General features: G+C 73.0%; 35 protein-coding genes and 1 pseudogene (1 of these 36 only partly in view). 28 read left to right on the top strand and 8 right to left on the bottom strand.

All coding sequences use genetic code 11. The features are described 5' to 3' along the window. From ABZ194_RS07270 to ABZ194_RS07150, 25 genes and pseudogenes are all read left to right on the top strand, one after another. On the top strand, positions 1 to 963 hold the 3' portion of the coding sequence (locus tag ABZ194_RS07270; RefSeq protein WP_355593330.1) for an SDR family oxidoreductase. Its footprint begins 4,755 nt before the window's first position; only the last 963 of its 5,718 coding nucleotides appear in the window; the start codon falls outside the window, past its left edge; its stop codon occupies positions 961 to 963. Further along, positions 960 to 4,355 carry an amino acid adenylation domain-containing protein gene (locus ABZ194_RS07265; protein ID WP_355593328.1) on the top strand — a complete coding sequence of 1,132 codons (3,396 nt, stop codon included), beginning with the start codon at positions 960 to 962 and terminating at the stop codon, positions 4,353 to 4,355. The genes ABZ194_RS07270 and ABZ194_RS07265 overlap by 4 nt, the downstream gene beginning before the upstream one ends. Next, positions 4,352 to 12,499 carry an amino acid adenylation domain-containing protein gene (locus tag ABZ194_RS07260; RefSeq protein WP_355593326.1) on the top strand — a complete coding sequence of 2,716 codons (8,148 nt, stop codon included), beginning with the start codon at positions 4,352 to 4,354 and terminating at the stop codon, positions 12,497 to 12,499. Before ABZ194_RS07265 ends, ABZ194_RS07260 begins: the two co-directional genes overlap by 4 nt. Continuing rightward, positions 12,492 to 14,324, top strand: coding sequence for a condensation domain-containing protein (locus ABZ194_RS07255; RefSeq protein ID WP_355593324.1), 1,833 nt, complete (start codon positions 12,492 to 12,494; stop codon positions 14,322 to 14,324). The genes ABZ194_RS07260 and ABZ194_RS07255 overlap by 8 nt, the downstream gene beginning before the upstream one ends. Then, a complete protein-coding gene (locus ABZ194_RS07250; RefSeq protein ID WP_355593322.1) occupies positions 14,324 to 15,316 on the top strand; it encodes an NAD-dependent epimerase/dehydratase family protein in 993 nt (330 codons plus the stop codon). The genes ABZ194_RS07255 and ABZ194_RS07250 overlap by 1 nt, the downstream gene beginning before the upstream one ends. Next, positions 15,309 to 17,087, top strand: a complete 1,779-nt coding sequence (locus ABZ194_RS07245; protein ID WP_355593320.1) for an aspartyl/asparaginyl beta-hydroxylase domain-containing protein — start codon at positions 15,309 to 15,311, stop codon at positions 17,085 to 17,087. The genes ABZ194_RS07250 and ABZ194_RS07245 overlap by 8 nt, the downstream gene beginning before the upstream one ends. 4 nt (positions 17,088 to 17,091) lie before the next feature. After that, positions 17,092 to 18,987 carry an asparagine synthase (glutamine-hydrolyzing) gene (gene asnB / locus ABZ194_RS07240; RefSeq protein WP_355593318.1) on the top strand — a complete coding sequence of 632 codons (1,896 nt, stop codon included), beginning with the start codon at positions 17,092 to 17,094 and terminating at the stop codon, positions 18,985 to 18,987. Then, complete coding sequence (locus ABZ194_RS07235) at positions 18,984 to 26,798, top strand: amino acid adenylation domain-containing protein (RefSeq protein ID WP_355593316.1); 7,815 nt, start codon at positions 18,984 to 18,986, stop codon at positions 26,796 to 26,798. Before asnB ends, ABZ194_RS07235 begins: the two co-directional genes overlap by 4 nt. Further along, positions 26,795 to 29,377 (top strand): AMP-binding protein, encoded by a 2,583-nt coding sequence (locus ABZ194_RS07230; protein WP_355593314.1) that lies wholly within the window; start codon positions 26,795 to 26,797, stop codon positions 29,375 to 29,377. Before ABZ194_RS07235 ends, ABZ194_RS07230 begins: the two co-directional genes overlap by 4 nt. Continuing rightward, positions 29,374 to 30,420 (top strand): TauD/TfdA family dioxygenase, encoded by a 1,047-nt coding sequence (locus tag ABZ194_RS07225; protein ID WP_355593312.1) that lies wholly within the window; start codon positions 29,374 to 29,376, stop codon positions 30,418 to 30,420. Before ABZ194_RS07230 ends, ABZ194_RS07225 begins: the two co-directional genes overlap by 4 nt. Beyond that, entirely contained in the window at positions 30,417 to 31,850 is a 1,434-nt protein-coding gene (locus tag ABZ194_RS07220; protein ID WP_355593310.1) for a condensation domain-containing protein, read from the top strand. Before ABZ194_RS07225 ends, ABZ194_RS07220 begins: the two co-directional genes overlap by 4 nt. Further along, positions 31,847 to 32,050: pseudogene (locus tag ABZ194_RS07215) on the top strand (MbtH family NRPS accessory protein); the annotation flags it as partial. The gene ABZ194_RS07220 and the pseudogene ABZ194_RS07215, both read left to right, overlap by 4 nt. Before the next feature lie 398 nt (positions 32,051 to 32,448). Further along, entirely contained in the window at positions 32,449 to 33,603 is a 1,155-nt protein-coding gene (locus tag ABZ194_RS07210; protein WP_355593308.1) for a glycosyltransferase family 9 protein, read from the top strand. Then, positions 33,600 to 35,213 (top strand): carbamoyltransferase C-terminal domain-containing protein, encoded by a 1,614-nt coding sequence (locus ABZ194_RS07205; RefSeq protein WP_355593306.1) that lies wholly within the window; start codon positions 33,600 to 33,602, stop codon positions 35,211 to 35,213. The genes ABZ194_RS07210 and ABZ194_RS07205 overlap by 4 nt, the downstream gene beginning before the upstream one ends. A gap of 56 nt (positions 35,214 to 35,269) precedes the next feature. Next, on the top strand, positions 35,270 to 35,482 hold the full coding sequence (locus ABZ194_RS07200) for a phosphopantetheine-binding protein (RefSeq protein WP_355593304.1): 213 nt from the start codon (positions 35,270 to 35,272) through the stop codon (positions 35,480 to 35,482). Further along, complete coding sequence (gene rfaE2, locus ABZ194_RS07195) at positions 35,479 to 36,975, top strand: D-glycero-beta-D-manno-heptose 1-phosphate adenylyltransferase (RefSeq protein ID WP_355593302.1); 1,497 nt, start codon at positions 35,479 to 35,481, stop codon at positions 36,973 to 36,975. Before ABZ194_RS07200 ends, rfaE2 begins: the two co-directional genes overlap by 4 nt. After that, positions 36,972 to 38,252: a coproporphyrinogen-III oxidase family protein gene (locus ABZ194_RS07190; RefSeq protein ID WP_355593300.1), complete on the top strand. Its 1,281-nt coding sequence runs from the start codon at positions 36,972 to 36,974 to the stop codon at positions 38,250 to 38,252. The genes rfaE2 and ABZ194_RS07190 overlap by 4 nt, the downstream gene beginning before the upstream one ends. Positions 38,253 to 38,274: 22 nt before the next feature. Next, the gene (locus ABZ194_RS07185) at positions 38,275 to 39,201 is read left to right on the top strand and encodes an aspartyl/asparaginyl beta-hydroxylase domain-containing protein (RefSeq protein WP_355593298.1); all 927 of its coding nucleotides are present in this window, start codon (positions 38,275 to 38,277) and stop codon (positions 39,199 to 39,201) included. Between the two features lie 32 nt (positions 39,202 to 39,233). After that, positions 39,234 to 39,602 carry a VOC family protein gene (locus ABZ194_RS07180; protein ID WP_355593296.1) on the top strand — a complete coding sequence of 123 codons (369 nt, stop codon included), beginning with the start codon at positions 39,234 to 39,236 and terminating at the stop codon, positions 39,600 to 39,602. A 44-nt stretch (positions 39,603 to 39,646) separates the two neighbouring features. Next, positions 39,647 to 40,207, top strand: a complete 561-nt coding sequence (locus ABZ194_RS07175) for an ankyrin repeat domain-containing protein (protein ID WP_355593294.1) — start codon at positions 39,647 to 39,649, stop codon at positions 40,205 to 40,207. Continuing rightward, entirely contained in the window at positions 40,204 to 40,590 is a 387-nt protein-coding gene (locus tag ABZ194_RS07170) for a DUF5990 family protein (RefSeq protein ID WP_355593292.1), read from the top strand. The genes ABZ194_RS07175 and ABZ194_RS07170 overlap by 4 nt, the downstream gene beginning before the upstream one ends. A 369-nt stretch (positions 40,591 to 40,959) precedes the next feature. Next, positions 40,960 to 41,943 (top strand): aspartyl/asparaginyl beta-hydroxylase domain-containing protein, encoded by a 984-nt coding sequence (locus tag ABZ194_RS07165; protein WP_355593290.1) that lies wholly within the window; start codon positions 40,960 to 40,962, stop codon positions 41,941 to 41,943. Next, positions 41,934 to 43,073 carry a DegT/DnrJ/EryC1/StrS family aminotransferase gene (locus ABZ194_RS07160; RefSeq protein ID WP_355593288.1) on the top strand — a complete coding sequence of 380 codons (1,140 nt, stop codon included), beginning with the start codon at positions 41,934 to 41,936 and terminating at the stop codon, positions 43,071 to 43,073. Before ABZ194_RS07165 ends, ABZ194_RS07160 begins: the two co-directional genes overlap by 10 nt. A gap of 49 nt (positions 43,074 to 43,122) precedes the next feature. Beyond that, positions 43,123 to 44,676, top strand: coding sequence for a VOC family protein (locus tag ABZ194_RS07155; RefSeq protein WP_355593286.1), 1,554 nt, complete (start codon positions 43,123 to 43,125; stop codon positions 44,674 to 44,676). A gap of 43 nt (positions 44,677 to 44,719) precedes the next feature. Next, a complete protein-coding gene (locus ABZ194_RS07150) occupies positions 44,720 to 45,592 on the top strand; it encodes a GNAT family N-acetyltransferase (protein WP_355593520.1) in 873 nt (290 codons plus the stop codon). 23 nt (positions 45,593 to 45,615) lie between these two features. Here the strand turns inward: ABZ194_RS07150 and ABZ194_RS07145 are convergent, their stop codons facing one another. The 4 genes from ABZ194_RS07145 to ABZ194_RS07130 all read right to left on the bottom strand — a co-directional run bounded on the left by ABZ194_RS07145 (position 45,616) and on the right by ABZ194_RS07130 (position 50,267). After that, on the bottom strand, positions 45,616 to 46,041 hold the full coding sequence (locus tag ABZ194_RS07145; RefSeq protein WP_355593284.1) for a DUF6326 family protein: 426 nt from the start codon (positions 46,039 to 46,041) through the stop codon (positions 45,616 to 45,618). A gap of 198 nt (positions 46,042 to 46,239) precedes the next feature. Continuing rightward, the gene (locus ABZ194_RS07140) at positions 46,240 to 46,473 is read right to left on the bottom strand and encodes a helix-turn-helix transcriptional regulator (protein ID WP_355593282.1); all 234 of its coding nucleotides are present in this window, start codon (positions 46,471 to 46,473) and stop codon (positions 46,240 to 46,242) included. Next, on the bottom strand, positions 46,467 to 46,895 hold the full coding sequence (locus ABZ194_RS07135; protein WP_355593280.1) for a hypothetical protein: 429 nt from the start codon (positions 46,893 to 46,895) through the stop codon (positions 46,467 to 46,469). Before ABZ194_RS07135 ends, ABZ194_RS07140 begins: the two co-directional genes overlap by 7 nt. 129 nt (positions 46,896 to 47,024) lie before the next feature. Beyond that, positions 47,025 to 50,267 (bottom strand): PDZ domain-containing protein, encoded by a 3,243-nt coding sequence (locus tag ABZ194_RS07130; RefSeq protein ID WP_355593278.1) that lies wholly within the window; start codon positions 50,265 to 50,267, stop codon positions 47,025 to 47,027. A 268-nt stretch (positions 50,268 to 50,535) separates the two neighbouring features. On the opposite strand from ABZ194_RS07130, the gene ABZ194_RS07125 reads away from it, so the two are divergent. Beyond that, on the top strand, positions 50,536 to 50,811 hold the full coding sequence (locus tag ABZ194_RS07125) for a DUF3040 domain-containing protein (RefSeq protein ID WP_355593276.1): 276 nt from the start codon (positions 50,536 to 50,538) through the stop codon (positions 50,809 to 50,811). 122 nt (positions 50,812 to 50,933) lie between these two features. Here the strand turns inward: ABZ194_RS07125 and ABZ194_RS07120 are convergent, their stop codons facing one another. The 3 genes from ABZ194_RS07120 to ABZ194_RS07110 form a co-directional block, all read right to left on the bottom strand. Then, positions 50,934 to 52,565: a penicillin-binding transpeptidase domain-containing protein gene (locus tag ABZ194_RS07120; RefSeq protein ID WP_355593274.1), complete on the bottom strand. Its 1,632-nt coding sequence runs from the start codon at positions 52,563 to 52,565 to the stop codon at positions 50,934 to 50,936. A 90-nt stretch (positions 52,566 to 52,655) separates the two neighbouring features. Continuing rightward, positions 52,656 to 53,306 carry a lysophospholipid acyltransferase family protein gene (locus ABZ194_RS07115; RefSeq protein ID WP_355593272.1) on the bottom strand — a complete coding sequence of 217 codons (651 nt, stop codon included), beginning with the start codon at positions 53,304 to 53,306 and terminating at the stop codon, positions 52,656 to 52,658. Between the two features lie 382 nt (positions 53,307 to 53,688). Continuing rightward, on the bottom strand, positions 53,689 to 54,663 hold the full coding sequence (locus tag ABZ194_RS07110; protein ID WP_355593269.1) for a tyrosine-type recombinase/integrase: 975 nt from the start codon (positions 54,661 to 54,663) through the stop codon (positions 53,689 to 53,691). A gap of 219 nt (positions 54,664 to 54,882) precedes the next feature. On the opposite strand from ABZ194_RS07110, the gene ABZ194_RS07105 reads away from it, so the two are divergent. Together ABZ194_RS07105 and ABZ194_RS07100 are read left to right on the top strand one after the other, a co-directional pair. Continuing rightward, the gene (locus ABZ194_RS07105; protein WP_355593267.1) at positions 54,883 to 55,977 is read left to right on the top strand and encodes a winged helix DNA-binding domain-containing protein; all 1,095 of its coding nucleotides are present in this window, start codon (positions 54,883 to 54,885) and stop codon (positions 55,975 to 55,977) included. Between the two features lie 208 nt (positions 55,978 to 56,185). Beyond that, positions 56,186 to 57,163: a DUF4037 domain-containing protein gene (locus tag ABZ194_RS07100; RefSeq protein ID WP_355593265.1), complete on the top strand. Its 978-nt coding sequence runs from the start codon at positions 56,186 to 56,188 to the stop codon at positions 57,161 to 57,163. Here the strand turns inward: ABZ194_RS07100 and ABZ194_RS07095 are convergent. Next, complete coding sequence (locus ABZ194_RS07095) at positions 57,160 to 57,465, bottom strand: DUF3817 domain-containing protein (RefSeq protein WP_355593263.1); 306 nt, start codon at positions 57,463 to 57,465, stop codon at positions 57,160 to 57,162. The genes ABZ194_RS07100 and ABZ194_RS07095 overlap by 4 nt on opposite strands. Positions 57,466 to 57,671 lie beyond the last annotated feature (206 nt).

The raw sequence follows: 57,671 nt of genomic DNA, 5'->3' as shown, positions 1-57,671 counted from the left end.
CTGCTGCCGGCCGACCTCACCGACCCGGCCGCGCTCCGCGCCGCGGTCGCCGAGGCGGAGCGGCGCTTCGGCCCGCTTACCGGCGTGGTGCACGCCGCCGGCGTGCCCGACACGGAGGGCGTGATCCAGCGCCGGGCGACCGAGGACACCGACGCGGCCATGGCGGCCAAGGTGTACGGCACGGCCGTGCTCGACGAGGTGCTCGGGGACCGCGAACTCGACTTCTTCGTGCTGTGCTCGTCGATCGGCACCGTGCTGTACAAGCTGAAGTTCGGTGAGGTGGGCTACGTCGCCGGAAACGAGTACCTCAACGCGTTCGCGGCTTACCGGGCGGCCCGCCGGCCGGGCGTCACTGTCGCGATCGCCTGGACGGACTGGCTGGAGTCCGGGATGTGGGCCGCCGCGCAGGAACGCCTCGCCGGCCGCTACGACGTGGGCCGCGGCGCCGGCCCCGAGGGGAACGGCACCGCCGTGCTGCCGGCCGACGACCTGCTCGGCGGTCTCACCCCCGCGGAGGGCGCCGAGGTGTTCCGGCGCGTGCTGCGCAACGACGTCGCCCCCCAGGTGGTGGTCTCCACCCGGGACCTTGACGCCCTGCTGGCCCGGCACGCCGCGTACACCACGGGGGACCACCTGGCCGTGGTGAGCCGGCTGAGCGCGGCCGGCGGACGCTCCCGCACGGGGCTGAGCACCCGCTACACGGCTCCCGGAACCGACCTGGAGCACGCGCTCGCCACCTGGTACGCCGAGCTCCTCGGATACGACCGGGTGGGCCGTGACGACGACTTCTTCGAACTGGGCGGTGACTCGCTGCTGGCGCTCCGGCTGTTGTCGATGGTGCGTTCCGGACACGGCGTCGAGGTGTCGGTGGCGCAGCTCTTCGACGCGCCGACCGTCGCCGGCCTGGCCGCGCTCGTGGGGCGGCCGGCCGGCGGCGCCGACCGGCGGGAGGTGGTGCTGTGAACGTCGATGCGTTTCTCGCGGACCTGCGTGACCGCCGGGTCCTGGTGACCGTCGCCGGTGAGCAGCTGCGGTGCAGCGCGCCGGACGGCGTCCTCACCGACGAGCTGCTCGCCGTGCTCAGGAGCCACAAGGCCGAGATCGTGGCCCACCTGCGCCGGCTGGCCGCCATCTCCCGGCATGAGGGGACGCCGCCGCTCTCCTACGCCCAGGAGCGGTTCTGGCTGCTGCACCAGTTCCACCCCGGCGACACCGCCTACAACATCCCCCTGGAGATCCGGCTGTGCGGCCCGCTCGACCCGGCGGCGTTGCGACAGGCGATCGGCCAGGTGACGCGCCGCCATGACGTGCTGCGGACCCGGTACGTGATCCGCCGAGGCCGTCCGGAACCCGTTGTCTCCCCCTTCGCCACGCCCGATCTGCCCCTGGTCGACCTCACCGGGTTACCGGACGCGGCCCGGGACACGGCACGGCGCGAGCTCGCGTCCGCCGAGGCCCGGCGCCCCTTCGATCTCGCCTCCGGGCCGGTGCTGCGCGCATGGCTGCTGCGGGAGCGCCGGGACGAGCACACGCTTCTGCTGACGCGGCACCACATCGCCAGCGACGGCTGGTCGCTCGGCGTTCTCCTCACCGAGCTGAGCACGCTGTACGGAACACACGCCGGGGGCCTGCCCTGCCCGTTGCCGGAGCCCCGGGTCCGTTATGGGGACTTCGCCGCCTGGCAGCGCGCCGGGGGCGACGCGAACGACCTCACCCGGTGGCGGCGGCTGGTGGGCGCGCCACCCACCCTGGACCTTCTGACGGACGCCGATCCCGAAGCGCCGCGGGTGCCCGCCGAGGTGGTGCGCGCGACCCTGGAGGCCGCACTGGTCACCGGGGTGCGAGCGTGGGCGGCCCGCGAGCGCGTGACACCGTTCTCGGTGCTCCTGACCGCCTACGGGCTGGTGCTGTCCAGCCTCTCGGGCCAGCATGACCTGGTGGTCGGCAGCCCGGTCGCCGGTCGCACCCGGCCCGAACTGGACCGGCTGATCGGCTGCTTCGTCACCATGCTCCCGCTCCGGCTCGACCTTTCCGGCCCGTGCACCATGAGTGAGCTGGTGCGGCGGGCCCACGGCGTGGTGCAGGACGGGCTCGCCGGCCAGGATCTGCCCTTCGAACGGCTCGTGGAGATGCTGCGCCCGGAGCGCAGCCTGACCGAGAACCCGTTGTTCCAGACCGCCTTCGCCTTCCAGAACATCCCCGCCGGCGAGACACGGCTGGCGGGTATCGCGGCGTCCGTCGAGCCGCCCCCCACCGTCGCACCGAAGTTCCCGCTCACCCTCACGGCCACCGAACGGGCCGGTGGGATCGACCTGGAGCTGGAGTTCGACCCTCTCCGCCTGGTGCCCGGCCTCGCCGGGGAGATCCTGCGCCGGATGCGGGAGGTACTCCTGGCGGGGCCGGCGGATCCGAGGGCGACGACGTTGGAACTCCAGCGACGCCTCCCCGTCGGCGGCGAGGCCGGCCCCGGGGCGATCGTCGAGGAGAGCACCCTCCCCCGGCTCGTCGCGGAGGTCACCGCCACCACGCCGGACGCGGTGGCGGTGACCCACGCCGGACACCATCTCACCTACCGCGCCCTCCAGGAGCGGGCGGACCGGGTGGCCGCGGTGCTGCGCTCCCACGGGGTGGGCCCGGACACGCCGGTCGGCCTGTGCGTCGATCCCACCGTCGATCTCGTGGTGGGCGCGCTGGGCATCCTCCGCGCGGGCGGGGCCTACCTCCCGCTGGACCCGGCGGACCCGCCGGAGCGGATGCGCGCGGTGGCCGAGCCCGCCGGTCTGCGTCTTGTCGTGACGCGCAGCGACGTGACCGTCCCGCCCGTCGAGCGGGTCGACCTGGACCGGCTGGACGGGACGGCGCGCCCCGGCGGGGCCCCACCCGTCCCGGCCAACCTCGCCTACGTCATCCCCACGTCGGGGTCAACGGGCAGGCCCAAGGGGGTCGCGGTCAGCCACGGCAACGTCACCGGCCTGCTGGCCGCCTGCCGGCGAGCCCTGCCCGCCACCCGGGAGCCGCAGGTGTGGGCGTTGGCCCACTCCGCCGCCTTCGACTTCTCCGTATGGGAGATGTGGGGCGCGCTCACCTCGGGCGGCCGGCTGGTGATCGTGTCCCCGGACGTTCTGCGCGACCCGGACGAGCTGTGGGAGTCGCTGCGCGCCGAGCGGGTCACCGTGCTCGCCCAGACCCCGAGCGCCTGCCGGCACCTCCTGCCCGCGGCCCTCGCCGCCGGCCCGCGCCGTGCCGCGCTCGCGCTGGTGGTGCTGGGCGGCGAATCCTGCGAGGCCGCCACGCTCGCGCCCTGGTTCGGCGCCATGGGGGACGACGGACCCGAGCTGGTGAACATGTACGGGATCACCGAGACCACCGTGCACGTGACCGTACGGCCGCTGCGGGCCTCCGACGTCGACGGCCGCGCGCGCAGTCCGATCGGCGGGCCACTCCCCGGACAGCGGGTGACGGCCGTCGACCAGAACGGCGACCGCGTCCCCGCCGGTGGTCAAGGCGAGCTGTTCGTCGGCGGGGTCGGGGTCGCACGCGGCTACCTCCGCCGGCCGGGGTTGACCGCGGATCGGTTCCGGCCCGATCCGAGCCGCCCCGGCGCCCGCCGCTACCGGTCCGGCGACCTGGCCCGGGTGTTACCCGGCGGCGACCTGGACTACCTGGGACGGCTGGACAAACAGGTCAAACTGCGCGGCTACCGTATCGAGCCCGGCGAGGTGGAGGCGGCCGCGCTGGCCCACCCGGAGGTGCGGGACTGCGTCGTCGTGCTGCGGAACGACCACGGCCGGTCGTACCTGGCTGCCTACCTCGTCCGCGCCGACGGCGTACGGGACCGGCACCCGGCCGCCGCGGACGCGCGTTCCCGGCTGCGCGCGTTCTTCGCCGACCGGCTTCCACGGCACATGGTCCCGTCCGCCCTGGTGTTCCTCGACCGGATCCCGTTGACGCGTAACGGAAAGCTCGACGAGGACGCGCTGCCGGAGCCGGTCGCGAGTCACCGCCCGGCGAGCAGGCGGCCCCGCACCCCCACGGAACGGCGGATCGCCCGGATCCTGGCCGACACGCTCGGGCTCGGCTCCGGGGAGAACGTCGGCGCGCACGACAACTTCTTCGACCTGGGCGGTGACTCGCTGCTGCTCATCCGGTTCCACGCGCGCGTGGTCGAGGCGTTCGACGTCGACCTGACCGTGCGCCGGGTCTACCAGGCCCTCGACGTCGCCACTCTCGCCGGCACCGTGGACGCCTTCCGGGCCCGCGCCGAGGAGGACGCCATCCGTGACGCGCTGCGCGAGGTGGAGGCCATGACGGAGACGACGTTCGCGGAAGGGGACCAGTGTCACCGGCCCGAGTGAGCCCCGCGCGCACCATCGTGGACGTGGCCCGGCACCACGCCGAGACCACGCCGGACCGGCCCGCCTACGTGTTCCTCCCGGACGGCGAGACCGAGTCCGGGCGGTTCGACTTCGCACGCGCCGACCTCCGGGCCCGCGCGATCGCCGCCGCCCTGACGGAGCGCGGGCTGGCCGGCGAACGCGTCCTGATCGCCTACCCGTCGGGTGCCGCCTACGTCCAGGCGATCCTCGGCTGCCTGTACGCGGGGACGGTCGCGGTCCCGTGCGACGCCCCCGAGCGCGCGGCCGGCGTGGAACGGCTGACGGCCGTCGCCGAGGACGCCGACCCCGCCCTCACCCTGGCCGCCGCCGGCGGGCCCCTGACGGGCCGGACGGCGCTGCTCGACGTCGACGAGGTGCCCGATGAGGCAGCCGAGCGCTGGAGCGCACCCGCGCTCAGCCCCGGCACCCCGGCCTTCCTGCAGTACACCTCGGGCTCCACCCGTACCCCGCGCGGCGTCGTGGTCAGCCACGCCAACCTCCTGAGCAACGAGAAGGCCATCGAACGGGCCTGCGGGCACAGCCGCGACTCCACGTTCGTGGGATGGCTTCCGCTCTTCCACGACATGGGCCTGGTGGCCAACGTGCTGCAGCCGCTGTTCCTCGGCTCCCGGTCGGTGCTCATGCCGCCGGCCGCCTTCCTGCGCCACCCGATCCGCTGGCTGCGCGCGATCAGCCGGTACCGCGCGCACACCAGCGGAGGGCCGAACTTCGGCTATGAGCTGTGTGTGGAACGCGTCCGCCCCGAGGATCGTGCCGGCCTTGACCTCTCCTCGTGGCTCGTGGCCTACAACGGCGCGGAACCGGTGCGGGCGGCCACCATGCGGCGGTTCACCCGGGTCTTCGCGGAGCACGGTTTCGCGTCCACCTCCCATTTTCCCTGCTACGGCCTGGCCGAGGCCACCCTCCTGGTGGCCGCCACCCCGAAGGGCGAGCCGCCGGCCGTGCTGACCGCCGACCGGCCGGAGCTGCGGCGGGGACGGGTGCGACCGGCGGCGGAGTCCGCGCCGGGTACGGAACTGGTGAGCTGCGGGCAGGTCGCGCTGGACACCAGGGTCCGCATCGTCGATCCGGAGACCGCGCGGCCGGTGGCCGACGGTCACGTGGGGGAGGTGTGGGTCGGCGGCCCCGGGGTGTCGGGCGGCTACTGGCGCGACCCGGACGGGTCCGCCGCGGTGATGCGCGCGCGGCTCGCCGGCGAGGGCCCCTATCTGCGGACCGGGGACCTCGGATGCCTGCTGGACGGCCGGCTCTACCTCACCGGCCGGCGCAAGGACCTGCTCGTGGTCCGAGGGCAGAACCACTACCCGCACGACCTGGAGTGGACCGCCGAGCAGGCCCACCCGGCGCTCCGGCCGAGCTGTGGAGCCGCCTTCGCCGTCGACGACGGCGACCGGGAACGGCTGGTGCTCTGCTACGAGCTGCGCGGACCGGCACCGGATCTCACCGCCGTGGCCGAGGCGGTGCGCCGGGAGATCTGCCGGCGCCACGGGCTTGAGCCGCATGAGCTTGTCTTCGTGGAACGCGGCGGGATCCCCAAGACCACGAGTGGGAAGGTGCGCCGGCAAAAGTGCCGCCAGTCCTATGTGGACGGACAACTGCCGGTCACCGGGACGGTGACGCTCACCGGCGGGGCGGGCCGCTCCGCCACGGCCGCGCTGCCTTCACCGGCGGTCCTGGCGGAGCTGGAGCCTCAGGGCCGCGTGTCGGCCCTGGCGGCCGCGCTGCGCGACGCCGTGGCCGCCCGCATCGGGGTCACAGGCGAGCGGCCACCTCCGCTCGACGGGCCGCTCTCCGCGCTCGGCGCGGACTCCCTGACGCTGATGGAGCTGGGCCACCGCGTCGAGGCGCGCTACGGCGTCACCCTTGGCCCCGCCGTCCTGCTGGGGGACACCGGCGTCCGCGAGGTGGCGCGGCGGATCCTTTCGGCCGCGCAGGGCGCTGCGGGGCGCGCCGAGCCGACGCGGCCGGCGGCCGGGCCGGAGTGGCTTCCGCTCACCGGCGGCCAGCGCGCGTTGTGGTTCGAACAGCAGCTGGCACCGGAATCCGCCGCCTACCACCTCGCCCGGGCCATGCGGATCGAGGGGCGGCTGGACGCCGGCGCGCTCGTCCGCGCCTTCGACCGCCTCGTCCACCGGCATCCGGCGCTGCGGACGCGGTTCGCGCTCCGAGACGGCGAGCCCCTCTGCCGGGCCGATCCCGAGGGGCGGCGCCTGGTCGTCACCGACGCTCCAGCGATCGGGGACGCGGAGCAGGCCGACCACCTCACCGCGCTGGCCGACCAGCCGTTCGACCTCCTGGCCGGGCCACCGGTGCGCGCCGTGCTGCTGCGCCACGACGCCGAACGGCACGTCCTGCTCCTGGTGGTGCACCATCTCCTCGCCGACTTCTGGTCGTTCGTCGTCGTGATGCGCGAGCTGGCCGCGTTGTATGGCGAGGAGACGACCGGGGTCGCCGCCTGTCTCCCGCCGCCGGGCGCCGAGCACGCCGATCTCGTCCGCGCCGAGCGGCGGCTCGCGGGCACACCCGGGGAAGACCGGATGATCCGGTTCTGGCGGGACAGCCTCGACGGCGTCCCGGCCGCGCTCGATCTTCCGGCGGACCGGCCGAGACCGGCGCATCGCACCTTCGACGGCGCCACCCACACGTTCCGCCTGCCCGCTGCGCTGACCGGTGGGCTGCGAGAGCTCGCCCGCGCCGAACGATGCACGCTCTTCACCGTCCTGCTGACCGGCTACCAGCTCCTGCTGCACCGTTACAGCGCCCAGCGAGACCTCGTGGTGGGCACACCACTGGCCCGCCGGGACCGGGCGGACCTGGCCAACCTGGTCGGCTACCTGGTGAACCCGCTGCCGATCCGGTCCCGGCTCGACGACGCCGAACCGTTCCGGGCCCTGCTGCACAGGACCCGCCGGCGGGTGCTCGACGCCATCGGCCACGGGGAGATCCCCTTCGACCGGTTGATCGGCGAGCTGGTCCCGGCCCGCCTCGCCGACCGCCCTCCCCTGGTGCAGAGCCTCTTCGTGATGCACCGCGAATACGGGCCCGCCGACGACGGCCTCCGCGCGCTCGCGCTCGGCGTGCCCGGGCGCCTGGCGTTCGGGGACCTGTCCCTGGGGGCGGCGCCGATCCGGCGGCGCTGGTCGCAGCTGGACCTCACGCTGTCCATGGCGGAGGTCGGTGACGAGCTGGCCGGCGTCTGGGAGTACCGCACCGGCCTGTTCACGGAGGCGGCCGTCACCGCGATGACCGGCCACTTCGCCCGGCTGCTGGAGACGGCCGTCGCCGACCCCGGCCGTCCGGCCGGTGACATCGACCTGCTGACCCCGAAGGAGCGGCGTCACGTCCGCCGGGCGGCGGCGGGACCGCGCCGGCCGCGTCCGGCCCGGGCCTCCCTGCACCGTCTCGTGGCACAGGTCGCGCGTGATCGTCCCGACGCGGTCGCGGTGATCGCCGACAACGCGGACGGAGGGACGAGCCTGCTCAGTTACGGCGCCCTGCAGCGTGCCGCGACCCGGATCGCCGCCCGGCTGGCGGGCCGGGGCGCGGGCCCCGCGGATCCGGTGGCCCTGCTGCTGGAACGGGGCGCCGCTCTTCCGCTCGGTTATCTCGCGGTGCTGAACGCGGGCGCCGCGGTCCTTCCGCTCAACCCGGACGACCCCGACCGGCGCCTGGCCGCCGTGCTCGCGGACAGCGGCGCCCGGACCGTGCTCACGCAGCGTCCGCTGCTCGACCGCGCGGGCCGGCTCGGCGTGACCGCGCTGGCCGTCGAGGACCTGCTGTCGGCCCCCGGCCGCACTCGCGACGTTCACCCGGAGCAGGCCGCCTATCTCCTCTACACCTCCGGCTCGACGGGGACCCCGAAGGGTGTCCTGGTGCCGCAGCGCGGCATCGTCAACCGGATTCTGTGGATGCAGGAGGAATACCGGCTCACGCCGGGGGAACGGGTCCTGCACAAGACGCCGGTCACCTTCGACGTGTCACTGTGGGAACTGTTCTGGCCCCTGGCGGCCGGTGGCTGCCTGGTGATCGCGCGCCCCGGGGGGCACCGTGACCCCGCGTACCTCCACACGCTCATCGCACGTCACCAGGTGTCCACCGCGCACTTCGTGCCGTCGATGCTGGCGCCGTTCCTCGCCGAGCGGTCGCGCGGTCGCGCGTTGCCGTCCCTCCGCCGGGTGGTGTGCAGCGGTGAGGTGCTCCCTCCCGAACTGTGCAGACGGTTCGCCGCACTGTTCGACGCCGAGCTGCACAACCTCTACGGGCCGACGGAGGCGTCCGTGGACGTGACCGCGTGGCACTGCGCCGCGACGGAATCCGGGACCGTGCCCATCGGCCGCCCCATCGCGAACACGACCTGCGTGGTGCTCGGCGAACGCGGGCGGGTGCTGCCGAGCCGGCTCGTGGGCGAGCTCCACGCCGGTGGGTCCGGCCTGGCCCTCGGCTACCTGAACCGGCCCGGGCCGACCGCCGCGCATTTCGTGCCGGACCCGGAGGGAACGGGGGACCGGCTCTACCGCACCGGGGACCTGGCCCGCCGCCGTCCGGACGGGGTGCTGGAGTATCGGGGCCGCCGGGACGACCAGGTAAAGATCGCCGGGAACCGGGTCGAACCGGGCGAGGTGGCGGAGGCGCTGCGCCGCCAGCCCGAGGTCGCCGACGCCGCGGTGGTGGCCCGGGACCAGCGCCTCCACGGCTACGTCGTGACGGACCGGCCGGTGTCGGCGGAGGCGCTGCGCGACAGGCTCCGGGAACTGCTGCCCGGCTTCATGGTCCCCGCCGGCATCGTTCTTCTCGACCGGCTCCCGCTGACCGGCAGCGGCAAGCTCGACACACGCGCCCTGCCCGTACCGCCCGCCGAGCATGCGGGCGACCCCGAACCACCCCGCGGCGATACGGAGCACCGCCTGGCCGCGATCTGGCGGGAGCACCTCGGACTGCCCGCGGCCGGCGTCACCGACGACTACTTCACCCTGGGCGGTGACTCCATCCGCGCCATCCGCGTGGTCACCGCGGCCCGGGACGCGGGACTGGAACTGACCGTCACCGACCTGCTCCGGCATCGGACCATCCGCGATCTCGCCCGCCACTTGGACCAGGGCCCCGGCCCCCGGCCGGGCGCGGCGGACACACGGGACGTGGTTCAGCCGTTCGAGCTCTGCCCGGCGGCCGCCGGGCGGGCCGGGATCGAGGACGCCTACCCGATCTCGACGGCCCAGCGGGCGCTGCTGTTCCACCAGGAGAACACCCCGTCGTATGAGGTCTACGTCACCAGCCTCACCGTGCACGGGGCACTGGACGGAGAGCGGCTCGCCGAGGCCGTCGCCGGAGTGATGCGCCGCCACGCCTACCTGCGCTCGTTCTTCGACCTGACCGGCTACGACGAGCCGATGCAGCTCGTACGGGCCGACGTCCCCACGCCGCTGCGGATCGTCGACCTCCGCGAGATGCCGGACGACCGGCGGCGGGAGGTGTTCCAACGCTGGCTCCACACCGAGCGCGGACGCCGTTTCGACGTCGGCCTCGGGCCGCTGGTGCGGTTCACCGCCCACGACGCCGGTGAGGGGTTCCGGCTTACGGTCGGCAGCTTCGGGCTCGACGGCTGGTGCGTGGCGATCGTGCTCACCGAGCTGCTGCAGCGCTACCGAGCCCCCGGCGGCGCCCGGGGGGACGGCGGGGCGCCGCACGTCGGATACGCCGACTTCGTGGCGCTGGAACGCCGGGCGATGGCCTCCGACGAGCACCGGAGGTTCTGGACGGCCGAACTGGCCGGGGCGGACAGGTGCGCCCTGCCACGCTGGCCGGGCTTTCCCCGCGAGCGCACCGAGGACGGCCGTCAGGGCCGGCGTGTCGTGGAGGTGGACACCGGCGTGCACGCCGGGCTCACCGAGCTGGCCGCGTCGCTGGGGGTCGGGCTGAAGCACGTCCTGCTCGGTGTCCACCTGCGCGTGGTGCGGACGCTGACCGGGCGGGCGGACACCGTCACGGGCCTGGAATGCCACGGCCGGCCGGAGCGGCGGGACGGAGACCGTGCCGTCGGGGTGTTCAACAACATCGTTCCGCTGCGGGCGAGCCTGGACGGCCTGCCCAGCTGGGCGGCGCTGGCCCGCGCGGCACACGCCGCCGAGGTCCGCCTCTCGCCGTTCCGCCGCTACCCGCTCGCCCGGCTCCACCGCGAGCACGGCGCCGGCCGGCTCTTCGACACCCTGTTCGTGTTCACCCACTTCCACCTCTACCAGGAGCTGGCCGGGCTGGAGGTGTCCGACCTCCAGGCTCCCGACCAGACCTACATGCCGCTCACCGCGCACTTCAACCTGGACGCCTGGACCGGCCGGTTGCGCCTGCTGCTGGACTTCGATCCGGCGGAACTGGCCGAGGAACAGGTCGAGCTCGCCGCCGGCTGCTACTCGCGCGCGCTGGCGGCGTGCGCGGCCGACCCGCACCGCCGCCCCGCCGCGACGCCGTCGCCCGCCCTCACCGGCCACGCCGACGGCGGTCCCGGCCACGACCGGCCCGAGACCGTCTCCGACCTCGTTCACCAGGTGGTCCGCCGCATGCCGGATCACCTGGCGGTGGCCGAGGGCGACCGGCAGCTGAGCTACGCGGGACTGTGGAGTCGCTCCGGGGCGCTGGCGGCCGTACTTCAGGCCGCCCGGGCCGGACCGGAGCCGGTGGTCGGGTTGCTCGCGCCGCGCCGGCTCGACACCGTCGTGGCGTTGCTGGCGATCCTGCGGGCCGGTGCCGCCTACCTGCCGCTGGACCCCGGCCTCCCGCCGCTCCGGCTGCGCCGGCTGCTCGTCGAGTCCGGCGCGTCCGTACTGGTGCTGCCGCCCGCCGCCGCCGAGCCGGAGTGGGCGCACGGGCTCACCGTCGTCCGCGCCGACGCGAGCGCGGGGACACGACCGCGCAGGGTCGCCGCGCACCGGGACTCTCTGGCCTGCGTCATGCCGACCTCGGGGTCCACGGGTGCGCCGAAGCTGGTCGGGGTGCCGCACCGTGGGCTGGTCAACTACCTGCGCTGGTCCGTGGACCACTACGGGATCACCGCGCAGACCCTGGCGCCGGTGGCCTCCTCACCCGCCTTCGACCTCACGGTGACCGCGTTGATCTCCCCGCTCGCGGGCGGAGGCGCCGTGGACCTGCTGCCCGCCGAGGAGCCCACGGCCCTCGGCGACGCCCTCGTGCGGGGGCGCCACACCCTGGTGAAGCTCACTCCGGCCCACCTGGCCGCCGTGGCCGAGCAACTCGCCCCCTACGGTGGCCGGTCCGGCCTCCGGACGGTGGTCGTCGGTGGCGAGCAACTGCACGCGAGCCATGTCCGCGCGCTGCGGGCGGTCGCCCCGGACGCGGACGTGGTGAACGAGTACGGTCCGACGGAAACCGTCGTGGGTTGCTGCGCGCACACCGTCACCACCGTCCCGGGAGAAGGGCCGATCCCCATCGGCCGCGCGATCGCGGGCGCCGCCGTCCGAGTGGTCGACGACGGCGCGGAGGCGCCGCCCGGGGTCCTCGGTGAGCTGTACGTGAGCGGATTCGGGGTCACGCGCGGCTACCTGGGCCGTCCGGCCGACACCGCCGCCGCGTTCCGGCCGGACCCGCACACGCACGGCGGGCGGCGGTATCGGACCGGAGACCGTGCGCGCCGTCTCCCCGGCGGCGACCTGATGTTCGCCGGCCGTGCGGACCGCCAGGTGAAGATCCGCGGACATCGGGCCGAGCTCGGCGAGGTGGAGCACGCGCTCGCCGGGCATCCGGCCGTGCGCCAGGCCGTGGCGGAGGCGCACCCCCTGCCGGGCGGGCGGCTCCGGCTGATCGTCTACTGGGTGGCCGCGGGCGGGCAGGCCGCCACCGCGGCCGACCTCACCGCGTGGCTGGCCCGCAGGCTGCCCGGCCACCTCGTCCCGGACGCGCTGGTGCGGCTGCCCGGCCTGCCCCTGACGGCCGGCGGCAAGGTCGACCGCGCCCGGCTGCCGGACGGCGCGACCCGGCTGGCCGTGGTCCTGGACCGGGTCGAGGATCTGTCCGATGCCGAGGTGGCGCGGCTGCTGGAGCGTGCTCGCTCCGCCGCCGGCCCGCCCATGACCGAGGGAGGCCCCCGTGGCTGACGAGCGAGCCGAGGACCGCGTCGGCCGGCTTTCCGCCGCCCGCCGGGAGCTGTTGTCGTTGTGGCTGGCGGAGGAGTGGCCGGACACCCCCGCGAGCGTGCCGTACGCCGCGCCGGACACGGCGGAGGAGCACGTGCTCACGCGGCTGTGGCAGGACGTGCTGGAAGTCGGGCGGGTAGGCGTCGACGACGACTACTTCGCGCTCGGCGGGGACTCCATCCACGCGATCGTGATCGTGGCGCGGGCGCGGGAGGCCGGGCTGCACCTCTCGGCCCAGGACCTGTTCGAGCAGCGGACGGTCCGTGCGATCGCCCGGCTGGCCGTGCCCGTCGAGGAGACGTCCCGGCGCGCCGGCGAGGTGGCCGACGAGGTGGCCGACGAGTCGGAGCTTCCGCTGGGGCCGATGCAGCAGGGAATGCTCTACCACTCCGTCGGCGGCAGCTCGCCGGGGGCCTACGTGGTCCAGGTGACCTGCCGGCTGGCCGGCGAGCTCGACCGGGACGCGTTCCGCGCGGCGTGGCAGGAGGTGGTGACGGCCACCCCCGCGCTGCGGACCTGCTTCCGGTTCGCTCAGGGTGACCGGCCACGGCAGGTCGTCCGGCGGGCCGCGGTGGTGCCGGTCGAGTTCGCCGACTGGAGGTCCGTACCGGCGGAGGAGCGGGCGGCCCGGCTGGCACGCCACCTGGAGGCCGACCGCGTCCGGGGGTTCACGCTCTCCGAGGCGCCGCTGCTCCGGCTCGCGGTGTTCCAGGAGACCGGCGACAGCCACCGGTGCGTGTGGACGCACCACCATCTGGTGCTCGACGGCTGGTCGCAGCAGCTCGTGCTGCGCGACGTACTCGACTGCTACCACGCGCTGCTCCGCGGCGAGCGGCCGGACGTGCCGGTAAGGCCGTCGTTCCCCGGCTACCTGGAGTGGATCTCCGGCCGGGATTCGGCCGCCGACGAGAGGTACTGGCGGCGGCGGCTCACCGGTCTCGGCGCCCCCACCCGGATCGCCGGTCCCGGCCGCGTCGACGGCCGGGTGGTCGCGGCGCGCCGCCGGGAGACGACGCTGCGGATACCCGCCTCGACCACGGAACGGCTGGGCGCGTTCTGCCGGGAGCGGGGGCTCACACCGGGAACGGTGCTCATCGGCGGCTGGGGACTGCTGCTGGCCGCCCACCACGCCGTCGAGGATGTGGTGTTCGGTGTCACCGTGTCCGGACGGCCGGCGGAACTGCCCGGCGCGACTCAGATGGTCGGCCTGTTCATCAACACCCTGCCGCTGCGCCTGCGCTGCCCCGGAGGCGCCCGGCTGCTGGGATGGCTGGGGGAGACCCAGCACGCCGTGACCGAGCTCCGGGAGCACCAGCACCTCCCGCTGAGCCATATCGAGCGCGGTGCCGGTCGTGGGCGGGCCGGCGGCCTTTTCGACAGCATCGTCGTGGTCGAGAACTTCCCGGCCCGGATCGGCGACGGCTACGGCTCGCCACAGCTGAGCATCGCCGAACCGGCGGTCCTCATCGACGAGGGCTACCCCCTGGTCCTGGAGATCACGCCGGGACCGTCTGTGCTGCTCAGGGCCCGCCACGACCCGGACCGGCTGGACCACGTCCGGGTGCGGGCGGCCCTGGCGGCGATCGAGACCTATGCCGAGGCCCTGCCGACCGGCCCGGAGGACACGCTCACCGTGGTGCTGGAACGGATGGCCGAACGGTCGTGGCGGCACGTCGACGAGGGGCGCAGGGCCGGCCGGGAACGCGGGGAACGGCGGCTGCGCGCCACGCGGCGGAAACGGGCGACCCCGCTGGAGACCGAGGCGCCGCCGGGAGGAGATCGGTGATGCGGACCGTGGTCACCGGGGCCGGCGGGTTCATCGGCTCCCACCTGGTGCGCCTGCTCAGGCGCCGGGGATGTCACGTGCGCGGGGTGGACGTGCGCCCCCCCGAGTTCGCCGAGTCCCAGGCCGACGAGTTCGTGCTGTCGGACCTGCGCGATCCGGCCGCCGCCGAATCCGCGGTCTCCCGCGCCGACCTGGTGTTCGCCCTGGCGGCGAACATGGGCGGTATCGGGTGGACGCACGCCGCGCCCGCCGAGATCCTGCGGGACAACCTGCTGATCTCCACGAACACGGTGGAGGCGTGCCGGCGCGCCGGGGTGGGGACGACGGTGTACACGTCCTCGGCGTGCGTGTATCCCGGTTATCTGCAGCGGAGTCCGGACGACCCGCCCTTGCGGGAGGACCGGGTGTTCCCGGCTGAACCCGACATGGAGTACGGCTGGGAGAAGCTGACCACGGAGATCCTCTGCGCCAGCTACCGCAAGGCCTACGGAATGGACATCAAGGTCGCCCGCCTGCACGCGATCTACGGGCCGTGGGGGGGTTACGAGGGGCTCCGCGCCAAGTCGCTGGCCATGCTCTGCGGCAAAGTCGCCCGCATTCCGGGCAAGGTCGGCGAAATCGAAGTGTGGGGAGACGGCACGCAGAGCCGCTCCTACTGTTACGTCGACGACTGCGCCGAGGGGCTCTGGCGGCTCGCCCGGTCCGACGCGGACACTCCGCTCAACCTCGGCTCGGAGGAACGGGTCACCATCGGCGAACTTGTGGACCGCATCGCCGCGGTGGCGGGCAAAACCGTGATCCCGCGTTACGCGGCGGACAGGCCGGTCGGCCCACGCGGCCGGAGCTCGGACAACACGTTGTGCCGGCGGACGCTGGGCTGGGCGCCGGGCACGCTCCTGGACGAGGGCCTGCGCCGCACCTACGCGTGGATCGAGCAGCGGGCGGCCGCGCACGTTCCGGAGACCGGCCTCCCGAGGAGCGCCGATGGCTGATCGACGGCTGGTGAGTGCGGCGGGGGACCTGGCGAGGCTGCTTCTCGGCCACGTCTCCCGCTACCGGAACGGTGAGCTCCAGGACGTGGCCACCAGGGCGTTGCGGGACGACACCGAGGACCGCGGCTGGGTGGTCCGCGCGGTCAACACGAGCCTGCGGGTCCGGCAGCGGCTCGACTACACGCTGCGGCTGGAGCCGCGCCGGGTGCTCTCCAGCCTCCGATACCCCTTCCGCAGCCACGCGATCAGCGGTGAGCCACCGCGATCACTCTCCCTGCTCTGCCCCACCCGCGGCCGGGTGCGGAACGTGCGGGACTTCCTCAACAGCGTGCGGCGCACCGCGGTCGCCCCCGGACGGATCGAGGCGCTGTTCTACGTGGACACCGACGACCCCGACCTCAAGGAGTACCGGGACCTCTTCGGACGCGCGCGGTGGCTGTTCGGGGAGATCGGCTCCTGCGAGCTGCACGTGGGAGAGCCGATCGGCGTACCGGCGGCGTGGAACCGGCTGGCGGAGGCGGCGACCGGCGACCTGCTGCTGATGGCCAACGACGACCAGCTCTACGTCGACCACGGCTGGGACGTGGCCGTGGACTCCCGGGTGGGCGAGCTGACGCGGCTTTACCCCGACGGCGTGCTGTGCCTGTACTTCGACGCCGGACAATACCCCGAGGGCGGCTGTGACTTCCCCATCCTGAGCCGCACGTGGTACGAGACGGTCGGCTACTTCACGCCGACGATCTTCCAGCAGTGGGAGGTCGAGCGGTGGTTGTTCGACATCGCCGACCGGCTGGGCCGGCTCTACCCGGTCCCCGGCGTCCTGGTCGAACACCGCCACTACCAAGACTACAAGGCACCGTTCGACGCCACCTACCAGCGGCACCGGACGACACGGGAGAAGTCCTTCGCCGACCACGCCCTGTTCCTGCGGACCCGGAAACTGCGTGACGCCGAGGTCCGCAAACTGCGGGCCGTCATCGACCGCGGCGCCACCCGGCCATCGGGGCCGAAGGCGGGCCCCGGGTTACCCGCCGGCGTGCGGCCGGCGGTCCGGCGGCACTACGCGGAACTCATCGACGACCTGCACGCCGCCGGACTGGCCGAGCAGGCCCTCGCCTCCGCCGAACTGGCGGTACGGCAGGGCGTCTGGGCGCACCCGTTGCAGCGTCCGGTCGACTACCGGCCCGACCTGCCGCTGCGCGAGGAGTACGACCCCGCGGCCTTCTGGTTCGGCGCCTACCTCACCGAGAACCACACCAAACTCCTGGCGGAGCTGGACCGGTTCCTGGACGCCGACCGGCTCCAGGCCGACGCCGCGCCGAGCCGCGACTGGGACCGGCTCCGGCTCTTCACCGACGGCGGGTGGACCCCGGAGGCGGACCACTCGTTCCCGGTCACCGTCAGCGTGCTGTCGGCGATCCCGGAGGCCACGCTCCCACCGCACAGCACGGTGGAGCTCGGCCTGCTCCGGTCGCGCACCAGGGTTCCGGCGCGGTGCGGCCGGAGCAACGCGGTCCTGCGCGTCGAGTTCGGCCTCCTGATCGGAGAGGGGGCTGGAGCCCGGCTCGGGAACAGAAGGGTCGCCTGGCCGCGGGGAGGCTGCCTGGTCTTCGATGACGGCCTGGAACGCGAGGCGTGGAACGACGGCGTGCCGCCGCATGTCGTGCTCTCCTTCCACATCCCGCATCCGGATCTCGACCCCGCGGTACGACCGCCGGACGGAGCGTCCACTTCGGACAGCGGTCCGGCACTGCCAGGGCGGGGGGCGTAGCGTCGTGTGCGGCATCGTCGCGATCCACTCACCGCACGGCGGCCTCGCCGAAGCGGACGCCGAGAAGGGCATGACGGCCCTTCTGGCCCGAGGCCCGGACGGAACCGGCGTCTGGTGTTCGCCGACCGGGCGCGCCGTGCTGGGACACACCAGGCTCGCGGTGATCGACCCGCGCACCGGCGGCCAGCCGATCGCCGGCGAGGAGGGGCGGCGCCACCTGGTCGCCAACGGCGAGTTCTACGGCTTCCGGGAGATCCGGCGGGAACTCGCCGACGCCGGGCACCGGTTCCGGACACAGAGCGACAGCGAGATCGCGTTGCACCTTTACCGGAGGGAGGGCCCCCGGGCCCTGGACCGGCTCCGCGGCGAGTTCGCCTTCGTCATCTGGGACGAGCGGTCGGGGGAACTGTTCGCCGCCCGTGACCGCTTCGGCGTCAAGCCCCTGTACTACACCCGGCACGAGGGCCGGCTCCTGCTGGCCTCGGAGATCAAGGCGCTGCTGGCCTGCGGGGTGCCCGCGCGCTGGGACACGGCGGCGTTCGCCGCGCACCTCCAGGTCGCGCTGCCCACCGACCGCACGCTCTTCGCCGGCATCTTCCAGCTGCCCCCCGGCAGCTACCTCGTCGCGGGACCGGACGGCGTCACCGTGCACCGATACTGGGACCTCGACTACCCGCCGGCGGCCGAGCTGGAGGGCGGGGACGGGCGCTGGGACGACCACGTGGACGAGATCCGCGCCGCCGTCGAGGACGCGGTGCGGGTCCGGATGATCGCCGACGCGCCGGTCGCCTACCACCTCAGCGGCGGCCTGGACTCGACCAGCGTGGTCGCCACCGCCGCCCGGTACGGCACGGTCACCGCCTTCACCGTCCGATTCGACGACCCCGCCTTCGACGAGAGCGGGGTGGCCGGTCGCACCGCCCGCCACCTGGGCATCCACCACCACAAGATCGACTCCCGCCGCGCGGACTTCGGCCGGCACATACGGAAAACCGTCCGGGCGGGGGAGACCGTCCAGGAGAACGCGCACGGCATCGCCCGCTACCTGCACAGCCGGGCGATCCGGGGACACGGCTTCAAGGTCGTGCTGGGCGGGGAGGGCGGCGACGAGCTGTTCGCCGGATACCCGCAGTTCCAGAAGGACCTGGCGCTCGGCCTGTTCCCGGAGCTGCTCGCCGAGACCCGGCGCGGCTACCGCAGGCTCGCCGAGGCCGGAGCACCCGCCCACCTGCGAACCCTGCTGGACGAGCTGGGTTTCGTGCCCAGCTGGGTGCTCGACCGGTATCTGTCGGTGACATCCCCGGTCGTGCCCCTCCTCCGGCCGGAGTTCGCCGAGGAACTGGCGGGCACCGACGCCTGTACCCCGCTGCTCGGCGCGGCCGGTGACCGGCTCGCCGGCCGGGCACCGCTCCACCAGTCCACCTACCTCTTCGCCAAGAGCTGGCTGCCCAACTACATCCTGGCCGCCGAACGCCTCGACGCCGCCCAGGCCGTCGAGGCCAGGCTGCCGTTCCTCGATCACCACCTGTTCGCCGTGACCCGGCGCACCCCGCTGCGTCGCTACACCCATGACGGCGCGACGAAGTACCCCCTGCGGGCCGCGATGGCCGACCGGCTGCCGCCCGAGGTGAGCGCCGGGCGCAAACGCGGATTCCTCGCGCCGCCGGTGGTGAGTGACAACCGGATGCTCGCCGTGGTGCGGGAGCTGGCCGGCGGATCGGCCATGCGGGACAACCCGTTCTTCCGGCCGGAGGCGGTCGCCCGGTTGGTCCAGCGGCTCGCCGTACGGCCGTCGCACCAGCGGGCGGCAGGGGAGCGCCTGATACAGCTCGTCGGCACGGTCGCCGTGCTGGCCGAGGAGTTCGGGCTGGCGGGAAGCCGGCGGGAAGGGGAGACGTGACCGGGACGCAGCACGGGTCCGACGAGCTCGCCCGCAGGGTCGCGGCGTTGCCCGCGGATCGCCGGGCGTTGTTCGAGGAGACGCTCCGCCGCCGAGCCGGCTCCCGCGGCGGGGTGCGCCGCCTCGATCCCGGCGAGCCGGCCCCGCTGTCGCACGGGCAGCAGCGGATGTGGGTCCTGCACGGACTGGCGCCGTCGGCCTGCAACTACGCGACCGCCGTCCGGCTGCGCGGCCCGCTCAACGTCACCGCCCTGCGTGCCGCGCTGCGCCAAGTGGTCCAACGACACGAGGTGCTGCGCACCGGCTTCCGGTGGGACGGCGACGACATCACGACCACCGTGCACCCGCGGGCCGATCCGCCGTTCCGGCTCGTGGACCTGAGCGCGTCGGCCAGGCCGGAGGAGACCGCCAAGGCTCTGCTGCGGGAGGAGTCCCGCAGGCCGTTCGACCTGTCGGCCACCCCGCTGCTGCGGGTGACCGTCTTCCGGCTCGCACCGCGCGACCACCTGGTGTTGCTCGTCCTCCACCACATCGCCACCGACGGCTGGTCCAACGGCATCCTGATCGAGGAGCTCTCCGCCCTCTACCGCGACCTCCTCCACGGCGGGCCTGCCACCCTGCCCGTCCTCGCCGTCCAGTACCGCGACTACGCGGCCTGGCAGCGCCGGCGGCTGCGGGGAGAGGAACTGGACGCCCTGACGGAGTTCTGGAACGACCAGGTCCGCGACCTGTCCCATCTCGACCTCCCCGCCGACCTGCCGCGGCGGGCCGAACCCCGCGGCGAGGGCGCGAACCACGGCTTCGTCCTGTCCCCCTCGGTCACCCGGCGACTGTCCGAGCTGCGCCGCCGCGAGGGCGGCTCGTTGTTCATGCTGGTGCTGGCCGCCCTCGTGGCGGTGCTGCGGACCGTGACCGGTCAGCGCGACCTCGTCGTCGGCACCCTCGTCGCGGGCCGGAACCGCGCGGAGCTGGAAAGGCTGATCGGTTATTTCGTCAACGTGGTGATGCTCCGGTTCGCGGTGGACGACCGGTCCGGCTTCCGGGAACTCTGGCGCCACGTGCGGGAGCGCGTGCTCGCCGCGCAGGCCCACCAGGAACTGCCGTACGAGCGGCTGATCCAGCTGCTGCGGACGGACGGCCGCACCGACGCCGAACCACCGATCCGCCTGGTGTGCGTGGCGCACCAGGCTCCGCCGGGGCTCGACCTGACAGGGCTCACCGCCGAGGTCGAGGACGTGGACCTCGGCGGCACACAGTTCGACCTGACGGTCGAGGTACGGCGGGAACCGCACGGCCTGCAGGTCGCGTTCCAATACGACCTCGACCTCTTCACCCCGGCCACGGTGCGACTCCTCGCCGGCCACCTGCGCGCCGCACTGGAACGCGTCGCCGACGACCCCGGCCTGCCCTGCGCCCGGCTCCTCCCCGTGACGCCCGCCCCACACCGTGAGACGGCGGTCGAAGACGGCGCCCGCCTGCACGGGTTGTTCGAGGAGCGCGCCGCGCGCGCACCGGACGCGGTGGCGCTCCTCGCGGCCGGCCGGCAGATCACCTACCGGCGGCTCAACGCGCACGCCAACCAACTCGCCCGCCGGCTGCGCGCGATGGGGGTGCGCCCGGAGGACCGGGTGGCCCTGCTCCTGCCCCGCTCCCCGGACTCGGTGACCGCGACGCTCGGCGTACTCAAAGCCGGCGCCGCCTACGTGCCACTCGACCCCGGCCACCCCGCCGTGCGGCTGTCGGAGATCCTCGCCGACGCCGCCCCGGCCTGCCTCGTCACCACGACGGCGCTGCGAGACCGCTGCCCCGGATACCGGGGACCGGTGCTGTGCCTGGACGGCCAGGCCGGCGAGCTGGGCGCCGAGGCCACCACCGACCTTCGCCTGCCGATCCACGCCGACGGCCTCGCGTACCTGCTGCACACCTCGGGCTCCACCGGAAGGCCCAAGGGCGTGCTCGGTCTCCACCGGGGGGCGGTCAACCGGGTGCGCTGGCTGGAGCGAACCCACCCGTTCCAGCCCGGCGAGGTCTGCGCGGCACGCACCGCCCTCGGCTTCGTCGACTCGGTGTGGGAGACGTTCGGCCCGCTGGCCGCCGGCGTGCCGCTGCTCGTGCTCTCCCCCGACGAGGCCGCCGACCCGGCCCGGCTGGTCGGCCTGCTCGCGAGGCACCGGGTCACAAGACTGGTCGGCGTACCCTCGCTGGCCGGCATGCTGCTGGACGAGGTACCGGATCTCGGCGACCGGCTGCCGGCGCTGCGGTTCTGGATCCTCAGCGGTGAGACCCTCACCGCCGGCCTGGCCCGCCGCCTCCACGACCGGCTGCCCGGCCGGACCCTGCTGAACCTCTACGGCTCCTCCGAGGTCTCCGCCGACGCGACCGCCGCCGAGGTTCCCGCCGGTTCACCGGGCTCCCGGGTGCCGATCGGGCGATCGATCGGCGGCGTGACCGCGCAGGTGCGAGACCCCGTGCTCCGTGCGCTGCCCCCGCTCGCGCGCGGCGAGCTGTACGTGGGCGGAGAGTGCCTGGCACGCGGATACCACCGGCGTCCGGCCGACACCGCCGCGGTGTTCCTGCCCGCCCCGGACGGCCCGCCCGGGGCCCGGACGTTCCGAACGGGAGACGCCGCACGCCGGCGCTCCGACGGTCAGCTCGACCACCTCGGCCGCCTTGACGGGCAGGTCCAGATCCGTGGCCACCGCGTGGAGCCGGAAGAGGTGGAACGGGCGCTGCTGAGCCATCCCGGCGTCCGCGCGGCCGCGGTCACGGCACGTCCCGACGCCACCGGGTCGACGGCACTCGCCGCCTACGTGGTGGCGGACGGTCCCCTCGACCCCGTCGCGCTACGCGACCTCCTGCGCCGACGGCTCCCGGACCACATGGTGCCCGGCCTGTTCACCGAGGTCCCCGCCCTGCCGTTGACCCCGAGTGGCAAAGTCGACCGGCAGGCGCTGCCGGACCCCGCCACCCCGGCCGCCACCGTCGAAGCCCGGCGCCCCGCCCCGCCCCGCACCCGCCTGGAGGCCGCGGTGGCGGAGGTGTTCGCCGAGCTGCTCCCGGGTCGGCCGCGGCCCGGCCCCCACGACGACTTCTTCGTCCTCGGCGGGCATTCCGTACTGGCGGCCCGGGTGGCGGCGCGACTACGAGAGGGGTACGGCGTCGACATCGGGCTGCGCGACCTGTTCGCCGCCCCCACCGTGGCCGCCCTGGCCGCCCGGATCGAGGGACGGGAACGAGACCTGGGCCGTCTTCCGCGCCCGCTCCGGATCGTGCCCGCACCCGAGGCGCTCACCGAGCCGTTCCCCCTGACCGATGCGCAACAGGCGTACTACGTCGGGCGGGACGACAGCCTCGACCTCGGCGAGGTCTCCACCCACGCCTATCTGGAGCTGTCCGTCACCGACCTGGACGTCGGCCGGTTCCAGGCCGCCCTGCGCGGGGTGATCGCCCGCCACCCGATGTTGCGCGCGGTGGTGCGCTCCGACGGCCGCCAGCAGGTGCTCGCGACCGTTCCGCCCTACCAGGTCGCCGTCCAGGACCTGCGCCACGTGCCGGAGGCGGACGAGCGGCGGCGCCTGATGGCGGTGCGGGAGGAGATGTCGCATCAGGTGCTGCCGGCCGGCAGGTGGCCGCTGTTCGAGGTCCGTGTGGCGTTGCTCCGCGACGGAGGCGCGCGCGTCCAGGTCAGCGTCGACGCTCTGATCTGCGACGCCTACAGCTTCGGGCTTGTCATGGCCGAACTGGGAGCCCGCTACCGGGAGCCCGGCCATGAGCCGCCACCGCTGGAGGTGAGCTTCCGCGACTACGTGCTCGCCGAGCGGGGGCGCCGGGAGTCCGCCGAATACGCCGCCGCGCTGGACTACTGGCGCAAGCGGGTGGCCGAACTTCCCGCCGGTCCGGACCTGCCGCTGGCGAGGGCACCGGAGACCCTGGGCAAACCCCGGTTCGAGCGGCGGTCCGGCCGGGTCGGCGCACCGGAGTGGGCGGCGCTGAAGACCCGCGCCGCGTCGGCCGGCCTCACCCCCTCCGGGCTGCTGCTGGCGGCCTTCGCCGAGACGCTGACGACCTGGAGCCGGCGCCCGCGTTACTCGTTGATGCTCACGGTGTTCCACCGGGAGCCGGCGCACCCCCGGGTCGGGGAGATCGTCGGCGACTTCACCTCGCTGACCCTGCTTGAGGTCGACCACACCGGCCCCGGCGGCTTCGTCGACCGCGCCCGCGCCCTGCAGCGACGGTTGTGGGCCGACCTCGACAGGTCGGCGGTCAGCGGCGTCACCGTGATGCGGGAGTGGACGGCACGACACGGCGGACGCCCCCGGCTGGTCACACCCGTGGTGTTCACATCCGACCTGCCGCTCGCCGGCGGCGGCGAACCCGCCGGGGCCGGGGCGTGGACGCTCGGCGAGCCCGCCTACGGCATCACCCAGACGCCGCAGGTCCACCTGGACCACCAGGTCGGCGAGGAGCGGGGCGAGCTGGTGTTCAACTGGGACGCGGTCGGCGAGCTGTTCGCCCCCGGTGTCCTGGACGGCATGTTCGACGCCTACCGGCGTCTGCTGTCACAACTCGCCGCGGAGGCCGGCGCCTGGCAGCGGCCCCTCCGGATCCCGCTGCCGGCACCCCAGCGGGACCGGCGCGCCGCGGTCAACGCCACCGCGGCGCCGCCACCGGACCGCTGCCTCCACGACGCCGTGTTCGCGGCGGCCGGCCGTCTCCCGGAACAGGTCGCCGTCGTCGACGGCGAACTCCGCATGACCTACCGCGAACTGGCCGCGCGGTCCCACCGGATCGCACGCACGCTCCGCGGACTCGGCGCCGGGCCCGGCGAGCTCGTCGCCGTCGCCGGGCGCAAGGGGTGGCAGCAGGTGGTGGCCGCGCTCGGCGTCCTGGAGTCCGGAGCGGCGTTCGTCCCGGTGGACCCGGACCTGCCCGCGGCTCGGCTCACCCACCTCATCCGGCGCGCCGAGGCGCGCATCGTGCTCACCCACCTGGCCGTCGGTGAGCTGCCGCTCCCGGACGGCGTGCGATCGCTGGCCGTCGACGACGAGAACGCCGTCGGCGCCGCCGACGAGCCACTGGGGTCCGTCCAGGGGCTCGACGACCTCGCCTACGTCATCTTCACCTCCGGCTCCACGGGGGAGCCGAAGGGCGTGATGATCGACCACCGCGGCGCGGCGAACACGGTCAACTGCGTCAACCGCCACTTCGGCATCGGCCCGCGCGACCGGGTGCTCGCGGTGTCCTCACTCAGCTTCGACCTGGCCGTCTACGACCTGTTCGGCGTGCTCGCGGCCGGTGGGACCGTCGTGCTGCCGAGCCACTTCCGCCACCGTGAGCCCGCGCACTGGGCGGAGCTCGTCGCGCGCGAGCGGATCACCGTGTGGAACTCGGTTCCCGCGCTGGCCGAGGTCCTCGCGGGGTACGCCGAAGCGCTGGCGCCCCGGGCGCTCCGCACCCTGCGCGTGGTCCTTCTCAGCGGCGACTGGATCCCCGTCGCGTTACCGGACCGGATCCGGCGGCTCGCCGCCGACGCCCGCGTGACCAGCCTCGGCGGCGCCACCGAGGGCTCGATCTGGTCGGTCTGGTACCGGGTCGGCGAGGTCGGCCCGGACTGGCGCAGCATCCCCTACGGCGTGCCCATGGACAACCAGACCACGCACGTCCTGGACCGCGCCCTGGCCCCGCGGCCGGACTGGGTCGCGGGCGAGCTGTACATCGGCGGCGCCGGCGTCGCCCTCGGCTACTGGCGTGACCCCGTACGGACCGCACAGAGCTTCCTGACCCACCCCCGGACAGGGGAGCGCCTCTACCGCACCGGAGACGTCGCCCGCTACCTGCCCGGCGGCACGCTGGAGTTCCTCGGCAGGGAGGACAACCAGGTCAAGATCAGCGGGTTCCGGGTGGAGATCGGTGAGATCGAGGCGACCCTGGAACGGCTCCCCGCCGTACGCTCCGCCGCCGTCGTGGCCGACGGCGACCCACGCGGCGAGAAGCGGCTGGTGGGCTACGTGGCGGCCGAACCCGGGGAGCGGCTCGACCCGGCCACGCTGCGACGGCGGCTCGCCGAGCTGCTGCCGGGCTACCTCGTGCCCTCGACGCTGCACCTCGTCGACGCGCTCCCACTGACCGGCAACGGAAAGGTCGACCGGGAGGAACTCCGCCGCCACGCCGGCCGGCACCGGACGCGGGCGGAGCCGCGTGTCCGGGACACCGGCCGGCTGCGCTCGCTGGTGACCGAGATGGCGGCGCTGTGGCGCGAGGTGCTGAACGTCGAGGAGGTCGGACCGGACGACGGTTTCTTCGCGCTGGGCGGCACCTCACTGCAGGCCATCCGGTTGCTCACCCTCGTCCAGCAGTCCAAGGGCGTCCGGATCCCGCTGGCCCGGCTGCTCGACGCGCCGACCGCCGTCGCACTGGCCGAAGCCGTCGCGGAGGCCGAGGACACCCCGCACGCCGACCCGGACGGGCTGCCGGTCCTGCGCCCGGACCCGGACCGGCGTCACGAGCCCTTCCCGCTCACCGACATCCAGCAGGCCTACTGGCTCGGCAGGCGGACCGCCACCGGACTGGGCGGGGTGGCCACCCACAGCTACCTCGAACTCGACGTCGACGACCTGGACCCGGCGCGGCTGGAGCTCGCGGTACGCCGGCTCGTCGATCGGCACGAGGCGTTGCGCACGATCGTCCGCGCGGACGGCTACCAGCAGGTGCTCCCGGAGGTGCCGCCCTACCGGGTGGCCCATGAGGACCTGCGCGGGAGGCGTCCGGGGCAGGCGCTCGACCGGCTCGCCGCGGTCCGCGACGAGATGTCCCACGAGGTGCGCGACGCCGGGCGGTGGCCGCTGTTCGAACTGCGCACCCACCGGATCGACGAGGCGCGCACCCGCCTCCACCTGAGCCTGGATCTGCTGATCGCCGACGCCCACAGCACGCGTGTCCTCACCGGCGAGCTGCTGACCCTCTACCACGACCCCGCCGCGGACCTGCCCGAGCTGACCTGCTCGTTCCGCGACTACCTGCTCGCGATGGTGGAGTTCCGCGGCGGCCCCGCGCACCGGAGGGCCCACCGGTACTGGGAGCGCCGGCTGCCGGAGCTGCCGCCCGCCCCGGCGCTGCCCCTGACCGCGCGCCCGGAGGAACTGGTCCGGCCCCGGTTCGAGCGGCTGGTGACCGAGCTGGAACCAGCCGACTGGGCGGCACTGCGGACCTGGGCGGCCACCGCCGGCCTCACCCCGTCGGCCGTCGTCTGCGCCGCCTTCGCCCACGTGCTCGGCGCCTGGAGCAGCGCGCCGCGGTTCACCCTCAACCTCACGACGTTCAACCGCCTCCCGCTGCATCCGCAGGTTCACGCCCTCGTCGGCGACTTCACCGCCACGACGTTGCTGGCCGTGGACTCGGCGGCGCCGTCCGTCCCGGAACTGGCCCGCCGGATACAGGCGCAGATCTGGCGGGACCTGGAGCACAGGACCGTCAGCGGCGTCGAGGTGCTGCGGGCGCTGCGCCGCGATCCGGACCGGCGCGGTGACGCGCTGATGCCGGTCGTCTTCACCAGCACCCTGCTGCCCGACGGCGTGCCGCCGCCCGCACCACCCGCCCACTGGCGCGCCCGGCCGGTCTTCGCGATCAGCCAGACCCCTCAGGTGCTGCTGGACCACCAGGTCGGCGAGGCGGCCGACCGGCTGGTGTGCACGTGGGACCACGTACCGGCGGCGTTCCCCCCGGGCCTGGTCCAGGCCATGTTCGGTGCCTTCGGGCACACGCTCGCCGCCCTCGTGGCGGAGGCCAGACAGACGGAAGGTGGTCAGCCTTGACGGCCAGGCCCACGGCGTCGCTGCTCCCTGCGGACCAGCAGGAGCTGCTGCGCGAGATCAACGACCGGCGGGCACCGATCCCGGCCGGCACGCTCGACGAGCTGGTGGCGGCCGCCGGCGCGCGGCCGGAGGCGCCGGCTGTCATCACACCCCGCCGCACCCTCGGCCACGCCGAGCTGATCGCCCGAGCGGACGCGGTCGCGGCCCGGTTGCACGCGCTGGACGTCGTCCCCGGTGACCGCGTGGCGTGCTCGGTCGAACCCGGCTGGGAGCAGGTCGTCGCGCTGCTCGGCGTGCTGCGGGCCGGCGGCGTCCACCTCCCGGTCGCGCCCGCGCTCGGCCAGGTCGCCCGCCGGCAGCGGGTCGCTCGGTCCGGGGCGAGCGTCGTTCTCACCCAGTCCTGGCTCGCCGAGCGGATGGCCTGGCCGGACACGGTCACCATCGTCGCCGTGGACGAGCTCGAACCGGGCCCGGGGCGAAAGGCCGTCCACCGCCCTCCCGAGGCGGCGGCATGCCTCCTTCCGGGGAGGGACGACCGGCGGCCCGCGGTCCCGGTGAGCCACCGGGCGATCGCGACGATGGCCACCGAGCTGAACCGGCGGTTCCACGTGGGGCCCGAGGACCGCCTGCTCGCGCTGTCGCCACCGGAGTCGGGGCTTGGCCTGTACGAGGTCTTCGGCGCCCTTCTCGCCCGCGCGACCCTCGTGTTCGGCCAGGATCTCGACGCCCGCAGCCCCTCGGCGTGGGCGGAGTCGCTCCGGCGCGAGCAGATCAGCGTCTGGCATTCCCCGCCCACCCTGCTCGGTATGCTCGTCGATCACCTGGAGACCCTCGGCGGGCGACTTCCCCCCCGGCTCCGGCTGGTCCTGGTCGGCGGTGAGCGCCTCCCCCCGGATCTGGTCCGCCGCCTCCGGAGGCGGGCCGGCCCCCATCTCGTGGTGGCCTCCCTCGGCGCCGCCACGGTTCCCGGACTGTGGGCGACCTGCGCCGAGCTCGACGACCCGCGCGACGAGTGGCGTTCGGTGCCGATCGGGAGGCCGCTGCCGAACCAGCGGATCTTCGTGCTGTCGGAGTCGATGACCCAGTGCCCCGTCTGGGTGACCGGACGGCTGTACTTCGGCGGCGTGGTCGCCGAATCCTGCTCCGACCCGGAGGCGGATGAGCGGGCAGGGCACCCCGAGACAGGGGAACCGCTGCTGCGCACCGGACAGTTCGGCCGGTTGCTCCCCGACGGCGACGCCGAGGTCGTCGGCGACGAGACGGCCCAGGTGACGGTCCACGGCCGCGCGTTGAACATGCACGACACCGAGGTGGCGCTGGCCGGGCACGAGGCGGTGCGGGACGCGGTCGTGGTGCCCGTCGCCGGCGGTTCGGAGTCGCTGGCCTACGTCCGGCTCGCGCCGGGAGAACGGATCGACGGCTCCCGCCTGCTGGACCACCTCCGCCGCAAGGTGTCGCCCTATCTGCTGCCCGGGCGCGTCGATGTCGTGACCGAGTTCCCCCTCACCCCGGACGGCAGGGTGGACCGGCGCGCGCTGGCGGAGGCCCCCCGGCAGGGCGCCGGGGACGACGTGGTGGCCGAGGCGCCCACCACCACCACCACCGGCGGCGGCGGCGAGCTCATCGAGCAGGTGACGCGGATCGCACGCCGGGTACTGGGCGTCGGCGACATCGAGCCGAACATGAGCCTGCTTGACGTCGGCGCCACCTCCATCGAGCTCGTCCGGCTGGCCACGGCCGTCGAGGAGGAACTGGGCGTCACCGTGGACGTCGAGGAACTGCTGCGCTTCCCGTCGATCGGGGTGCTGGTCGGCAAGCATCTCGGCGAGTCGGAGCCCGCGTCGGCCGCTCCGGCCGCAGCACCGGCGGACCGGCCGCGGGAGCCCGCGCCGGCCCCGGCGAGCCCCCCGCCGCTCGGCGGCGTCCTGGAGCGGCAGGCGTTCAAGGACGCCGCGCACGGGATCCGGCACGAGTTCGACGAGACGGAGGGCATCGCCCTGGCGGGAGCCGGAGCCGACCGCCTCGTCGCCCGCCGCACGCACCGCGGCTTCGGGGCGCGCCCGGTGGACTTCGCCGCGGTCGCCGAACTCCTCGGCGCGGTGCGGCAGATCCGGCACGGCGGGGAGCCCAAACGCCGATACCCCTCGGCCGGCGGCGCGTACCCCCTCCAGGTCTACCTGGTCGCCGAGCCGGGCCGGATCCGGGAACTGCCGGCCGGCAGCTACTACCACCACCCGGAGCGCAACCTCCTGATACCCGTCGCGCCGGGCGCCCTGGTCGACGTCACCGCCCACGCCGAGATCAACCGGCGGAGCTTCCGGGAGTCGGCCTTCTCGCTCTACCTGGTCGCGCGGATGGACGCGATCACCCCGCTCTACGGCGACCTCGCCGCGGACTTCGCGATGTTCGAGGCGGGCGCGATGACACAGCTGCTGATGGAGACCGCCGCCGAACAGGGACTGGGGCTGTGCCCGGTCGGGACGATGGAGACCGCCCCGCTCCGCGATGTCCTGCGGCTCGGCGCCGGCGACCGCCCCCTGCACGCGCTGCTCGGCGGTCACCCCGGGGAGAAGGGGTGAACCCGCGCCGGGGACCGGTCCCCCATCAGCGACACGCCGTCACGCCGGCCACCGCGGACCGGGTGCGCCCCGACGGTACGCCCCCCGGGCCGCGGCTCCCCCTCCTGCTGCGGCCCGCTCATGACGGCGTCGACCTCGCGGGGTGGGCGGAGGCGTGTCAAGACCGCGTACACGGCTGGCTGTCTCGGTACGGGGCACTGCTCTTCCGCGGCTTCGGCGTGACGCGGGAGGACTTCGGCGCCGTCGTGCGCGCGCTCGCGGGCGAACCCCAGGCCTACATGGAGCGCTCGTCACCCCGCACCGAGGTGGGCGACCGCATCTACACCGCCACCGATCACCCGGCCGACCAGCCCATCGCGCTGCACAACGAGAACTCCTACCAGCGCGACTGCGTGGCCACCCTGGTGTTCTGCTGCCTGACCGCGCCCGGGCGCGGCGGCGCGACCACGGTGGCGGACACGCGGCGGATCCTGGCACGTCTCGATCCCGGGGTGGTGCGTGCCTTCGCCCGGCACGGCGTGCGCTACGTACGCAACTACGGCGACGGCGTGGGCCTGCCCTGGCCCGAGGTGTTCCAGACCGGCAGCCGGGACGGCGTGGCCGCCTACTGCCGGGAACGGGGGGTCGACCTGGAGTGGAAGCCCGGCGGGGGGCTGCGGACCAGCCAGGTGCGGCCCGCGCTCGCCGAGCACCCGGTGACCGGGGAGCGGGTCTGGTTCAACCACGCCGTCTTCTTCCACGTCACGAGCCTGCCGGCGGAGGTGCGAGACGCCCTGCTCCGCCAGTTCGCCGAGGAGGACCTGCCGAACAACACCTACTACGGCGACGGCCGGCCGATCGAGCCGGCCGTACTGAGGCACCTTCGCGACGCCTACCGGGCCGAGCAGGCCGCCGTCCCCTGGCAGGAGGGCGACGTACTGCTCGTGGACAACCTCCTGGCGGCGCACGGCCGGGAGCCGTTCTCCGGGCCGCGCCGGGTGCTGGTCGGCATGGCCGGATCGGTGTGCTGGGACGACGTGCGGGCCGGGGAGGAGCCGTCATGACGGGACCCCCCCAGTGGCGCGGCCCGCGCAGGGCCTCGTTCCTCCAGCGCGGCCAGTGGCCGTGGTTGCGGGACGCCCCGCCCTCGGCCGCCTTCGCCGCCCGCGGCCTCCTCGGCAGCGGGACGGTCGACGACGACCGGCTGGCGCGGGCGGTCGCCGCCGTGGCCGACGCCGTTCCCCTGCTGCGCACCACCTTCGCGGAGGACGACGCCGGGCTGTGGCTCCGGGCGGACGGCGACGGCGCGGCGCTGACCCGGACCGACCTGCGCGGCGATGACGAGCCACACGCCCGCTGCGTCGCGCTGCTGCGGGCCGACCGGGGCCGCCACACGGACCCCGAGCGCGGCCCGCTGGTCCGCTTCCACCTGGTGCGGCTGACCGGCCACGACGTGGTGCTGGGCGTCGTCGCCCACCGGTTGCTGCTCGACGCCCGCTCCCTCTACATGGTGCTGGGCGCGGTATGGCAGGCATACTTCGGCCGGTTCCGGGCCGCCCGGTACCGCGACTTCGCCGAGGTGGTGGACTTCCACCCGCTCGGCAGGGAGAACGTGGTCGCGGCGCGGCGCCGCTGGTGGTCTCGCCGGCTGCCTCCGCTGCGCGACCACCCGGCCGCTGAGGCGCCGGCTCGGGAGAACCGGACCTCACGGCTGCGGATCTCCGGGGCCCGCTGGCACGCCCTCACCGAACTCGGCGGCCGGGGGGGAGGCAGCGGATCGCTCGCCCTGGCGGCGCTGACCGCCTGGTGGCTTCACGCCCACGGCGCGCGGGGCGACAGGCCGCACCTCAGCGCCGAGCTCGACCTGCGCGACCACCTTGAGCTGGGGCCGGTGATCGGCCCGCTGACGGATCGTCTCGTATTCGGGGTGGACCTGGCCGGCCTGCGCGACCCCTCGTTCCGCGACGTGATGCTACGCACCCGGATCGGCTTTCTCGACGCGGTCGTGCACTACCTCCCCTATCACGACGTGGTCGACCTCGCCGTCGAGCTCGGCGTGGCGGTGCCGCCCCGGGTCGCCGCGCGATGGGACACGGCCGTCCATTTCTGCCGCAACGCGCCGAGCAGCTCGCTCACCCGCGGTGAACGCTCACTGGCCGAACTCGGGGTCTCCATCGAGCTGTTCCGGGAGGCCGACCTGCTCGGAGCCGGCAACGCCGCGCGTGCCGGCGGATGGGACGGCACCAACCTCGACCTGAGCGTCGGAGAGCTGGGCGAGGACAAGGTGATCGTGTTCGACCACAACGGGCTCCAGCCCGATCGGCCCGCGACCTCCGGCCTGCTCCCCTGCCTCGACGCCGCCGTCGAACGGGCCGTCACCGACCCGGCGGCCCCGCTGACCACGGGGATCATCAAGGCGGGGGCCGGTGGGGGCGGGGAGACCACAGGCGGAGAAATCACAGACAGGGAAATCGTTCGGAGGAGTGACCGGTGACTGAGACGACCCACGCGCCCGAGCCCACCTACCACGTGGTGATCAACGACGAGGAGCAGTACTCGATCTGGACGACCGAACAGGAGATCCCCGCCGGCTGGAGAGCCGTCGGCCGGAGCGGCGACAAGGAGAAATGCCTGTCCTACATCGAGGAGGTGTGGACGGACATGCGGCCGCGCAGCCTGCGCGAGCACATGGCCGCCACCTCCGGCGCCGAGCCGGAAGAGGTGCCCGAGGACCCGACCCCGTCCCTGGTCGATCGCCTCTGCGCCGCCGAGCACCCGGTGGAGGCGAGCCTGCGGCCGGACCGCACCGTTGAGGCGCTGGGCGCGGCCATCGGCGAGGGCTACGTGTTCGTCCGGTTCACCGAGACCCGCGGCGGAACCGAACTGGGGGTCCGGCTGGACCCGGACGCCACCGACCTGACGGACGCGGACTTCGCCGCCGGCAACGGCGAGGTGCGCCTCGCCGGCACCCTCACGCTCGACTTCGAGCCGGTGCGATGCGTCGTCCGCCTCGACCTGGAGACCCTGACCGGCAGGGGCAGGCTGGAACGGACGGCCTAGAGCACCGCCGCGGGCGGCGGAGAGGAGGGGACATGACCGGCGTCCCGGGGACGGCCGACCGGATCGCGGTGTTCGCGCGGCTGCGCGGCCCGGGCCTCGGCGACCTCGTGCAGCGGAACATCCTGCTGTCGTTGCTGCGTCGCGCCCACCCGGGCGCCGAGGTCAGCCTCGTGGCCGGGACCGGGCTGGCCGACCACTTCTCCGAGCTGCTGACCGCGCACAGCTACGCCACCGATGTGATGCGCTGCCCCGACATCGGCGACTCCGATCCCCGGCGGTGGCGGGAGTTCCGGCGGGCGCTGGCCGGCCGGGCCTTCCAGATGTGCGTGGTCGACCCGGACAGCAGGGACCTCGACGCGCGGGACGCCCGTGCCGCGGGGATCCCGGTCCGGGTGGCCCTGGCGGCCGGCGGCCCGGCGGACGCGGCGATCACCCACCCGATCCGGCTGCCACCACCCCTGCTGGGACGGCCGGACCTCTACGACTATGCCAGGGCGGTGGCCGCCGCGATCGGGTGGGTTCCGGCTCTTCGGCCGGGCGAGGTCGTCCCCCCGCTGCCGACGCGCCCGGAACGGATACCGGAGCTGGACTTTCCGGCGCCCAGGGTCGCGGTGCACCCCGGTGGCGCGCGGCACTGGAACCGGCGCTGGCCACCGGCCCACTACGCCACGCTGTGCGTCCGGCTGGCCGACGAGCTCGGTGCGAGCATCTACCTGCTGGGCACAGACGAGGAGAGGCCGGAGCTGATGTCGCTGTGCCGGGAGGTGCTCGGCCGGCGGCCGGGCACACGCGTCCATCTCGCGGCGGGCGAGACCCTCAACCGGACGGCCACCCTCCTCGCCGGTGTCGATCTGCTGGTCGGCAACGACTCGGCGCCCGCCCACCTGGCCGCCGCGCTGCGCACACCGACGGTGGTGGTCTACGGGCCGACCGGAACGGAGTTCCTGTGGACGCGGGTCTATCCCCGGCACCGCGGGGTGTCACTGCGCTATCCGTGCCGGGACCTGCTGCACGCGGCCGAGGACGTCGCGTCCCGGCGATGCGGGCACGACTGCCCCGTGGCGTACCTGTCCATGGAGGGGCCGTATCCGAAATGTCTGACCGACCTTCCCGTGGACGAGGTGTGGCGAGCGGTGGCGGGCCAGCTCTCCGCCGTCCGCGGACGACCAGGCGGGAGCCCGAGATGAGTACGGAAAACGTCCGCAACATCCTGTCCGTCAACTTCAACCACGACGGCTCAGCGGTGGTGCTGTCGGAGGGCCGGATCCGGGGCTACGTCAACACCGAACGCTTCTCCCGTGTCAAGAAACACCCCGGCCTGCGGGCCGCCGACCTCGCCGAACTGCTCGACCAGGCGGGATTGGAACTGGCCGACCTCGACCATGTCATGCTCTGCAACCTACACAACATGGACTCGCCGGACATCGTCCGCCTGCACGGCTCCGACCTGAAGGAGTCGTGGTTCGAGTTCTGGGTCAACCAGCGCAACACCGTCGTGAACATCGACGGTCACCGCATCCCGTGCACCGTCAACCCCGAACACCATCTGATCCACGCGGCCACGGCCTACTTCACCTCGCCGTTCGAGAGCTCGGTCGCGCTGGCCGTCGACCCCACGGGGTGCAGGGCGTTTCTCGGGCGGGACAACAAGCTCTACCCGCTCCGCCGCGACTACGACAAGTGGTTCAACGCCAACATCGGCTACTGCTCGGTCTCCGAGCTGCTTTTCGGGTCGAGCATCGTCGGCGCCGGCAAGGTCATGGGCCTGGCGCCCTACGGCCGGCCCGCCGCGGACGTCGAACCCCCCGACAACCTCGTCGACTTCGAACAGCTCGTCAGGTTCGCCGAGCGCGCCCCCGTCCACGTCCAGGCCGATGGCCGGTCCCTCAACGCCACCCTGGCCTACTACATCCAGCTCGGCCTGGAGCGCCAGATGGCGGCCGTGTTCGCCGATCTCGCCCCGATCTGCGGACGCAACGGGATCAACCTTGACATCTGCCTCTCCGGCGGCACGGTGCTCAACGCGATCGCCACGCAGCTGGCCTTCGCCGGATCGGACTTCCAGCGCATCCACTTCCACCCGGCCTGCGGAGACGACGGCACGGCGATCGGCGCCGCCCTGTGGCACTGGCACCACGTCCTCGGCAACCCGCGCCTCCCCCACGACAACGCCGGCCTGATGTATTCGGTCCGCACCTACGACCAGCGGGCCGTCGAACGGGCCCTGGCCGCCCACGCCGGCCACCTGGTGGTCGAATCGGTGCCCGGCTACATCGGCAGGACCGCTGAGCTGCTGGCCGGCGGCGCGGTGGTCGGATGGTGGGACGGCGCCGGCGAGGTCGGCCCGCGCGCGCTGGGCCACCGCAGCATTCTGGCCGACCCCCGGGATCCGGCCATGCGGGACCGGCTCAACGCGCGGGTGAAGTTCCGCGAGCACTTCCGCCCGTTCGCCCCGTCGGTGCTCAACGAGCGGGCCACCGAGTGGTTCGGCCTGCGAGACAGCCCCTTCATGCTCCGAGCGGTCCCCGTCCGGCGCCCGGCGCAGGTGCCGGCGATCAACCACGTGGACGGCACCGCCCGCCTCCAGACCGTGTCCCGCCAGGACAACCCGGCGTTCCACCACCTCATCACCGCCTTCGAGGACCGGACCGGAGTACCGATGGTGCTGAACACCAGCCTCAACACCAAGGGCGAGCCGATCGCAGAGACTCCACAGGACGCGGTGCGCACCCTGCTCACCTGCGAGCTGGACTACCTCGCGCTGCCGCACACTCTGGTCAGCAGACGGGGGGCGTGATGGTCGGGGGGTGGTTACGGGCCCGGCGACGCCGCCGGTTGACGGACAGGCTCACCGTGATCTGGTGCGATGTGCTCGGCCTTGAGCGCATCGGACCGCAGGAGGAGTTCCTGGAACTGGGCGGGGACTCCGTCGCCGCGATCCGGATCATCGGCCTGACCGAGGAGATGGCCGGCGCGGAGCTGTCGATCCAGCTGTTGCTGGAGACCCGCACCGTCGCCGGCATGGCCGAACGGCTGGAGCGGATCCTGGCGGGGGAGAGGCCGTGAACACGGACCTGGTCGGCCTGCTCGACGCGGTCGCGGGGCTGCGGGTGCTCGTGATCGGCGACGCGATCCTCGACCGTTACACCTACGGCCGGTCGGACCGGATGTGCCGGGAGGCGCCGGTGCCGGCCGTCGCGGTGGAATCCGATGTCGAGCAGGCCGGGGGAGCGGCCAACACCGCGGTCAACGCCCGCGCGCTCGGCGCGACGCCCACGCTGCTGTCGGTGCTCGGCGCGGACGCCGACGCCGATCGGCTGGGCGCGGTGCTGAGGGCACGCGGCGTCGCGATCCACGGCCTGCTCCGCGTACCCGGCAGGGCGACGCCCTTCCGCCAGCGCGTGCTGGCGGAAGGGCAGATGCTTCTCCGGCTGGACAGGGGGGAGGTCACGCCGATCCCGGGCGGGACGGTGGGCGAGCTGATCCGCGGGCTTGACGCCGAACTGGCCACGGCGGACGTCCTCATCGTGTCCGACAACGCCTCGGGCGTGGTGACCCCGCCCCTGGTGGCCGAGCTCGCGGCACGCCGCGGCCGAGGGCCGCGCACCGTGGTCGTGGACTCCCGCGACCCTGCGGCGTTCCGCGGCCTGCGGGCCACCGCGATCAAACCGAACTACGCCGAGGCGTTGCGCGCGGCCGGCGTTCCGGACATCCCGTGCCGGAACCGGATCCGGCACGTCCGCGGCCTCGGCGGCGACCTGCTCGCCCGCACCGGCGCGGACCTGGTCGCGCTGACCCTGGACGCCGAGGGCGCCCTGGTGTTCCAGCACGGCCGGCCCCCCACGCGCACCTACGCGCGCGGCGGCGCGGCGAGGTCCACGGTCGGGGCCGGCGACACGTTCACCGCGGCGCTCGCGCTCGCGCTGGCCGTCGGCGCCGACACCGGCGCCGCCGCGGAGTTCGCCTCGGCGGCGGCCGGCGCCGCCGTCACCGGCCCCGGGACGGCCGTCTGCGACGCCGGCGAGCTGCGGCGCAGGCTCTCCGGAACCACCAAGATCGGCACCCTGGACGGGGCGCTCGGCTGGCGTGCCGAGGCGAGCCGCAGAGACCAGAGGGTGGTGTTCACCAACGGCTGCTTCGACATCCTGCACGGCGGCCACGTCTCACTCCTCGGCCGGGCCAAGGAACTGGGCGACGTGCTGGTCGTGGGCGTCAACTCCGACGAGAGCGTACGCCGCGTCAAGGGGGCGCTGCGCCCGGTGAACCCGCTGCCCGAACGGATGCGCGTGCTGGCGGCGCTGAGCTGCGTGGACCTCGTCGTCCCCTTCGGCGGGGACAGCCCGTCGGACCTGATCGAGGCGGTCAGGCCCGACGTCTACGTCAAGGGCGCCGACTACACCCTCCGGACGCTTCCCGAGGCACCGCTCGTGGAGCGGCTGGGCGGTGTGGTGCACCTGCTCCGTCTCGTCGACGACGCGTCGACCACGGGCATCATCCGGCGCATTCACGCGCTGGCCACCACAGGACCGGACGAACGAGCACCGGGAGGAAACCGGTGAACCAACCACGCACGATCAGCCCGCGGCACCTTCTCACCGCGATCGCCGAGGTGGTCGGGGACGACCCCGTCAGGCAACTCGCGGTGTACGTGCACATCCCGTTCTGCTCGTCGAAGTGCCACTTCTGCGACTGGGTCACCGACATCCAGGTGGGGAGGCTGCGCAGCGCCGCCGCGGGCAGGTCCCCCTACATCGCCGCGCTGTGCGATCAGATCCGCTTCTACGGGCCGCAGCTGACCAGGCTCGGCTACCGGCCGACGGTGATGTACTGGGGCGGCGGCACCCCCACCCGGCTGGCTCCGGACGAGATGCGGGCGATCAAGGCCGCGCTGGACGACTCGTTCGACCTCTCCGGGCTCGTCCAGTGGTCGATGGAGACCACCCCCAACGACCTCGACCCGGACAAGCTCGCGGCCATGCGGGAGATGGGCGTCGACCGGGTGAGCGTGGGGCTGCAGTCGCTCAACCCCTACCAGCTCCGGAAGGCGGGCCGGGCCCACAGCCGTGAGCAGGCACTGGCCGCCGTCCCGATGCTGCGCCAGGCGGGGATCACCAACTTCAACGTCGACCTGATCTCCGGTTTCCCCGGTGAGGACCGGGGATCCCTCCTCCGCACGGTGCAGGAGGTCGTCGAACTGGACCCGCCGCACATCTCCGTCTACCCGTACCGCGCCACGCCGAAGACGGTGATGGCCATGCAACTGGACCGCGAGTTCCTCCAAGCCCACCGGCCGCACGACATGGTCGCCGCCTACGAGACGGCGATGGAGTCGCTGGGGCGGGCCGGCTACCACGAGTACTGCCACGGATACTGGGTCCGCGACGCCGCCCACGAGGACCGGGACGGCAACTACAAGTACGACCTCGCCGGCGACAAGATCGGCTTTGGCAGCGGTGCCGAGTCGATCATCGGGCATCACCTGCTGTGGAACGAGAACACCAGGTACGCGGCGTACCTGAGTGATCCCCGCACCTTCTCCCTGGCGCACCGGTTCACCCTCGACGAGCCGGAACGGCTCACCGCCCCCGTCGGCGGCGCGCTGATGACCAGGCAGGGCGTGGACTTCGCCCGATTCCACCGGCTGACCGGGCTGTCCTTCGCCGAGCTGCGCGCGACCGGCTACTTCACCCGGTGGTTTCAGGTGCTGGAGGAGTGCGGGGCGAGGTTCCTCGAAAGCGACACCGGCGTCCGCATGGACCCCGCCGTCATCCACAAGGCGTACATCACCCATCTCGCCCAGGCGACGGCAGGCGGGCCGGCCCCGCAGCGGGCATGACCCGAACAGAAGGGAGCCTCCCATGCGAGTGGATCCGGCACCTCGCCGCTCCGACGACGTGCGCCGGCACTATTCCGAGCTCGTCAACGCCCTGCGGGCCGGCGGCGACGCCGAGGCCGCCCGCCAGGCCGCCGACCTGGCGGTGACTCAAGGGGTGTGGCGGCACGCGCTGCAACGTCCCACGCACTACGTCCCCTCCCTCGACCCGCGTCCGGTCCACGATCCGGCCGACTTCTGGTTCACCGGCTACCTGCGGGAGAACCACGAGAGGATCCGGGCGGAGCTCGACGCGGTGACCCACCCGGCCGAGCAGGGGTTCCTGCCGGTTGAGGAGCCCCTGCTCGGCCGGGGCCGCTGGGAGCAGGTGACCTTCTACGAGACCGGGGTCCGGTTCGACGACGCCTGCGCCCGGTTCCCGGTCACCGCCGGCGTCGTCGACGCTATCCCGGAGGCCACCGCGGCGGGGCCGGGCGTGGTGACCCTGTCATGGCTCCACCCGGGAACGCACATCGTGCCGCACTGCGGCGGATCCAACGCCAGGCTGCGGGTCCATCTCGGCCTGCGCGTGCCCGAGGGGCCCAGGATCCGCGTCGGCACCGAACTGCTGACGTGGGAGGAGGGGGGATGCCTGGTGTTCGACGACTCGTTCGAGCACGAGGTCTGGCACGACGGCGACCGGCCCAGGGTGATCCTCCTGCTGGACGTCTGCCACCCGGCGCTGGACGCGGCGACACGCGAATGGATGTTGTCCGGAAGGGCGTCCTTTGCCGATCGCATGACCGCGTATATGAGAGAACGAGGAATCGAACGGGTTGAAATCCACGATGACGGCGTAACCTTTTCACCGAATGCCGGCGCGGTCAGCCTGGTGCGCCGCCACCTTCAGAAAATGGGGGCCTCCGCCGTGGAACTCCACGACGGCGGGCTGAGATATGAGAAGATCAATTGAATGAGTGCCCTGTGCTTTAGGAGGAAACAGCTGTGGCCAAGCTGACCGGCGCCGTTCCGGTGCTCGCCGCGCGTGACGTGTCCGGAACTGTCGATTTCTGGACCAGCCGGCTCGGATTCGTTCAGGATTTCGCCGAGGACGACTTCGCGGGCGTGGTCCGGGACGACGTGACCCTCTACATCAGCCGGGTGGAGGAGCAGGTGGTGCCGGACAACACCCAGGCGTGGGTGAGCGTGCGCGGCCTGGACGAGGTGTACGCCGAGTGGGCCGCGGCGGTGTCCACCGATTTCAGCGACACCTCCGGTCCGGCGATGACCGGGATCGGCGAACGTCCGTGGGGGCGGGAGTTCGCCCTGCGCGACCCGGCCGGCAACTGCGTTCACTTCGTGGCCGAGGACTGACCCCGCCCGGCGGCCGCCGGGCACTGCCAGGACAGGAGGAGAGCATGGCGGGGACTTCGAGGCTCGTCACGGCGGCGCGCGAGGGTGACGTGAACGCCCTGCGCGCCGCCTTGGGCGGTGAGGCGGATCCGGACGAGCGCGACGAGCACGGCTGGGCCGCGCTGGACTGGGCGGCCGGGCGCGGTGACGTCGAGGCGGTGCGGGCGCTGCTGGCGGCGGGCGCCGACCCCCGAGCGACCGGTCCCGAGAGCCGGACGCCCTACGAGATCGCCCTGGCGGCCGGGAGGACGGCCGCGGCCCGGCTGCTGCGGGAGGTCACCGGGGAGGGCGCGACCGGCTGGCGGCCGTACTGCAGGGCATACCCCCTGGGCGCCCTCCGCTCGTTTCCAGGCTGGTCTGAGGCCCGCGACGAGGACCTGACCGAGGAGACCGTGGTCTACCTGCACCATGACCTCACCGTGACGCGCTCCATCTGGCACGGGGAGGACGGCGTGTGGTCCGGCTCCTCCGCGGAGTGGGAGCACTTCTGCCGGCGGGAGCTGGGGTTCCGGGTGCCGGACGACCTCGAACTGGTGGCCGCCGAGGACGGGACGGGGGAGCGGTGACGGCGGGGGAGCGGACCGTGCGGGTCGTGGTGGTCTGGCCGGACCCGGGAGGCGACGGGGCGGTGGGGTTGCAGGACAGGTCGGGCGGGTTGGCCGAGGGCCGGCGCGGGCCGGACGGGTCGCTGTGGTACGAGGCCGACGTCCGGGTGCGACCCGGCAGGGGCGGGGCGCTCGACTTCACCGGGCCCCACGTGCACGGCCCGGCGGGTGAGCGCTTCCTCTACCTGAGTTTCCGGCGGGCGGACGGCTCCGGCTGGGCCCGCCGGAGCAAGATCATGCTGCCGGAGAGCGCCCCCGGCGAGGGCACGACGTTGCGGGTGACCGTGGTGGACGCGTCGGGGAGCCGGGCCCGGCTCGACGCGGCCGGCTGGACGGTCGAGTAGCGGCGGCGAGGCCGATCGGGCACGACCTCCCGGGAGGGCACCTCTGCTCCGCGGTCACCAGGGATCACCAACGGTGGGACTCCGGCGGCGCCGCTCTTTTTCGAAACAGGGTGTTTCCGGGAGATGACCGTTCCGCGGCGAACGGCGGATGAGGACGATGGATATCGCCCGGCCTGCCCTGTCGACAGGGCGCGTACCGGGTTGTCTAATAGAATCAGAATTAATCAGGTAACGAGCATACGCAGTGGGGAAATATGTGTGATTGCCGGAATGTGGAGGAAATCCGTCGGACGGTCCTTTTGGTCGCCGTCACCGGTCGGCGCCGCACGGGAAGACGGGAACGTCATGGCCGGGTAACAGGAGGTCGATGTGAACGAGAGCGCCGGGACACGCGCTTATCTCATGCAGATGGTGCGCCGGTATTACGGCAACCTGATTGACGCCTGGCACTACTCCGAAAAGCCGGACAAGGCATGGGAATGTGCCGAAGAGGCCGTCCGGCAGGGGGTGTGGGACCACCCGATGCAGCGCGCCAGGGAGCACATTCCCGGATTGGCCGCGCATCCGGTGCACGACCCGGCGCAGTTCTGGTTCACCGGCTACCTGGAGGAGAACCACCCCCGCATACGGGCCGAGGTCGAGCAGGTGCTCGACGCGCCGATGGACCCGGTAAGGCCCACGGTCGAAGACCGCGCGCTCATCCGGCGGGGCACCTGGAAGCAGGCCCACCTCTTCCGCGACGGCCGATGGCAGGAACAGGTGTGCGCGCGGTTCCCGGTGACGGCGGGCATCCTGGAGCAGGTGCCCGAGGTGACCACGCTCAGCCCGGGCGTCATCACGATGTCGCGAGTCTCTCCGGGCACGCACATCATGCCGCACTGCGGCCCGACCAACGCGGTCCTGCGCATCCACCTCCCGCTCATCGTCCCGGCCGGTCTGACCCTGAGGGTCGCCGGCCGGCGGATGCGGTGGGTGGAGGGCAGGTGCCTGGTGTTCGACGACTCGTTCGAGCACGAGGTCCGGCACGAGGGAACCGAGGACCGGGTGGTGCTGATCCTCGACACCCTGCACCCCGGCCTCGACGGTGACCACCGGGAGCGCCTGCTGCAACGGCGGCGGACGTTCGAGGAGCAGATGGTGGACTTCCTCCGGGAACACGGCATGGAACGCGTGGAGACCCGCGACGGCACCGTCGTCTTCCACCCCAACGCGGCCGTGCGTGAGGAACTCGCCCACTACATGGCCGTCACAGGGGTTACGGGGGCCGAGGTGCGCGGCGACGAGGTCGTCTGGCACCGGGGGGATCGACCCGCCTCACCCGCCGACACCGCGGAGGCGTCGGCATGGGGTTGATCAACGTCTTTCAACCCACCCTCGGGGAGGAGGAGCTGGCCGCCGTCCGCGAGGTCTTCGAGAGCGGCTGGATCGGCCGCGGCCCGCGGACCAAGGCGTTCGAGGCGGACTTCGCGGCCCACCTCGGCGTCGCGCCCAACCACGTCGTCTCGGTGAGCTGCTGCACCGAGGGCCTGTTCCTCGCCATGGAGCTGCTTGGGGCCGGCCCTGACGACGAGGTCGTGCTCCCCTCGATCAGCTTCGTCGGCGCGGCCAACGCGATCGCCTCACGGGGTGCGCGCCCCGTCTTCTGCGACGTGGACCCGCACACCCTCAACCCCACCGTCGGGCACGTCGCGGAGAAGCTCACCCCCCGCACGAAGTCCGTGGTGCTACTGCACTACGGCGGCTACCCCGGGCACGTCGCGGAGATCGCGGCCCTGTGCCGGGAACGTGGCGTCGCGCTCGTCGAGGACGCCGCCTGTGCCGTCGTGTCCCGGGTGGACGGCCGCGCCTGCGGGACCTTCGGCGATGTCGGGGTGTGGAGCTTCGACGCGATGAAGATCCTCGTCACCGGCGACGGCGGAATGCTGTATCTCCGGGATCCGGCACTCGCGGCCCGGGCGAGGAGTCTCATCCACCTGGGCCTGGAGCAGGACGGCGGCTACACCGGCGCCGGTGCTCGGGACCGGTGGTGGGAGTTCCAGGTGACCGCGTTCGCCCGCCGTTCCATCACCAACGACATCGCGGCCACCATCGGCAGCGTGCAGCTACGACGACTCCCGGGGTTCGTGGAACGCCGGCGGGCGATCGCCGGTTACTACGACGAGCACCTGTCCACTGTGGAGAACGTGAGGTGCCCGCCGCCGCTGCCGGAGGGGCACGCGTCCTCAGCCTATTTCTACTGGGTACAGATGAGCCCGCCGGCTCGCGACACGGTGGCGCGGCGACTGTACGAGCGAGGGGTGTACACGACGTTCCGCTACGCGCCGCTGCACCTCGTGGCAGCCTACCGATCCCGGGAGCGACTGCCCGGCGCCGAGCGCGCGGCGGAGGAGACGCTCTGCCTCCCGCTGCACCAGGCACTGACGGACGGCGACGTCGAGACCGTCGTCACCGAGGCGCGAGCCGCGTTCAAGGCGGTTCGCTGAGCCGCTTTCCGGACCGGAGGGAACCGTTATGGGGCAGTCTTGGTGGTCGTTGAGCGGAGCGGAGGGCGTGCCCTGCCTGCTCGTCGGCGACCTGCACCGCGCGGCCGAGTACTACCGGGACGTCCTCGGCTTCGACCTGGTCGAATCGATGGGAGATCCGCCGGCCATGGTCTTCGCCCGCAGGGCGGAAGGGTCGCTGCTGCTCCAGGCCGCGCCGGACGACGAAGGGAGCCTCTCGCACCGGAGGTTCGCCGACGGATCCTGGGACGCGCTGTTCTTCGTTGACGACATCGACCGGGTCGCGGCGCGGCTACGGGCCGACGGGGCGAGCATCGAGTTCGGCATCGGGATCACCGGGGTCTCCGAGCGGACTTTGGAGGTTCGGGACGAGTGGGGGAACATCCTGGCCTTCGCCGCCACCTACGACGGCCTGCGCCAGGCGCTGCGGCACGTGGTCCGCCGGACGGTCCCGGCACGCGTGCGGGTGGCGCGGCGCGACCACCGCCTCGCCCGCCAGGAACGTCCGGAGCTGATCGCCTTCCAGCGCTTCTACCACCGGCTGGAGCGCAAGCGCGATCCGGTGTTCATGTTCTTCACGACCGGCCTGATGCACTGGATGGTCAGCGCGGAGCGGCACGTTCCCCCCGATGTCAACCTGATCCTCCTCGGCTCCGGGCTGTCGGAGGACGAGCAGGGGTGGATCCGGGACAATCTCGACCGCCCCTTCCACAACGTGGGGCTGGAGATCGACGACAACACGGCGTGGGAGTTCCTCTTCGCCACCAGCCGGTTCGACTTCGCCTACATGGACATCGACTGTTTCGTACTGGAACCTTCGCTGTTCAGCGACATGATGCGGTTCCCGGGCGACGCCGCGGTCAACGCCGTCTGGACCTACGAGGCGGCCCCCGGAATCCCCATCGGCTGCACGCACCTCGTGGCCGTCAACGTCGAGGCCGTCCGCGAGCTGCGGCGCCGTAACCGCTACATGAGCCCTACCAACTACGACTGGGAGGGCTCCATGGTGCCGACCCTGCACCATCGGACCTACTGCCGTGTGCCCACGCCCCGGCAACGCCGGATGCTGCTGCAGGTGCTGCCCGCCGATGAACGCGGCAGGCCGAGGTCGCCCGGCGCCTCGCCGTTCTTCGACACCCTCGTCGCTTACCAGCTCATGGCGGCGACCGCGGGCTACCGGACCCACCCGGTACGGCCCCTGGCCCATCGGACGCAGGCGATGTTCGCCGAGCAGAGCGCGGACGGGCATCGGGTGTGGCAGCAGGACATGACCGACGAGGTGGTGCACGTGGGCGGGATCTCCTACTACAGCCGCGTTTTTCACGCCTCCGACCTGCGCCGGCTCTACCTGTCCTCGGAGTACACGATCCTGAGCGGCGTCGCCGGACGGCTGCCCGGGGCCTACACCGAGCGGCTGCGCTCGATCTCCCGCCGGCTGGGGAGCCTGGACGTGAGGCCGGAGGAGGCGCCGGAGCTGATCTTCCGCCATCTCGTGCGGGACCGCGGGCTCTCCGTGACAACGGCCGAACGCGTGCTGGGACGGCCCGTTCCCGGGCATCTCCCGGCCGCCGGATCCGGGAGATGATAGAAAAGGAAGGGATCTTGTTCTGGAGGACCTCCTGGTGGAAATGACGACTTCCAGGCTGCGCCTAGCCCCCCTGGACCCGGACCGCGACGCCCCGGGGCTGCACGCCGCGTTCGGTGACCCCGAGGTGATGCGCTGGTGGAATCATCCGGTCTGCGCCGACGTGGCGGCCACCCGGGAGCGCCTGCGGGAGGGCACCGGGCGCCCCGGCGCCCATCTGTGGACGATATCGCTCGCCGAGGGCGGCGAGCCCGCCGGCATGGTCGGGCTGCTGGGCGGGGTCGCCGTTCCCGGGCTGACCTGGTTGCTGCGCCGGGACGCCTGGGGCCGTGGCCTCGCCACCGAGGCGGCCGACGCCGCGGTGGGGCACGCGCTCCACCGGTTGGGCCTGGCCCACGTGGAGGCATGGGTGGAGGCCGCGAACGACCGCTCGCTGGCGGTGGCCCGCCGGATCGGGCTCGCCGAACGCGGCCGGCTGGCGCAGCGGTACCCGCACCGGGAGCGGCCACACGAGATGGTCGTGCTGGGGCGGGCGGGCGCCGGTGAACCCACCGCCGTGCTCAACGCCGAGGTGGCCCTCCCCGTGCGGGACGTGGCGGCCGGGCTCACCCTGCTGGAGGCCGCGCTGGGCGGCAGGACGCTCTTCACGGCGGGCGACCCGCCGTACGTGGCGGGCGTGGGCTTCGGCCCGTGGAGCGCCGGGCCGCGGCTTCGGCTCGTGGCGACGCGGCGCTGGCGGATCGCACGGGTCACGCTGTACCTCGACGCCGGGACCGAGTTCGAGGCGCTCCACCGGCGCGCGGTGGCGGCTGGGGCCCGCGTCGTCCATCCGCCCGCCGAGAAACCCTGGGGCACCCGCGAGTTCACTCTCCGCCTCCCCGAGGGGCACCACATCGTGCTGACCGCACCGGCCTGATCCGGCGCCGGGCGCGCGGCCGATCAGCCGGGGAGCAACGACGGATCCGGGGCGGGGGTGGTCTCCGCGGCACGCCATGTCCACGCGTAACGGACGATCAGCGCCGTGCACAGGATTTCGACGACGCTGAAGAACAGGTAGTAACCGGCCGGAGAACCGGCGAACAGCGTCGCCAGCTGAACGACGGTCATGACCGTACCGGCGACGATGTTGGCCCAGCGGCCGGCCCGGCGTTCCAGCAGCCGGGAGGCCAGGATCATGGCGATGGGAATCTCCATCAGCACCGAGGCGCCCAGCAGGAACCCCTGGCTGATGTCCATTCCGCCCACGCTCCCGGCCAGGTACTGCCGCAACAACCCGGAGTCCATCAGCCCCACGATGTCACAGTAGAGATAGTTGAACATCGCGAAGATCCACAGTAGGGAGAGCCTCGTTCGCATGTCCTTCATTCCAACGCTCCTCGTCTTGTACGGTCCCGCCCGCTACGGGCCGGGGTGTCACCGCGTGGTCATGGAGTAGCCGGGCAGGCCCGGAGAGCGGCCCCGAATCGCCGGGCGGCCGGCTCCGTGGTGCGCTCTGAGCCCGCCTTGATGTCGTGCGGCGGAAATGAACGACGGCCGAGCCGTGGACATCCCCGGCGATCGCCCTCATGCCGTCCCCTCCGGGGAGTCCGGGTACTGGAACACGTCGTCGAGCCGGACGCCGAACACGTGAGCGATCCGGAAGGCCATCTCCAGGCTCGGTGAGTACCGGCCCTGCTCGATGGCGATGACGGTCTGCCGCGTCACGCCGATGCGCGCGGCGAGCTCGGCCTGCGTCATCTCGTCGTTCGCGAAGCGCAGCGAGCGGATGGAGTTCGTGACGCGCGTCGCCTTCACCACTGGGGCAGCCCCCCGCGGTAGGCGACGATCTTCGTGATCGAGCCGAGGACCGCGGACAGCGCGAAGCACAGATAGATCACGTTGGCGATCCAGAACCGGTCCCACCCGGCCATCGCCATGAGCATCGCCGCGACCGCGCCGATGATGACGAACGACTGACCGGTGTACTCGCCGAGCCGCCCGATCTCCCTGTCCCGCACGTCCTTGGCCCGCGACGCCCTCGGGTTCACGACACCGATCCCGATCTCGGCCACGATCGACGCCACGATGGCCGCGCCGACGGTCCACAGCAGGGTGGCGGCGTAGGGGACGTCGGGCAGCGGCCGTCCGCCCGCGCGGCTCACGACGATGACCAGGTACGCGGTGTACGCGACCACGGCGACGACCAGCATGATCCAGGAGCGCTTCTCTTCATGCGTCACCACGGACCTCCGATGTACATAATCTTTGACATCGTCAATGTAGTACATGCTTGACATGATGTCTAGAAAATTTGACCTATACTTCCGGCCGGGCCCCCACGGCCGCGATGACGAAGCCTGCCGGACCCGTCAGCGCGGCGGCAGGCGGGGGACGATGAGCCGTGGCCGGTCGGCCGGGTTGGGCGTATGCGGCGGATGGGTGATCAGGCGTTCCAGGACGACCTCGATCGCCCTGTCGAGCTGGGTGTCCACGCCCCGGGCGTAGTCCTGCGGGGTGATGTCCACCTCGATGTCGGGGTCGGTGCCGTAGTTCTCCACCCGCCAGCCCACGTCGTCGAAGGCGAAGGAGAACTCCGGCTGGGTGGTGACCGTGCCGTCGGCCAGCCGGTGCCGGGGCCAGATGCCGATCACCCCGCCCCAGGTGCGCCTGCCGATCAGCGGGCCCAGGCCGAGCAGCTTGAAGGTGTGACTGAAGATGTCGCCGTCGGAGTCGGCCCACTCGTTGGTGATCGCGGCCATCGGGCCGCGCGGCGACTCGTCCGGGTAGGGCTCGGGTGGGCTCCAGCGGGGGAAGTTGTAGCCGCGCCGGCGGCGGGCGAGCTTCTGCAGCAGCAGCGCCGAGACGTGGCCGCCGCCGTTGAAGCGGACGTCGACCACCAGGCCCTCGCGGTCGTACTCGGCGAGGAACCCCCGGTGGAACTCCGCGTAGCCCTCCGGGCCCATGTCGGGGATGTGCAGGTAGCCGATCCGGCCGCCGCTGCGCGCGTGGCAGTGGGCCCGGTTGGCCTCCACCCAGTCGCGGTAGCGGCCCGGCTGCTCGTCGTCGACGGCCCTGACGGTGACGGTCCGCCTGTCCCCGTCCCGGCCGACGGTGAGCTGTACCTCCTGGTCGGCCTGGTTGACCAGCCGCTCGTCCGGGCTCGCCTCCGGGCCGACGGGCTGGCCGTTGACGGCCAGCACCGCGTCGCCGGGCCGTACGTCCACTCCCAGGCGGTTGAGCGGTGAGGTGGCCCTGGGGTCCCAGCGGTCACCGCCGACGATCCGGGCGATCCGGTAGACGCCGTCGTCGAAGGACCAGTCGACGCCGAGTTTTCCCTGCCGGTAGTGCGGCCGGGGCCGGTAGGCGCCGCCGCTCTCGTAGGCGTGGGAGGTGCCCAGTTCGCCGTGCACCTCCCAGAGCAGGTCGGAGAACTCCCCCCGGGTGGTGACCCGGTCGATCAGCGGCAGGTAGCGCTCGTAGACGCCGTCCCAGTCGAGGCCGGCCATGTCCTCGGCCCAGAAGTTCTCTCGCTGCAGCCGCCACGCCTCACGGAACATCTGCCGCCACTCCGCCTCCGGGCGGATGGACACCTTCACCCGGGACAGGTCGATCCAGCCGCCGGCACGGCCCGGCGTGTCGTCGTCCTCGGGCGTCTCACCCGCCTTGATCATCCGGAGCCGCCGGTCCGACCGGTAGAGCAGGGTGACGCCGTCGACGCCGAGCCGGAACTCCGAGACCTCCCCGACCAGGCTCTCCTGCTTCTGCGCGGCGAAGTCGTAGACGTGCAGCGTGCCGTCGGGGGAGTCGGTGTAGTCGTCGCCGAGGCTGCCCTCGACGGGGAAGGTCAGGTAGACGGCCTTGCCCTTGATCCCGGCGATGCGGTCGTAGCGGCCCTCGGGGACGGGGAAGGCGACGACACGGTTCTCGATGCCGTCGAGGTCGACGACGACCTCCACCTCCTGGTCGTCGTCCTTGCCGTCGTCGTCCTCGTCGTTCTCCTTGAGCGGCCGGGGCCGGGGCACGAAGGGAGAGCCGACATCGGCGCGCAGGCCGATGGCGTAGGGGCGCGAGCCGAGGGGAAAACCCAGATCGAACTGGAGCTCGTCGTAGACCGGGTTGAAGACACGCCGGCCGATGAAGTACAGGTAGTCGCCACGGGGATCGAAGGAGGGAGCGGCGTCCCACAGCACCGGGCGGGTGGCGAAGAACGTCTGACCGGTCTCGGCGCGGCACAGCTTGACGGCGGTGGTCTGCGCGGTGCCGGGGCAGGCGTAGGCCAGCCAGCGGCCGTCGGGGGACCAGGCGAGGTCCTCGATCGGGCCGAACCCGCTGGCGTCGACCACCGTGCTCCGGGCGCCGGCCGCCGAGTCCCCGGTGAGGTCGACGACGAGGAGTTCGTTGCGGTGGTTGGCGACGGCGACCCTGTCGTGCTTGGGGGAGACCTCCAGCGCGGTGACGCGCCCGGTGTCCAGGTGGCCGAGCCGTACCTGCCCGGCGGCGCCACCCGGCGTGAGCACGACCAGGATCTCGCGGTCACCGTCGTCGCTGGCCGCGGCCACCAGCCGCTCACCGTCGTTGAGCCAGGCCAGCAGCCGGTAGCGGACGCCGTACGGCGCGCCGTGCTGGCGGACCGGGCCCTCCCAGGCGGCGAAGGAGAACGCCTTGCCCCGGGTGGTGACGGCCAGGCCGCTGCCGTCGGGGCTGAGGGCGGTGCTGTCGAGGAAGTCCTCGGCCGGGGCGAAGCCGCGGTTGCGCTGAGTTCGGGGACTGTGCAGGCGTACCTCGACCCGGCGGGACTCCCCGTCCTCGATCAGATGGAGTTCGGCGCCGGCGTGGTAGACCAGCCGGTGGCCGTCGCCGGACAGGTTGCGGGCGTAGTAGTCGTCGTGGTCGGAGTGCCGGCGCAGATCGCCGCCGTCGGCGGTGCAGGAGTAGACGTTGCCGACCCCCTCGTGGTCGGAGATGAAGTAGACGCGTCCGCCCGCCCAGCAGGGCGAGGCCAGGTTGCCGGGCAGTGCGATGAGCCGCCGGAACCGCTCCGCGCCGATCCACAGATCACCCGCGGTGCCGCCCCGGTAGCGCTTCCAGCGGGCCGGGTCGGCGGTGTTGCGGCCCAGCACGACCTGCGGGCCGTAGGAGATGGAGTTGGCCGGGCCGTACGGCAGGCGCTCGGGAACCCCGCCGGCCACCCCGCCGGTGACATCGGTGGTGACACCGTCCGGCCGGACCCGGTGCAGCCACCGGTGGCCCGGAAAGGGCTGGGAGTCGTCGCTGGCGTACACCACGGCGCCTCCGGGATCCCAGCCGGCGACGGTGGAGCGGGCCCCGTGATAGGTGATCCGGCGGGCGGTTCCCCCCTCGGCGGGCATCACGTAGACCTCTTCCGGGCCCTCCTCGCGGCCGACGAAGGCCAGCCGGTCGCCGGTGGGCGAGAACCGGGGGTAGGCCGCCTCGGCCGCCCCGGCGGTCAGCCGGAGCGCCCGCCCGCCGGTGGCGGGCACCATCCACAGGTCGTCCTCGGCGGCGAAGACGACCGTGTCGCCGAAGATCGTCGGAAACCGCAGGTAGGCGGGCATCATGTCACTCCGTGCCTGGTTGAGCGGGAGTCTCACCCCGGTCGTCCGATCATGATTTCACGCCCCGGCGGCCGGTCCCGGGCCGGTCCCGGCGGTCGCCGTCCCGCTCACGGGGGCAGGGCCCGGTGCGGACCGGGCACGGGCACGGGCACGGTCCCGGTTCCGGGCCGCGGCCGGCCGGGCGCGCGGGGGCGCAGGTGGCGCGTGTGAAAAGAAGCGGTAAATCGCCACCCTGGAAATGGATAATGATCTTTATGATTGGGCAGGAAATCGGCACACGCCTTGCGCTCCCGGGAGGTACGGCATGGCCTGGTCGCAGGACGAGGAGCGAATGCTGCTGCAGATCGAGCGATATCTCGTCGATGAGGACCCGCGGCTGGCGGCGCGGCTGGAGTCGTTCAACGAACGTGTCCAGCGCAGGGAGGGGGGCCGCCGTAGGCGCCGGGCGAAAATACCGGCGGAGGGGCCGCGCCGGGCGACGGTCGTCATCATGATCAGCTGGCTGCTGATCGTCGTCCTGATCGCCATGCTGCTCCTGCTCGTCCTGCGCCACGAGGCCGCGGCCGCGCTCCCGCTCTGAGCCCGGCCACCGGACCCTCGACCGGCTCCAGGTCACGTTGATCTCACGTTCGAATCCAGGCCGGGCCGGACATCGCCTCCTGGACGGCTCGGCGTGGCGGCCCTTCGGCGGGCCGTACCGGATCAGCTCAGGGCGCGCAGGAACCTGGCGGCCACCGGAGCGGCGACCGCGCCGCCGCCCGAGCCCTCCTCGACGATCACCGCGAAGGCCAGGTCGCCCCGGAAACCGATGAACCAGGCATGGGTCTTCAGATCGTTCTGCGGGCCGAACTCCGCGGTGCCCGTCTTGCCCCGGGTGCCGGAAGGAAGCCCCGCGTCCTTGGCCGTGCCCTTGGTGACCACCGCGGACATCATCCGATGGATCCTGGACGTGACGCCCGCGGGGAGCTCCTGCGGCTCGGACCCCTGCTCGATGGACGGCACCAGCGTCGGGGGGCGCCAGGTGCCGTCGGCCAGCGTGGCGGCGACCGAGGCCATCAGCAGCGGGCTGGCGGTGATCCGGCCCTGGCCGAAGGACTCCGCGGCCAGCTCGGCGTCGCTCTGAGCTCTGGGGAAGCTCCCCTTGGCGGCCGGGACGCCGAGGTTCAGAGGTTTGTTGAAGCCGAACAGCTCCGCGGCGCGCACCAGCTTGTCGGCGCCGAGCCGTTCCCCGGCCAGCGGGGCGAAGGTGGTGTTGCAGGAGTAGGCGAAGGCGTCGGAGAAGCTCACCGAACCGTATCCGGCGTGGTGGGCGTTGCGGATCGGCAGACCGCCGATCGTGACGTCCTTGGGGCAGGTGACCCGCTCATCGGGGGTCATGCCGCCGGCCAGCAGCCCGACCGCGGTGATCGCCTTGAAGGTCGAACCGGGCGGGTAGCTGCCGTCCAGGGCCCGGTTGAACCCGCCCTGGTTGTTCACCACGGCGAGGACCTCGCCCGAGGACGGCCTCATCGCCACCAGCGACGCGGTCTTCTTCAGCTCGCGCACCGCGTCGGCGGCGGCCCGCTGGACCCGCAGGTCCAGGCTGGTCCGTACCGCCTCGCCGTCCGCTCCGTCGATCCTGCCGACCAAGGCGGCGGCCGCGGCTCCGGCGCCGGTGATCTGGATCTCGGTGGCGGGCGTGCCGGCCAGGTGCCGCTGGAAGGCCTGCTGCAACCCGCTCCTGCCGATCGCGTCGCCCACCCGGTAGGAGGAGCCGAGCTGCTTGACGTCCTTGGCGGTGGCCTTGTCGAGGTAGCCGACGAGTTGCTGCACCGAGCCGCCCACGTCCCCGTCGTCGATGCGCTCGCCTCCGGCGGCGGTGATCTCCGCCCGCTGCGGCCATCGGGTCTTCAGCGCGAATCCGGCGCCGCCGGTCAGCAGGGGGTGCACCGCCGCGGGGGACCACCTGACCCGCCAGTGATGGTCGACGACCGCCAGGTCGAGGGCGCCGGAGTAGCTCCACTCGCCGATGTTCCTCAGCTTCAGGGTCGCGGTGTAGGCGGCCCGGCCGACACCGTCACCGGTCCGCCCGGCCGAGTCCAGCCGCACCGTCGTCCCCTCGACCGCGAGGCTCTCGCGCATGTCCCGGTAGGCGCGGTCGAACGCCGGGTCGGTCACACCGAGCTCGGCGCGCATGCCGGCCAGGTCACCGGCCTGCCAGGCCCGGACGAACCGCTGCGCGGTCTCCTGCGGGGTGCCCCGGGTGTGCAGGAGCCACCACGCACCCCCGCCGGCGGCTCCCGCCACCAGCACGACGGCCACCGACGTGATCGCGATCGTTCTGCCACGCGGCACCTGACCCACCCCCGCTTCTCCGTGCCCAGACGCCGCAGCCTAGCCTGACCAATGCGACATGTGACGACAGATAGTCAGATATCCAGTTAGTTAGCCGGTCCCGGTACGACTGGGAGCGTAGCTCGCCACGTACTCCTGCCCGGACAGCTCCCGGATCGCGGCCATGATCTCGTCGGTCACCCGGCGCCGGTCGCGGGCGCTGTTCTGTGAGCCGGTGAACGTCAGCGGCCCGCCGATCCGCACCCCCACCCGGCCGAGCGCGGGCACCGACGCCCCGATCGGCAGCACCCTGTCGGTACCGCTCATCGCCACCGGGACCACCGGCGCCCCGGTGGCCAGGGCCAGCCAGGCGACCCCGACCTTGCCCCGGTACAGACGCCCGTCGGGGGAGCGGGTGCCCTCGGGGTAGATGCCGAACAACTCTCCGTCCTTGAGCACCCGGGCGGCCGCCTCCAGCATGTCCTGCGCGGCGGTGGGACTCTGCCGGTCGATGCTGATCTGGCCGGTGGCCCGCATCCACGCCGCGGTGATCGGGTTACCGGTGAAGTACTCCGCCTTGGCGACGAACCGCACCTGGCGCGGCAGTACCAGCGGCAGGAAGGTCGAGTCGAGGACGGACAGATGGTTGGAGGCCAGAATGGCCGGTCCCGACCCGGGCACGTGCTCGGCCCCGATGACCGTGGTCGGCCACAGCAGATGAAGAAAGGGGGCGCTGACGGACTTGGTCAGGCGATAGAGCACGGGCTCTCCTCATAAGACGGGCTCACCACACTAGGCGGTGGCCCGGCGGCCGACAGGTGTGCGCCCCCGCGAGGCGGGGACTCCACGGTTGTAGCCCTCCAAAGCCATGGGCCTCTTCCGGGGCGAAACCTGAAAAACGAAACGCCCCGCGAGGGCGAGAACCCTCGCGGGGCGGAACGTTTAGTGCCGATGTGGCGGTCGCCTCCTCGGCGAGAGGCACAACACGGCTCCAGCCGAACGGTATTCCGTGAAGGCGGTAATTTGCGGCCCGGGGGACACAAACCACATCGGCACGATCACTCTAACGGACGGACGCCGCTGGTTATTCCGCATCCGCGCCCCCGGCGTGTCCGCGCCGGGGGCGCCGGGAAAGGGGCCGCGGTCACAGCGGCCTGGGCGGGGGCAGGGTGATCCTGTCGACGGCCTCGCGGCGGCGGCGCTCGGGGCGGCGGTCGTAGCGGGCGGTGGTGGCGGGGGAGGAGTGACCGACGAGCGCCTGGGCCGTCGCCAGGTCCACGCCGGCGTCGAGCAGCTCGCCGATGAAGGTACGCCGGAAGTCGTGCGGGGTGCGCGGAGCCGCCCCCGCCTGGGCCAGCCGCCTGCTCAGCACGTCGGCGATCGCCTGCCCGGTCATGGCCGCGGGGCCGCCGCCCCCGGTTCGCAGCGAGCCGTACCGCCCGATCGGGCAGAACAGCGCCCCCGCCGGACGGCCCCGTACGGCCAGCCAGCGCTCCATCCGGCCGACGGCCTCGGCGGTGAGGTAGACCATCCGCTCCTTGTCGCGTTTGCCGCGCACCCTCAGCGAGCGTGACCCCGGGTCGTAGTCGGCCAGGGTCATCCCGGCGATCTCGGCGCGGCGGCAGCCGGTGGAGTACAGCACCGCCAGCAGGGCGGCGTCACGGATCCCGGCGGGGGAGCCGTCGCCGTCGCACGCGGCCAGCGCCGCGCCCACGACCTCGGGCGGGATGTGCTGACCGGTGGGCAGGCGGGTGTGCTCGACGGTGGGCAGGTCGGCGGCGCGCTGGTACTCCTCGGCGGTCATCCGGCCCAGCCGCCAGGCTTCGCGCAGCACTCTGCGCAGCGCCACCAGGTGCTTGTTGACGTAGGCGGGCGACCAGCCGCGCTCCATCATCAGGGCGCGGATGCGCACGGTGTGCTCATAGCGCAGCAGATGCCAGGGCCGGCCGGCGCCGGAGGAGACCTCGTCGCCGGAGACGAGCGCGGCCAGGCGGTCCAGGCAGCCGCGCATGGCGCGGCGGGACTCGGGGCTGGACAGGGAGTCGAGATAGGCCCGGTAGGGGTCTCCGGCGGGCTCGACGACGGGGCGGGGCGGTTCGGGGACGGCGGGCGCACTCACTCCGCCGACCCTACCGGGTCTTATGAATCTACATTGTAAAGGCGCTCGTCTGATTCAAAAACGATCAAGAAAAAGCACAAACATCCGCCCAGGGCGAAGCGGCAGGATGCCGTTCGAAGTCGCCGGTTTGTCGGTGGGAGACGGTAGACGTTGGGGTGACTGAGGCGACATGGCCGACGGGGCGGTCGGCACGCTCCGCCCGAGAAGGAAAGGACACAGATGCCCGAGGTGCTCAGCAGGCGCGCGCTCAACCGGGCGACCCTGGATCGGCAGCTGCTGCTGACACGGGCCGGGCTGCCGGCGTTGGAGGCGATCCGGCATCTGTACGGCATACAGGCCCAGGCGCCGAACCCGCCCTACGTCGGGTTGTGGACCCGGCTGGCCGATTTCGGGCACGAGGAGCTGGCCGGGCTGCTCCGTGAGCGTCGGGTGGTGCGGCTGGTGTTGATGCGTTCGACCATTCACCTGGTCGCCGCGGAGGACTGCCTGACTCTGCGCCCGTTGCTGCGGCCGATGCTGGAGCGCGGCCTGCGGGGTGCCCACGGCAGGGGGCTGGCCGGGGTGGATCTGGAAGAGCTGGCCGCGGCGGGGCGGGCTCTGGTGGAGGAGCGGCCGCTCACCTTCGGTGAACTCGGGCGGGCTCTGCTGGAGCGGTGGCCCGAGCGTGGCGCGGCGGATCTGGTCAACGGTGTTCGTAACACGGTGGCTCTGGTGCAGGTGCCGCCGCGGGGTGTCTGGGGGGTGGGCGGGCAGCCGGCGCACACCAGTGCGGAGGCGTGGCTGGGGCGTCCTCTGGACGGGCGGGCCCGCCTGCCGGAGATGATCCGCCGTTATCTGGCCGCGTACGGTCCGGCGACGGTGATGGATGTTCAGCGGTGGTCGGGGCTGACCCGGCTGGGGGAGGTTGTGCGGGGGATGGGGTTGCGGTCCTTCGTGACCGAGGGCGGTGCGCGGTTGGTGGATCTGCCCGATGCCTCGCGTCCCGATCCGGAGGTTCCGGCTCCGGTGCGTTACCTGTCGGAGTTCGACAACATGCTGCTGTCGTTCGGCGAGCGGACCCGGGGTCGGATCATGGCGGACGAGTATCGCGGGAGGGTTTTCACGGTCAACGGGATCATCAGGGCGACGGTGCTGGTGGACGGGTTCGTGCGGGGGTTGTGGCGGGTGGTCTCCGGGCGGGGTGAGGCGGTGCTGGAGGTGGAGTTGTTCGAGCCGGTGGGGGCGCGGGAGTGGGAGGCGCTGGAGGCGGAGGGGATGCGCCTGCTGGGGTTCGTCGCCGCGTCGGCGGGGGTTCACGGTGTCCGGCTGGTCTGAGCGCGGGCTTGTCGGTAGGGCGGCTGCCACCAGCCGTCGTCTGAGGGGTTTCCTCAGGTGATGTAGGTGTTTAGCGGTTGCGGGGTGTGGGGGAGGGGTGCGGCGGGAAAACCTGGTGCGCATATCGGATATGCCCGGCAAAGTGGGCATAATGATGTCCGGTTTCGTGCCTGGTCTACAGCTTTCGCGTGACTTCTATCTGCGGGTTATGCAACCGATCGTCGCCGATGTTCCGCACAGTGCCGCGCTGGTCGGCCCCGGCTCGGAGGTGCCGGCCTTCGACACCGAACGCTCCACCGACCACGACTGGGGGCCGAGGGTGGTGCTGTTCGTCGCGCCGGAGGCGGCCGGGAGGGTCCGGACGGCCGTGGCCGGCGGCCTGCCGGAGACGTTCGGCGGCTACCGGGTGCTCTGCGGCGTCGCGGGCGGCACGGAGGTCACCGGCGCCGCGGCCTGGTTCGAGGAGCGGCTGGGGTTCGATCCGCTGGGGCCGATCACCGCCCTGGACTGGCTGGCCGCGCCCTGGCAGCGGCTGGCCGAGGTGACCTGCGGGGAGGTCTTCCACGACGGCCTGGGGGTGATGGCGCGGGTGCGGGGGGCGCTGCGCTGGTATCCGGTGGATCTGGAGCGGTATGTACTGGCCTGTCAGTGGAGGCGGGTGGCCCAGCGGGAGGCTTTCGCGGGCCGGTGCGGGGAGGTGGGCGACGACCTGGGCTCGGCCCTGGTCACCGCGGACCTGGCCGGGGATCTGATGCGGCTGGTGCTGCTGATGCGCCGCCGTTACCCGCCGTACGCCAAGTGGGTGGGCAGCGCCTTCGCCCGGCTGCCGGGTACGGCCGAGCTGGGTGAGGCGCTGTCGTGCGCGGTCGCGGCCGGTGACTGGCGTGCTCGTGAGCACCATCTGGGCCGCGTCTACGAGCGGGTGGCGGGGCTGCACAACCGGCTGGGCCTGACCGCGCCGATGGAGACCGCGACGCGGAGGTTTTACGACCGGCCGTTCCAGGTGATCGGGGCTCAGCGTTTCGCCGACGCGCTCGGCGCCGCCATCGTCGATCCGCGGATCCGCGAGTTGCCGCCGGCCGGTTCGGTCGACCAGTTCGGCGACTCCACCGACCTGCTCGTCCATCCGGGGCGTTGCCGGGCGGCGGTGCGGGCCGTGCTCGGGCTTCGGGCTTTCGCCTTTTAAGCGGTCATCGGCCGGCGGAGGCGGCCCAGCATCCGGCGTTCGAACCACAGTGAGGTGAACGGCGGCACCGCGCAGGCCAGGCCCAGTGCGATGGTCGGCAGGCTCCAGCGGGCGGTGCGCGCCGCGGCGAGCACTCCGGCCACGTAGAGGACGAACAGCGCGCCGTGAACGGGGCCGAAGATCTTCACTCCGAGGTCGCCGGTGTCGGCGAGGTACTTGAAGTACATGCCGACGAGCAGTCCTGCCCACGAACACGCCTCGGCGATCGCCACGTAGCGGAACAGACGTAGTGCGCTGGGCACGGTGGGCACCTCTTCTTGCAGACGGGGAGACGGCTCCCCAGCCTAGGGCCCGTGGGGGGTGGTCCTGTTTTCAGGACCCCACCAACGGACGAAGTAGTCGAAAATCCGACAAAATGCGATGCGGGGGAGAGGCGGCGACGACGCGACGGCGGACGGAGCCTCGGCCCGGTGACGGGCCCGTCCTCCGGCCGGCCCCCCACCGGAGA

It is taken from the genome of Streptosporangium sp. NPDC006007, assembly GCF_040614315.1.
Taxonomy (GTDB): domain Bacteria; phylum Actinomycetota; class Actinomycetes; order Streptosporangiales; family Streptosporangiaceae; genus Streptosporangium.
This window is presented reverse-complemented; position numbering and strand designations above follow the sequence as displayed.

What these genes read in the sequence shown, in the direction of transcription:
- ABZ194_RS07150 (WP_355593520.1), top strand. Translation starts at nt 44,720, where the DNA reads ATGACGACTTCCAGGCTGCGCCTAGCCCCCCTGGACCCGGACCGCGAC.
- ABZ194_RS07220 (WP_355593310.1), top strand. Translation starts at nt 30,417, where the DNA reads ATGACGGGACCCCCCCAGTGGCGCGGCCCGCGCAGGGCCTCGTTCCTC.
- ABZ194_RS07210 (WP_355593308.1), top strand. Translation starts at nt 32,449, where the DNA reads ATGACCGGCGTCCCGGGGACGGCCGACCGGATCGCGGTGTTCGCGCGG.
- ABZ194_RS07185 (WP_355593298.1), top strand. Translation starts at nt 38,275, where the DNA reads ATGCGAGTGGATCCGGCACCTCGCCGCTCCGACGACGTGCGCCGGCAC.
- ABZ194_RS07160 (WP_355593288.1), top strand. Translation starts at nt 41,934, where the DNA reads ATGGGGTTGATCAACGTCTTTCAACCCACCCTCGGGGAGGAGGAGCTG.
- ABZ194_RS07125 (WP_355593276.1), top strand. Translation starts at nt 50,536, where the DNA reads ATGGCCTGGTCGCAGGACGAGGAGCGAATGCTGCTGCAGATCGAGCGA.
- ABZ194_RS07205 (WP_355593306.1), top strand. Translation starts at nt 33,600, where the DNA reads ATGAGTACGGAAAACGTCCGCAACATCCTGTCCGTCAACTTCAACCAC.
- ABZ194_RS07105 (WP_355593267.1), top strand. Translation starts at nt 54,883, where the DNA reads ATGCCCGAGGTGCTCAGCAGGCGCGCGCTCAACCGGGCGACCCTGGAT.
- ABZ194_RS07175 (WP_355593294.1), top strand. Translation starts at nt 39,647, where the DNA reads ATGGCGGGGACTTCGAGGCTCGTCACGGCGGCGCGCGAGGGTGACGTG.
- ABZ194_RS07145 (WP_355593284.1), bottom strand. Translation starts at nt 46,041, where the DNA reads ATGAAGGACATGCGAACGAGGCTCTCCCTACTGTGGATCTTCGCGATG.
- ABZ194_RS07100 (WP_355593265.1), top strand. Translation starts at nt 56,186, where the DNA reads ATGCAACCGATCGTCGCCGATGTTCCGCACAGTGCCGCGCTGGTCGGC.
- ABZ194_RS07245 (WP_355593320.1), top strand. Translation starts at nt 15,309, where the DNA reads ATGGCTGATCGACGGCTGGTGAGTGCGGCGGGGGACCTGGCGAGGCTG.
- ABZ194_RS07250 (WP_355593322.1), top strand. Translation starts at nt 14,324, where the DNA reads ATGCGGACCGTGGTCACCGGGGCCGGCGGGTTCATCGGCTCCCACCTG.